Raw genomic sequence first — 57,671 nt, forward strand, 5'->3', positions numbered from 1 at the left:
CCATTCTGCCATCGCGCCGTTGTTTGATTGGAGCGACATATCGGGTTCGAACCGATGACCTATACCTTGGCAAGGTATCGCTCTACCAACTGAGCTAATGTCGCATATCAAACAAAACACTTAGTTAAAACGATAAATCAATTTGTCCCTGAGTGCGGAATGGAATTCTACCGTTTTACGCAAATGTGTCAATGCAGAATTACTATATTTTAGAGCTTTTATAACCGTTTGATGTATAAATCAACGTATTGAACAATTATTGTCTATTAAACCATGACAGCCAACAAAAAAGGCACTTCTACTAAGAAGTGCCTTTGAAATGATGGTTCTTAACTTAGTAAGTTTACGCTTCTGGTAAAGAAAGCGTTGTAAGTCCAAGCATCTTTTGCATGACGCCGACTACTTGACAGCTATAACCGAACTCATTGTCATACCACACGTATAAAATAGCACGCTTGCCATCAGCAATAGTTGCTTGAGAGTCAACAACACCAGCATAGCGAGAACCCACTAAGTCACTTGATACAATTTCAGTAGAATCAGTGTAATCAACTTGGTTTTTCAACTCAGAAGTTAATGCGATATCTTTTAGGTATTCATTTAACTCATCGCGATTAGTTTCGCCGTTTAAGTTAACACTGATAATGGCCATTGAAACATTTGGTGTCGGTACACGGATAGCGTTACCTGTTAACTTACCTTCCATTACAGGTAATGCTTTTGCAACCGCTTTCGCTGCACCTGTTTCAGTAATAACCATGTTTAATGGCGCACTTCGACCACGACGGTCAGCACTATGATAGTTATCAATTAAGTTTTGGTCATTAGTATACGAATGGATTGTTTCAACATGTCCGTTTTCAATGCCATACTTATCATTCACTGCTTTTAATACAGGTGTAATAGCATTGGTTGTACAACTTGCTGCCGAAACAATCATATCCTCAGGAAGAATATCATTTTCATTCACACCGTAAACGACGTTCTTAATTGCCCCCTTAGCAGGAGCGGTTAACAGTACTTTACTTGCACCTTTACTCTTAAGGTGAAGACCAAGACCATCTTCATCTTTCCAAATACCGGTATTATCCACAACAAGCGCATTATTGATGCCGTATTGTGTGTAATCTACTTGATCAGGTGAATTAGCGTAAATGATTTGAATATATGTACCATTAGCAATAATGGCGTTATTTTCTTCGTCTACTTCAACAGAGCCATTGAATGGACCATGAACTGAGTCACGACGTAATAAACTAGCACGCTTTTCTAAATCACCTTTTTTACCGCCACGTAAGACGATTGCACGTAAACAAAGCTTATTACTCTTACCCGTTTTTTCAATCATTAAGCGGGCTAATAGACGGCCGATACGTCCAAAACCGTATAAGACAACATCTTTAGATTCTACATCGTCACCAAAGTTTAAGCCTTGCTCTAACTCTTTAGTCATGTAGGCTTGAATTTGAGAAGCATCAGCATTATCACGCCAGTAATTAATAGCTAACTTGCCAATATCCACTTTACAGTGCTTTACTGATAACTTGCTTAATGCTTCAACGAATGGAAAGCTTTCACGAAGGCGTAATTTTTCGCCAATATGACGACGAACTAGGCGATGCGCTTTAATAATTTCAATTGTAGATGCGTTTAAAAGTGGTTTACCATAAACTAAGACTTCAACGCCTTGATTACGATATAGTTTACCAAGTAAAGGCTGCATAGCCTCTGCCATTTCGAAACGTTCTTGCCAACTTTGTAGGTGTTTATCAGCGCTCATTAAAAAGATCCTTTATCTCACATTTCAGCGTAGGGTGCAGAAAGCATTGAGTAACAAAAAGAAAAGACCAATAGTCATTATTTGATAGGGTTATCCCCGTTTGGTCGGCGACATTGTAATGAAATTTACGCTTTTTCGCCAGTAAGAAATTTTTAGTAAACGTGTAATTTTATTAGAGAAATTCCACTTTTGGAGCCTGTTTTGAGTAAAAGTTTAGTAATAATTACATCATTTTCAATATTTGCTGCTTTATTCGGCTTATTTGGTTGTGATGTTGGCCGAAATAGTGGCAGCATTTGTAAAAATAATCCTGAACTTTGTGCGGATTTACACCGAGATAGTTGGTGTTTAGTAGAAAAAGGCGACTTAATTCGTAGTAGATACCAATTAAAGATAACCACTGAGCCTACTGGAAAACAACTATACGACCAATTAATAAAGCTTGAGTCTTATAGCAAGTGCATAGAATTAGCTGCTGGTGTTATCCATATACAAAACACCGACCGGACTTTAGATAGAGAAAGAGCATATGCTGTTAGCACACAAAATTTAATCCAGTTAAGAGAATATACCAAGGACAACCCAGACAATTACCTTGTGTATTATCGTTGGACAACGTTTAACGATATACCTTCGCGTGATACGTTAATTAAAGCTGAGAAAAATGGTGAAATAACAGAACCATTTATACTTGCTCAGCTTGCGTCACATTATATTAAAACGGATATGAATAGAGCAAAGATGCTTTATTTACACCTATTGTCCCACGTTAAGCCTAAAACAATTGACCCTGATTGGTTACTCGCTCTCGCTACAATTTATCGTTGGGAGCAAAATGTTGATAATGAATATTTATTGACTAAGGCGAATACATTAATGAGTGACAACATTGCCTCACAAGAAAAATTATTAGCGCTTATAGCTAATGACAGTAACCGAGCTCAGCAATTAGATTTAGAAGCGATTGAGCTCGTTAGACTATTAAAAACAGCTCAGTTCGATACAAGTGAAATTAAATCAAAATTTGAATAAACAAAGACCACCTTGTTAGCTACACTGAGTACAATTAATTAACAGTTAACGCTGTATTACACTTTCAAAAAAATCGCCAACAGCAGCTTATTTCTGTAATTTGTAAATTAAATACAGATATTTTGCACTTTATTAGCGTTTTGAGGCTTTTTTACTTGACGAAAATCGTTAATTTGGTAATTTTACTACCATATGATTTACGTAACAGATTTATAATCACTTGAGGGATATGCAATGACTATCCGTGTAGCAATTAACGGCTATGGCCGTATCGGTAGAAATGTTTTACGTGCGCTTTATGAAAGCGAAAAGGATTACCCAATTGAAATCGTAGCTTTAAACGATTTGGGTGATGCTTCAATCAATGCTCACCTTACCAAATATGATTCAGTTCATGGTCGTTTCAACGCTAAAGTTGATCATGATGATGAAGCCATCTACGTTAATGGCGATAAAATCCTGACTTTTCAAGAACGAGACCCTTCTAAATTACCTTGGGCAGAATTAAACGTTGATGTTGTTTATGAATGTACTGGTATTTTCACATCTAAAGAAGCAGTACAACCGCATTTAACAGCTGGCGCTAAGAAAGTTATTATTTCTGCTCCAGGCAAAAATGTTGATGCAACTGTTGTTTACGGCGTGAACAATGAAGTGTTAACCAGTGATATGACTGTTATTTCAAATGCTTCATGTACAACCAACTGTTTAGCTCCTTTTGCGAAACCGTTGAATGACTCTGTTGGTATTGAATCTGGTTTAATGACTACTATTCATGCTTACACCAATGATCAACGCTTATCAGATGTTTACCACACTGATTTACGTCGTGCTCGTGCAGCAGCAATGTCTATGATCCCAACGCAAACTGGGGCAGCTGCTGCTGTAGGTTTAGTGGTTCCTGAGCTTCAAGGTAAGTTTGACGGTTTAGCTGTACGTGTACCGACAGTTAACGTATCTCTTGTTGATCTAACTTTCCAAGCGTCTCGTGACACAACAGTTGAAGAAATTAACCAGATAGTGGCAGATGCAGCAAAAACTTCACCATTGAATGAAGCGCTTGCTATTAATGTTGAACCTTTAGTCTCTATCGATTTCAACCATAATGCATTTTCTTCTAACTTTGACGCGACTCAAACACGTGTTAATGGTCGACTTGTTAAAGTAATGGCTTGGTATGATAACGAATGGGGTTTCAGTAACCGCATGTTAGATAATACTGTTGCATTAATGACAGCTAAATAATTTGTTTTAATTTATAAAAAAGAAACATTAAAAAGCCCTGCACTTGCAGGGCTTTTTGTTATTAGCTATCAATTTTATTAAGCGTTACCCTTCACTTTCATGTTTAAGGTTTTCGCAAAATTAAGCATTCTGTTTAATGGCACTAGTGCATCATCACGTAATGCATCATCAACGAACACTTCGTGTTCAGTTTTATTTGTTGCTGTCAGTGACGCTTCAATAGCTTGTAAACCATTCATTGCCATCCAAGGACAATGAGCACAGCTTTTACATGTAGCGCCATTACCACCAGTTGGTGCTTCAATGAGTGTTTTACCTGGTGCTGCTTGTTGCATTTTATAAAAAATGCCTCTGTCAGTCGCCACAATAAACTCTTGGTTGTCCATGTTTTGTGCAGCTTTAATTAGCTGACTCGTAGAGCCCACAGCATCCGCTAAAGCAACGACATTTGCCGGTGACTCAGGGTGAACCAAAATAGCAGCATCAGGATGCTGTATCTTAAGTTCCTTTAATGCTTTAGATTTGAATTCGTCATGAACAATACAATCGCCCTGCCACATCAACATATCAGCGCCAGTTTCTTTAGCAATGTAACTACCCAAGTGACGGTCAGGTCCCCAAATAATCTTTTTGCCCTCGCTATCCAAATGTTCAACAATCTCTAGCGCGATACTAGAGGTTACTACCCAATCTGCACGGGCTTTTACTGCCGCTGAGGTGTTCGCATATACAACTACGGTATGGTCTGGGTGGGCATCACAAAATGCTGAAAACTTATCGATTGGACAACCAATGTCTAAAGAACAAGTGGCTTCTAACGTAGGCATCAAGACAGTTTTTTCAGGGCTTAAAATTTTAGAGGTTTCACCCATAAACTTTACACCAGCAACAATCAGTTTCTTTGCTGGGTGATCACGGCCAAAGCGTGCCATTTCAAGGGAGTCAGAAACACAACCACCGGTTTCTTCAGCCAGTGCTTGAATTTCAGGATCTGTATAATAGTGTGCAACTAAAACAGCATCTTGGTCGATCAATAGCTGTTTTATTCTTGCTTTAGCTGCAGCTTTTTCAGCATGAGACAATAAAGCAGGTTTCGCAGGAAAAGGATACTCGATAGATTCGATATTCGGTGCCGAGGTGATCATTATGGTTCCGAGAAGTTACAACGTCCGGAGATTATACAAAATCAGTTAACAAAATTAAAGGACGCAATAGCGTCCTTTAATGAGTTAATTAGATTGCCATTATAGAATTAGCGCATTGCGAGTAACATTTCTTGTGGCTGCTCTAAGTACTGCTTCCAAAGATTACAGAAACGAGCAATGGTTCCACCATCGATTACACGATGATCGCCAGACCAACTGACTTGCATAATCTTACGCGCTTCTACCTCGCCATTGGCATTGAAACGAGGGAGTGTTTGTAATTTACCTAGGGCAACAATCGCAACTTCCGGTTTATTGATAATAGGCGTAGCAACCGTCCCACCTAAAGCACCAATATTTGAAATTGATATTGTTCCACCTTTTAAATCAGCAGGACTTACACGGCCACTTCTAGCAGCAGTTGTGAGTCGTGTAATTTCAGCGGCAACTTCTAAAATAGTTTTACTTTGTACATCTTTAACATTCGGTACTAACAAACCCACTTTTGAATCAACAGCCATACCAATGTTATGACTCGTTTTATAGGTTAACTCAGTGCAATCAGGGTTGACTTGACTGTTTAATACTGGAAATTCATTAATGGCTAATGACATTGCTTTCATGAAGAAAGGCATCATTGTCAATTTAACTTCGTCAGTTGAATAACGTTGTTTCATCTCGGCGCGTAATGCAACTAAATCTGTTAAATCAAATTCTTCACAATATGTAAAATGAGGAATCGTAGAAACAGACTCAACCATCATCTTAGCCATAACAGCTTTAACACCTTTAATTGGCTCAACTCTGTCTACATTTGTTGTTTGAATATTAGCTGGTATTGCAGCGCTATTAGAAACGGTAGTCGTTTTAGAGGCTGAGGTTTGGTTTGCTGTGGAGCCATTAGCAAACGCTTCAACATCTTCTTTATACACACGACCATTTTTACCCGTACCTGGCACGTTAGCAATATTGATATCCAAACTTCTAGCTAATCGGCGAACTGCAGGACTTGCTAACGCTTTACCTTGAGCAACTGGTTCACTAGTAACGACTTCGCTAACGGCAGCTGAATGCGTGACTGTTTGAGCCGCTTCAACTTGAGTGCCTGTAGATTCAACCTCGATTGCGAATAACGGCTCATGAACTTTAGCTAATTGGCCTTTTCTGTAATGTAATTTTACAATCTTGCCATTTTTAATCGCTGGTATTTGAACTAAAGCTTTATCTGTCATCACATCAGCAATCGGCTGATCCTCTGTGACAATATCACCTTCAGCGACAAGCCATTCAACAAGTTCACATTCAACAATACCTTCACCGATATCAGGGAGTAAGAACTCTTCAACATCACGTGCGGTAGTTTGACTTATTTGTTCAACATTTCTTGCAACTTCATTGCTGGTTTCTTCATTAGCTTCTGTTGCCGTTTCTTGAGTAGAAGGTGCTCTAGATTCATCAGCAGTGTTAACACCTGTTGCCTCAAGTTCTACTGCATAAAGCGGCGCATGAACTTTTGCAATGTCACCCTTCGCGTAATATAGCTTGGTAATGACGCCCGCATGAGGTGCAGGTATTTGAACTAAAGCTTTGTCTGTCATCACATCAGCAATTGGTTGATCTTCAACAACAACATCACCTTCTTGAACCATCCAATCAACAAGCTCACACTCTACGACGCCTTCACCAATATCAGGCAAAATAAAATCTTTAATCATATCTTGCTCCTAGAAATTGACTGAAGCTTTAATGGCTTCGTAAGTTTTAAGTTCATCTGGCATGTATTCTTTTTCCAGAATCAACGGATATGGTGTATCTAAGCCACATATACGGCTTATAGGTGACTCTAAATGTAAGAAACACTCTTCTTGAATTGTCGCTGCGATTTCACCGGCGAAACCACCCGTTAACGGTGCTTCATGGTTAATGAGCAAACGACCTGTTTTCTTGACAGATGCAGCAACGGTATCAATATCCCAAGGTGACAAGGTTCTTAAATCGACAATTTCACAAGAAATGCCGTCCTTTTCAGCCATTTTTGCCGCTTTTTCAAGAATTTCCATCTGAGCGCCCCAACCAAGTAAGGTAATATCCGTCCCCGTTTTAACGACATCAGCTTTACCAAGCTCAATTACGAAGTCGCCGGCAGGGACTTCACCAACAGATGCACGGTACAATCTTTTTGGTTCAAAGAAAATGACCGGATTGGGATCGCGAATTGAAGCTAATAACAAACCTTTGGCTTGTTCTGGATTCCGTGGAATGACAACTTTTAAACCAGGGGTTTGGGTAAAATACGCTTCTGGTGATTGTGAGTGATAATGACCACCTGCAATACCGCCGCCGTACGGGGTTCTAAAAGTTAACCCACCAACGTTAAACTGGTTACCACTGCGGTATCTGAACTTTGCTGTTTCATTCACTATTTGATCGAATGCAGGAAAAATATAATCAGCAAATTGTATTTCAGCAACGGCCGTCATACCATTTGAAGCCAAGCCATTAGCAAAACCTGCTATGCCTTGTTCAGTTAACGGAGTATTAAAACAACGATCTCTACCAAACTTTTCTTGTAATCCAGATGTTGCACGGAAAACGCCACCAAAATGACCCACATCTTCGCCAAACACAACCATTCGTTCATCAGCAGTCATTGCAATTGCCAATGCATCATTGATGGCGTGTAACATATTCATTTCAGCCACAATTAAATTCTCCCTGCGCTTTTAGGATACGACTTTGGATATTTCTTAATATGTTGTTTGAGCTCTGCAAGCTGCTTTTCTAAAACAGGTGTAGGCTTATCCAGTACGTCTGTAATCAAACCATCTATGTGTGGTAAAGGCACTTTTTCAGCCACTTTAACGGCGCTAAGTACTTCCTCACGATATTTCTCATAACGTGCTGCATCATCAGCTTCATTAAGCCAATCTTTATTGATCATCCAGAGCTTGAAGCGTTTAACTGGGTCATGTTGTTCCCATTTTGCTTCTTCTTCTTTTGAACGATAACCAGAAGGATCATCCGATGATGAATGCGCACCTAAGCGATAAGTCATTGCTTCGATTAATACAGGTGCATTGTGTTCAAGCGCGTGCGCGCGAGCTTGTTGAGTTGCAGCGAGCACAGCTAACATGTCATTACCATCAACACGAATGGTATGCATACCGTAACCGACACCACGACTAGCAATGCCATTACCAGCAAACTGTTCTTCAGTAGGCGTTGAAATGGCATAACCGTTATTACGACAGAAAAATATCGTTGGAGATTTTAACACTGCAGCCATATTCAAACCTGCATGAAAGTCCCCTTCTGATGCTGCGCCTTCACCAAAGTAACAAATGGCTACGTTACGTTTACCTTGTAATTTAAAAGCATGTGCAACGCCAGTTGCCTGCGGAATTTGTGTTGCAAGTGGAGATGAGATCGTTTGGTAATTTAGCTCGTTACTACCGTAATGAATCGGCATTTGACGGCCTTTACCTAAATCTTTTTCATTACTGAACATCTGATTCATAAATTGTTCAGTAGTAAAACCACGGTATCGTAATGAGGCATGTTCGCGATACTGAGCAAGAATTACATCGCCATCATCTAACGCGGCTGTACTACCGATAATTGATGCTTCCTCACCAGTACATGTCATATAAAAACTGATACGACCTTGTCTTTGCGCACTTAGCATACGTTCATCTAATACTCGGGTAAAAACACAAGTATCATGAATTCGCTCAGCGAGTGCTTTATCTATCACTGGCATGACGGCATTTTCGTATGTCGTACCATCAGCTTGAAGAATTTTTAAAATAGGAATGTGCAATGAAGCTTTGTCTAAGAAGCTGACACGATGCACTGTTTCATTATTCAGTGGTGCGTTGCTCATATTGTGCTCTTATTATGTGAGGCCTTATAAAATAAAGCTTAATTTATACTATGCGAACGAACATTACGTTAACGTAAACTAGCGATCAACTAATGTTCATTCCATCTAGTGAATAACTTCTCATTTAATTTGTATATCTAGCTTTACAAATTACTGAATATCTTCGTTAGGAGCTGGTATTAAGCATAATACCGTGCGCTGACCAACAGGTACATTTTCATTTGGAAAAACGATAGCTTCATACGGATATTCAATTAAAATTTCTTTTCCGCCTTCAGTTGCTAATACTTCACCTTGCTTAAAGCCGGTAAAATTAACCGTGGCTTTTGGAAATGCGAATGTAAAATCATCGAAGTGCTTGTTCACTGAACGAGACACTTTATACAAGTTAAGCTGGTCGCTGTTAAATTCAGCAACTGATACTTGCTGCTTGGTTATCAAGTGATTTAGCATTTTGCGCGTATTAGCAAACTTACTCATTTCATTTTGACCAAACGGCATCACCTTTCCAAGCTCAACGGTGAAAGCGTCGGCTTTAAATTGTTCTGACGAATAATAGCTAAATGTCGTTGTCGGTTCGTGATGAAATAAAATGGTGTCCACATCGCAACCAGCAAGAAACATAATTTGTTCAGCACTAAAACTACGGCCTGGTCGATAAGGATATATCGCAAATTTTTCGTGTTTTGAAGGCTTAATTGCTGTGTGCAAGTCATAATGAATACGTTGTGATACGTGATTATCGAGGAAAAAATCGCTTACATAACCCTCCAATGCTTTAGCGCGAACTCTTTCCTTGTTGCAAAGCCCTTCACCTTTTGAATGCGCGCCGCTAAATAACCTGTTCATGTTTTCTTCTACAAAACGGGTTTCAGTTAAAATGGAATCTGGGTTGCCAATTAAAAATAATACTCTGTGTTCTGTCTGTATTTGTTCATTAAGTAACGCTTGGATTAAGTCATTACAAATCTCAATAGGCGCAGTTTCGTTCCCATGAATGGCACACGATAAAACAATATCCTTAGTAGAACCTGTTGCAGGAGTAAAGCTGATGACACCGTTATCATGTATTTTGACTATTGTTTGATTAGATAAGGTGAAACTGTGTGAGGTAATGACTTTATCGATGTTAGCTAAAGTGAACGCTAAAAAATCTTTTTCTTCCATTAATTGTTGAAACACGAAGACTCCTTGAAAAACGGTAAAACGAAATTGGTTTCAATAACAGATGTTGATTCTAACACAACAAGTGGAAGCTGACGTTAAGGGACAATTGACATAGTGTAAAACTTTACTTGCATTCTCATTCAGAACAAATATAATTTTAGCCATCTAGACTTCTTTATGGATGTAAATATGACTTTAGCAACATTTGGTGCAGGCTGTTTTTGGGGTGTTGAATATTTTTTCAAGCAAGTAGATGGTGTTACCAATGCACAATGCGGCTATATGGGCGGAAGAGATCAATTTCAGAGTTATGAAGAAGTCAAAACAGGCACAACAGGTCATGCTGAAGTCGTTCAAGTAGAGTTTGATGAATCAATTGTTTCATACCAAGAGCTTTTGGAAGTGTTCTGGCAAAATCACAACCCAACCACTCTGAATAGACAAGGTGGCGATATTGGTAATCAGTATCGCAGTGCTGTATTTTTTCATAGTAAAATTCAAAAAGACACTGCTGAAAAATCCAAACTTGATCTAGCACGCAGTGGTAAATGGGGAACTAAGCATATTGTAACTGAAATTGTCCCAATTCAGCAGTTCCACCCTGCAGAAGAATATCATCAAAATTACTTAGAGAAGAATGAGTTACCAAGCTGTCATATTAGTTATTAGTTTATGAAATGACTTAAGGCACTTGTATTGGTGCCTTTTTTATACAAAAGCGATTAATACAATCTATATCTTAGACAGTTCTGCACTTTACCCCATCCGTTAAATTCCCTACAATCCATGCAAATTGCTTAAGGCATGAATACGGAGAAATACAAAAATGAGTCAAGCTCGTCATATTAACCTACTTATCTTAGGTTCAGGTCCTGCTGGTTATACTGCTGCAGTTTATGCCGCTCGTGCGAATTTAAAACCAGTCATGATCACTGGTATGCAGCAAGGTGGTCAATTGACCACAACAACAGAAGTTGAAAACTGGCCAGGTGATGCTGAAGGTTTAACCGGTCCTGCTTTAATGGAAAGAATGCAACAGCACGCAGAAAAATTTGAAACTGAAATCATTTTTGATCACATCAATGAAGTCGATTTTAGTGAGCGCCCTTTTAAATTAAAAGGTGACAACGGCGAATTTACTTGTGATGCACTAATTATCGCAACTGGAGCCTCTGCTAAATATTTAGGTTTGCCTTCTGAAGAAGCATTTATGGGGCGAGGTGTATCAGCATGTGCAACTTGTGACGGTTTCTTTTATCGTAACCAGAAAGTAGCCGTTGTTGGCGGCGGTAATACCGCTGTTGAAGAAGCACTTTACTTAAGTAACATCGCATCAGAAGTTCATTTAATTCATCGCCGTGACACTTTCCGCTCAGAAAAGATTCTAATTAATCGACTGATGGACAAAGTGGCAAACGGAAATATTATCCTTCACTTAGATCAAACGCTTGATGAAGTGACTGGTGATAATATGGGCGTTACTGGTTTGAATATGAAGAGCACTAAAGACGGGTCTATTTCGTCTCTAGAAGTTGCAGGTGTATTCATTGCAATTGGTCATAGCCCTAATACTGGTATTTTTAATGATCAACTGAATATGAATCACGGCTACATTACGGTTAATAGTGGTTTACAAGGTAATGCAACACAAACCAGCATTGAAGGTATTTATGCCTGTGGTGATGTTATGGATCAACATTACCGTCAAGCGATTACATCAGCAGGTTCAGGTTGTATGGCAGCTTTGGATGCTGAACGATTCCTTGATGCTCAGTAATCAATAAGCGCGTTATGTATTAAGATAAAGCCAGCGAATGCTGGTTTTTTTATTGTGTCGAATCCATTGAATATAAAACTACATCTACTTCGCCATCAACATCTGGGTGCACAATTGTCTTTTGGTATGTCATACCTAATTTAACCATTATGTTTATTGAAGCGCTATTGTGTTTATCAGCGATAGCGGAAAACTTTTTCACATCTTGTTGATGAGAAACAATGTGTTTAATGACCGCTATGGCACTTTCGGTTGCAACTCCTTTACCCCAAGTTTCTTGTTTAAATCGCCAACCAATTTCGATATTTTTAAACTCAGGCGACTCTGTAAAAAAGCCCATTGGTCTAATCAAAATCCAACCTGCAAATTGTTTATCATTTAAAAATACTTTCCAAAGCCCCCAATCTTTAGCAGGGTTAAGGTAACTGGCTAAGCGTGGAATAAAAACCTCATCAATTTCTTGTTGAGTTGTTTTTTTACCGCCATTGATATATTTCATCACAACAGGGTTTTGATCTAATTCAAATAATAAATCCGCATCATTAAGTGTCATAAGTGAGATAGTAAGGCGTTCTGTAGTAATTACAGTCATCGTGGTATTCCGTTAATAATGATTGTTTAAGGCTAACAATAAGATACCGTAAATTATAGGCATAAAAAAAGGAACCCGAAGGCTCCTTTTTTAAAGCATTTTAACTAATTACTTAGCTAAAGCTTCTTTTGCTTTTTCAACTAAAGTTGTAAATACAACTTTGTCGAATACAGCGATGTCAGCCAAAATCTTACGATCGATTTCGATTGATGCTTTTTTAAGGCCGTTAATGAAACGACTATAAGAAAGACCATTTTGACGAGAAGCCGCATTGATACGTGCAATCCAAAGTTGACGGAATTGACGTTTCTTTTGACGACGGTCACGGTAAGCATATTGACCAGCTTTAGTTACTGCTTGAACAGCAACACGGTAAGTACGTGAGCGAGCTCCGTAATAACCTTTGGCTAATTTAAGTACTTTCTTGTGACGAGCACGAGCGGTTACACCACGCTTAACTCTAGGCATTGTTCATATCTCCTTTAATTAAGCGTATGGTAGTTGACGTGCGATTGCTGGCACATCAGACTTTGCAACTAAACATTTAGCACGTAAGTGACGTTTACGCTTAGTGCTCTTCTTTGTCAAAATATGACGTAAGTGTGCTTGTTTACGCTTGAAACCATTAGCGGTTTTTCTGAAGCGCTTTTGAACACCCTTATCTGTTTTCATTTTAGGCATTGCTAAAACTCCGCATTGGGACATTAATAAAACGTAAGGCGAGCAAAATCCTCAAAAGGACTTTGCTACTTTTTAGTGGGTTGCCCTACTATTTCTTTTTAGGTGCGAGGACCATAACTGCTTGTCGACCTTCCATTTTCGGGAAAGATTCAACAACAGCATATGTTTCCAAATCTGCTTTGATACGGTTCAAAAGATCCATACCTAAGCTTTGGTGTGCCATTTCGCGACCACGGAAACGCAGCGTAATCTTCGCTTTGTCCCCATCTTCAAGAAAACGAATCAGGTTGCGTAGTTTTACCTGATAGTCGTTTTCATCAGTGCCAGGACGGAATTTTATTTCCTTCAGCTGGACCTGTTTCTGCTTCTTTTTTTGTTCCTTTTGGGCTTTAGCCTTATCAAAAAGGAACTTACCGTAGTCCATTATGCGACAGACAGGTGGCTCAGCATTAGGACTGATTTCAACCAGGTCTACACCTGCTTCATCAGCTAATTCCTGTGCCTGTGAAATACTAACGATTCCAACTGCCTCACCATCAATATCCGATAAACGAACTTCTGGTACGCCAGTGATTTCATCGTTAATACGATTAGGGGCTGGCTGTCGCCCTGCTGCTCTCTTGATCTTTATGACCTATTCCTCCAACAATAATAGACTACGGCTAGAAATTTGTTCTTGTATCTTGGCATTGAAATCATTGATTTTCATTTTGCCTAAATCGATACCATCACGTGTTCTGACCGCAACTTCCTTATTTTCCATTTCTTGATCGCCGACGACCAATAAATAAGGTACACGCTTTAACGTATGTTCACGTATTTTAAAGCCTATTTTCTCATTCCTCAAGTCTTTAGATGCACGAATGCCACTTTCTTTGAAAGATTTAACAATTTCGTCAACATAATCAGACTGTTTGTCTGTAATATTCATAACAATTACTTGCACAGGTGCAAGCCATGTTGGGAATTTACCTGCGTATTCTTCAATTAGAATACCTAAGAAACGTTCAAGAGACCCTAAAATCGCTCTATGGATCATAACTGGCGTTTGACGCGTGTTGTCTTCAGCAACATAAGTTGCCCCAAGACGAGATGGTAATGCGTAATCTAATTGCACAGTACCACACTGCCATGCACGGTCTAAACAGTCATGAAGTGTAAATTCGATTTTTGGACCATAGAAGGCACCTTCACCTGGCAAAATCTCGAATTCAATTTCGTTAGCAACAAGTGCTTGCTTTAATGCTTCTTCAGCTCTATCCCACATATCGTCATCACCAATTCGTTTTTCAGGACGAGTTGATAATTTAACGACGATATTGCTAAAGCCGAAACTGCCGTAAGTGTCGTATACCATTTGGATACATTCACTCACTTGTTCTTGAACTTGTGCGTCAGTACAGAATACGTGGGCATCATCTTGGGTGAATCCACGAACACGCATTAGTCCATGCAATGATCCTGATGGCTCATTACGATGACAACAACCAAACTCTGCCATTTTAAGTGGTAAATCACGGTATGATTTAAGACCTTGGTTAAAGATCTGAACATGACCAGGACAATTCATAGGTTTAATTGCATATTCACGGTTTTCACTGTTAGTAGTGAACATCGCATCTGCATACTTATCCCAATGGCCTGAACGTTCCCATAAGTTACGATCCATCATTAATGGACCTTTAACTTCTTGGTAAGTGTATTGACCTAATTTTTGTCGAATGAACTTCTCTAACTCTAGGTACAAACTCCAACCATCGTTATGCCAGAATACCATTCCTGGCGCTTCTTCTTGCATATGGTAAAGATCTAGCTGTTTACCAATTTTACGGTGGTCACGTTTTGCCGCTTCTTCAAGACGGTTTAAATGTACTTTTAATGCTTTTTTATCAGCCCATGCTGTTCCGTATACACGTTGCAGCATCTTATTATCTGAATTACCACGCCAGTATGCACCAGCAACACTCATTAACTTAAAGTGTTGGCAGAATTTCATATTAGGTACGTGTGGGCCACGACACATATCAACATATTCTTCATGGTGATATAAAGCCGGTGTTGCATCTTTACTGATGTTTTCATCTAAGATGGCAATTTTGTACTCTTCACCACGTGATTCGAAAGTATCGCGGGCTTCTTGCCAAGAAACAACGTTCTTAACAACACTATAATTTGTCTTTGCTAACGCAGTCATGCGTTTCTCAAGAGCATCAATATCTTCTTGAGTTAATTTATGGTCTAGATCGATGTCATAGTAAAAACCATTGTCGATAACTGGACCAATAGCCATTTTTGTTTCTGGCCACATTTGCTTAATTGCATGACCAAGTAAATGTGCACAAGAATGGCGAAGGATTTCAACACCCTCTTCATCTTTAGCCGTAATGATTGAAAGCTCTGAATCTGTGGTTATTAAGTCACAAGCATCAACTAACTCGCCGTTTACACGACCAGCAATACATGCTTTAGCTAAACCAGGACCGATGTCTGCTGCGACATCTAACGTTGAAACAGAATCTGCAAACTCGCGTTTGCTGCCATCAGGCAATGTAATAATTGGCATTAAATTTCCTTATCCAGTGGTGACCCACACGTAGGGCCACTTGGTAATAAATAATAAATAAAAGAAATGCCACCGAACTACAGACATTACAGGAGCCTGAGCTGATAGTGGCATGAAGTTGCATTGTATGTGAAAAGCACTTTTGCAAGCAAGTGATGCGCTAGTGTTAATCTACAATATTGACACTTTTTCTGTTATTTAAGGTATTGATTAAAATATTCCTTCTTAAATGGAATTAAATTGACTGAAGCTTTAGTTATTAAAGTCAATTGACATTGACTAGAGTCAACTATAATTACTGACGAAAGAAACGGATTTATCAGATACACACTTATTCAAGTCATCAAGGAGTTTGTATGAATTTAGTGAGTAAAATAATTAGCTGTCCACACTGCGGACATAACCAACATGTGCATATCGACACCAGTTTAGGGGATCAGGAATATTATGATGATTGCCGTATTTGCTGTAATTCAATCCACATGCGACTACAAGTGAATGATTCTAATCGAACAATTCAACTCTTTATAGATTCTGACGATGAACAGCTTTATTAATAATTAAAGCTATTCATCTTAATGTCTCGGGTTCAGCGTTATTTGATTAGATTAGCTAGGTCGATATTCGTTAATGCTTTTTTGGCAAGAATACGCTCAACAGTATCGACTATTACTTGTGTTTGGCTGTCAATTTCGATGTTAATTTTATCACCAATGATACAGTCACTTAAATTAGTCAATTTAAGTGTTTCAGGAATAAGGTGCAGTTTAAAATGATTATTCTTTAATTCTCCAACGGTTAAACTGCAACCATTAACACCCACAAAGCCTTTATAAAAAATATAATCCATCCATTTTTCAGGAACACTTAGGGTGAGATTATAATGTGAGTCTGTTTCACTTACTTCGGTTATGGTTGCCATAGCATGAATATGGCCAGATAAAATGTGACCGCCTATCTCTTTACCGAAGGTTAATGACCGCTCTATATTAACTTTGCTACCTGGCTCAACAAAATTTAGGTTTGTAACCTGTAACGTCTCTTCCATTACATCAAAATAAACTCTATCATTCTCGAGTTTAGTGACAGTTAAACATACGCCATTATTTGCAACACTCGCACCGGTTTCTAAACCTTGTTGCAGCTCTTCTGGAATTTTGACTTCAAACGTTTTTAAACCGCTTTGCTCTTTAATCGAAACCACATCACATGTGGCTTGCACGATACCAGTAAACATATTTTCACTCGTTAGTTAAAAGGTTTTCTAATGAATCACACAGGCTTTCAGGCCAAAAAATTAATACAACTAGCATTGCCAGTATTAATTGCACAAGTTACCCAAACAATGATGGGGTTTATCGATACTGTAATGGCTGGCAGAGTCAGTGCTGTCGATATGGCTGCTGTCGCAATTGGAACCAGTTTATGGTTACCAGCATTACTTTTTGTACAAGGTCTTATTCTCGCATTTACACCTGTATTTGCCCACCACCATGGTGCGAATAACCCGAAAGCAATACAGCCATTAATGTCGCAAGCTTTTTATATTGCCATAATCGGTACTATAGGTGTTTTGCTGTTCCTCTCATTTTCTAAAACCATTTTTACAATGATGGAGCTGGATCCTGAATTAGCAGATTTAAGTGCAGGATACCTACATGGTTTTATGTGGGGTGTACCTGCGTTCATCTTCTATCAAATTTTAAGAGGTTGTTCTGAAGGCATATCCTATACATTACCTACCATGGTGATTGGTTTTGTGGGTTTAGCTGTCAACATACCCGCTAACTATATATTTATATATGGACACTTTGGCGTTCCAGCCATGGGCGGCGCAGGTTGTGGTATTGCAACAGCTTTAGTGTTCTGGGCAATGCTCATTGCTATGATGATTTACATGCAGTTTCATCAAAAGTTTAAACAAATCGCGCCTTTTAGTACATTGAACAAGCCAAACTGGAAAACCATTTGGGAAATGACTAAACATGGTATGCCGATTGCGATGGCATTGTTTTTTGAAGTTAGCTTATTTGCAGTAATTGCCCTTCTGTTAGCCCCTTTAGGCGCAACAGTGGTAGCAGGTCATCAAATTGCACTTAACTTTTCTTCTATCGTATTTATGTTGCCATTATCAATAGGTATTGCCGTTTCAATTCGCGTGGGCTACTACCTTGGTCAAGATAAGCTTGAGATCAGTAACTTGGTAACAAAAATTGGCCTATTTATCGCGTTTTCATTAGCCGTATTCACTGCAGTAATTACCGTCTTGTTCAAAACCCAAATAGCGCTGCTTTATAATAATAATCCTGAGGTTGTCGCTTTAGCAGGTAGTTTAATGTTCTTAGCTGCCTTGTATCAGTTGTCTGACTCTATTCAAGTCGTCGCAGCGGGGGCATTAAGAGGATATAAAGATACTCAGAGTGCGTTCTATATTACCTTGGTTTCCTATTGGGCTATAGGAATGACATTAGGCTATACCTTGGCAAGAACAGATTTGATTGTCCCTGCGATGGGCGCTCATGGTTTCTGGATTGGCTTAATCGCAGGATTAACCAGTGCTGCAATCCTTTTTGCCATAAGACTGCGATACATACAAACTTCAGGAAAATTAAAAGCGGTTATTTCTGATCACAGTTGATAAAGGTTAAGAGTTAAAAACCAATAAATTAATTTTCAGCATATAAGCTACGAATATTTAAGCTTATATGCTGTTATTAAGTTCAATGTGAACAGCGAATCACCACTCGAACACTTTTTTAGTTTTTTTACTTGCATCAGTCTCTGTATACCGTAATATATCGCTCGTTCCAAAGATTACATCAATTTGTTTTCTTGAAACAATACAACTGTAGCTCAGCTGGTTAGAGCACCACCTTGACATGGTGGGGGTCGGTGGTTCGAATCCACTCAGTTGTACCATCTCTTTTGAGATTGATTTAGATTTACAACCGTAGCTCAGTTGGTTAGAGCACTACCTTGACATGGTAGGGGTCGGTGGTTCGAATCCACTCGGTTGTACCAATTTCTATTCTAAACTCTTGTTTTATACCCCCAAGTTAAATCCCATAACATACCTCCTTTGTGCCTTGTTTAAATATTGTTGTGTCGCCATCTTCTAATTTTATCTTCTAAATTCAAATAATTAAAATCAAGTGAATATCTATATTGGCTAGTTTGTTTGATACAAAACCTCTAACTAAAACACTATAAATAAACTTGTGCCCACTTTGTGCCAGGATAATTTTTAACAGCTTTTATTTCTCAACAGAGAAATGACCACCACCGAATCCTGTGCTAAAGAAAAACTAACAAGTTAGTTTTATGATAATTTAAAATAACCACTTAATTCTTCAAGACATACTGAACCGGCATCTTCATATTTATTAATTTTGTTAATCGGTAATTCTACCTTGATTAATTCATTGTTATTGCTAGAGCTTTGTTTGACCACAAAGCCACTTTGACAGCCTTCTTCCCAAACGATTACATATAGTGGATCACCGTGTTTACTGTAATCAATAGCAGCTTTACCAGAAAATAATGCTTTAGCTCCCCTTTTATGACCTAATGCATTTTCAATTGACTGGTGAGAAGCTTTCCTCCATGCGTTTTTAGTATGTATCGCTCTATAGTTAACTTTTCTTTTTATCGACGTATTCATTCAGCATCACTCCTGTTTAAAATATTTTTTAAGTGCTAGCCTTATAAAGTGAAACACTAACTTTATTAGGTATTGATATTACATTAAGAATGTCTATATGAATTTGAAAGGGTCACTTCCATTCGATAGCCGATACGATACCCCAGTTTCCTTTAGGGTTAGGCCTACGCCACTTTGCTGTATTCATTTTTTCTAAGTAAGCTAAGGCTACTTCAAAGGATGAAAATTTTTGTTCATTACCTTTTTCACCAACTGTATAATTACCATTTCTTTTTAAATCTTTTCCAAAAGAAGAGCCGTCACGTGCGATTGGAAACTTCTGTAATCCAGTATTATTAACTAATATGTTAACTTCTGGCTCATCATGCATTGAAATTAATACATTGGACTCTTGGTTAAGATTTTTAATTGTCTTAAAGATCGATTTGGGTTCTTTTGATGATTTAGCTAAATTAACCCAAATAACAGCACCTGATGGATGTGAGTACTCTATTGGATCTTCAAAAGCTTCAATCTCCTCTAATACCCAGGCATAATTCCACTTATCGAGCAATCCATCTGCAATCTGAGCTTCGGATATACCATGCTTATTCGAATTTAATAACAATTCAGTAACACTTAAAGGCCCAATACAGTCTACAACTTTAGCTTGACCTACAACTTGGCCACTTCCTTTTCGTATTAAACCAATAGTTTCTCTTTTTTTCGTGAGTTGACTTCGCATTTCCCATGTTTTTTCCCCATTTAGTATCTGAGAGATATAAGGGTCCGCTATGACAAGCCCGGTATCCAAATTATTCATTCTACTCTTCCTTAATCGATAAATTATTAGACTATTTTCTGTTGCCCATTTTACGATTTATAAATTTAATCATAATAATCAGCTTACTTTCGTACTTTGCAAAAGATGCGCGTATTTCCTTCAACTTCACTCATGCACCCATCTAGGTGCAGGGATTATTGAAAAATATCCTTTAAAAAGATCCTACAAATCAACTTTTCCTTTGCCAGTACACTATGCTCTTTTTCAATTCACACACTTATAAGAGTCTCTTTCAAGCTTTTGAAACAATGAAGTAACCTTAGGTAATTAAGAGCTTAAAACACAAAGCTTTACTATTTAACAAACTAGAATCAATGTTGAAATAAGCTCGTCTTCACAAACTAGTTGTCTAATTCACTCCAAGCAGTCATTAATTGATATGCAATACTGGCGCATATACGTTCAGAATTATCACGACTTACCCCGATCCAATGCTTTTCTATTAATACTAAATAAGCTGCTAACTGATCGACTTTGTATGACTGTGCTAGACGCATCACTTCAATCTCATAACCGACATATTCACTTGCCAACTGTTCATCTTCATCATCTGGGGAGTAAACAAAAATAGGATCCCATTTTTTAAGTAAAACATCATGGACATGTTGTAAAAACACTGGATGTTCTTTTAAAGGTGGGATTGACGAAAACATAGCATCCATGAAACCAATTAAGCCCTTACTAATAACTTGTGTTTCGTTTAATTCATCAACATAGCTAAAGCCACTATTATTAATTAGCTCTGAAGGGCAAACATCCCAGCTATCAACGCAGCAGTAATAGCCCATTATCGGATGCTCAGCTTTTGCGGCATTAAAGTCTACACAAACAACTTTACTACTTAATACCTCAGGGAAAGGAATTGGAGGTAAAGTGTAGTGACCAACTACTACTGGGAAAATAGGCTCCGCATTATATAAAAGGGCACCATTTGGAAGGCTTAGCTCAGGAATACTTTCTAATTGCGAAGGAGGCACTACAGCTAAATCACGATATGTGTTCACTTCATTATCGTTTTTCCACCATGCAACTCTAATATGATCTCTTTCAGTTCCCGTTTTATCTAAAAAGTTAACTCCATTAGGCAAACGTAATTCAGGACCTTTTAGCAAAGTTTCAATCAATGTATATAATTCGTGCTGTTTATCGAATGCAGACAGCCAATATTCATCTTTTAGTGAGTAATCTTTATTAAGATATGGCTTTAACTTGTCGATACTCTCTTGATGCCAGCATGCATGTATAGCTTTAACGTCTCCGAAATTCATAAACAATGGCAAGGCTTTAAACCAATTTATCCAAAATTTATGAGTGTCAGAATCCTCTCCAACCTGCTCTAAAAACAATTGATGCTGCTTTTGATTACTCACATTACTGCGTTCACGACAATAACTGCCATCATCCTTTTGCAAAAACCAACCAATAGCATTGAACTCATGATTACCCAATAAACAATAAGCATACTTACGATTAACTAAATCTTTTACTTGAGCCAGTAATTCAAGATGGTTTACAGATGTATTAGGAGAGTTATCAATCAAGTCGCCAATAAACACTAGTTTACTGTCAGCAAAACTACTATTAGAATTCTCAGCATCAAACCCTTGGTCTTCCAGCAAAGCATTTAGCTTAGTAGTTTGGCCATGCACATCGCCGATAAACAATAAACTGGTTATATTTTCATTATGACAAAATAATAATCCTTGCTCTAGGTCCTCACAACGAGTTTTCAGAATAGGCATCATCGTATTATGCCAATAATCTAGATCAAGAATACCGCCTGACATTCCCCCTCGATTTAAGGCATTAATACGAACCTCATTACCACCAAGATTCTGATCTATTGGCAAATTTGAAACAAAATCATCCACCCAAGCTAAAAGAGTTTTAGAGGTAAAATTGCATTCTTGCTCTGAGAGGGTTTCTCTCAATAAAAACCATAAAGCACTATTACCCCTTAAGCCATACTGTCGTAGATTTGTGAACAGGCTTTCAATATGTTTTGTCTTAATTAATTCCATGGCTTAAATTTCCTAAAAATTAGTTAAATGGAGAGTTTCAATATTATGGGATAGTATTTATTAACTTTATCTTGATAGTTGAGCTTCTAATTCTTGAATACGCTCTATTGCAACATGATGCAAAGACTTAAGCTTACGCCGATGATAATCGTTATGTTCCGTTAGGATGAACATCACAAGCTAACGGTTGTTAATCCTGGCTTGCCAATTAAATATGAGGCTTCATAAATAGAAACATCGTAGCGAAATCAACAGCTACAAATCATCTTAAAAGCGAAATGACATTTACTAGTAATGACAGAGCCATAATATAGATATTACAGATTGCTGTTTAATCATAAGCTTACAAAATGAATAGCGTTTGGCTAAATTAAGGTAGCAATTAAGCTACCTTTAAGTCGTATAAATCGAGATATTTAAACTCTAGAAAAATAAGCTACTCAATTGAGAAAAAAATGACTGTTGGAAAATGGCCGGTTTTAATAATCCAACTTCCCTCAAGAATAGCTTTAGCAGCCTCCGCTGAAGAACTGTATTTTAAGTAGCTATTTTCATTTAGACTTTTATTCACAAACCAATAGCCAAAACCTTGATCAAGCCAGATTTTAACGACGGAATTATCGTCAAAAGTAAGATTTAAACTTCTAGCATGAGGTAAATGATATTTAGGTTCAGTGACAAAAGTGATATTAGCTCCGCTTAACTCTATGCATTCCTCAATATCTATACTTCTGGCCGATTCATTTTGCCAGTTATCTAAAATCGTTTCCGTATTCCCAGCGAATCTGTCTAACTCTCCAGTACGAATTATCGCACTGCTATCAGGATAATGAGCCAATAGAGCTCTTATTACGTTAAGGCAAATACTCATTGGTAATGGCGCGGCTAAATAACGGTCACAGTACTCTATAGATTGGACTTTGTTTGTCTGCATTTTTTCTAGCAACATTGAGGACTCTTTAAACATTTTGGCCCAAAATAGCGAACCAAAACGACTTACTGGACCATTCAACTCACTGGATACCTCAACAGCTCCGACTGATTCATTCGAAGCAAGCATTTCAAGTTCAAAACTAGCTAACTCTTCTCCTAATGAGTCGACACCAGTAATTAAGAATTGTTGGTCTTTGCTAGATCGCCTCCAACCTCTTATTCCTGAGTAGCTATGAATTTCTGCTAATTTTTTGTAATCATACTTTGGAAGTGAAGCTACTTTTTTAATTTGAACTTTGGGATGATGAGCAAACCAAGAAAGCGTTATTCTATGCTCAACAGTTAAATTGCTAATATCAAAAGGCAACACAATAGTGACAACGTTATCTTTAACTAAATCGTATAAAGTATTAATTAATGGCCAAAGGCTTAGGTCATCTAAATCTTCTTTGTATAAATAAAGATAAATGTCAGGGCTATTCTCAAATGAACTTTGGCGCTCCACAGCCGTGTTTATCGATAATAATTCCAGCCTATTTTCTTTTTCAAAATAATGATATTCATCAGGAAGTAATAAACGTTGAAAGAAATCTCCATCGAGAAACTCAACTACGGTATGTCGATTTAACAGTTCTAAAGCATGTTGAGTCGAATAATCAACTAAACAACGATGGCATGCCTTATCACAGGTACAATTTTTAGCTTTGTCCCTAGCAGACTTTAAAAGTTCAACTATAAATTCCGATGCTTTAATTGAAAAGCCTGCACCACCTGCTGCTGAATCATAAAGAACAATAGCTTGGGCCTCTGATTCATGATGCTTTATTGGTTTGATAGTGCAACCAATCTCATTGCTGTTTACTCCTAATTTTTCAGCAAGTTGATTACGAATTAACACAGATAATGAACGGGCAACAGTTCGATTATTTAATGCCTTTCCATCACTGTTAAAGAGTAATAACTCAAAAATATCCGTTCGAGTACTGTGCCCTAACTTAATAGGCCCTTTTATGGAAAAATCTCGCTCATTACCTCCACAAAGGTGTTCGCTTTCACGCTCAATATCTCCTTTGCCACCACGTAAACGGGTATGGTTAGCTAACACGTCATAAGGAGATTTATCTTTATCATCAGGCATAGGTTCCATACGGCCACATTCTAAGCACAAGGCGTAACCAGAATTAGATAAACCTGCACTGTGATAATAAACATGACCATCATGGCTAGCGCGGAATGTGGCACTAGGATTAACGCTGATGTCCTCCCAACGTGCTTGTTCCACAGTAACCCAAGGATCTTGAAAAGGGATATGCACTAATCGTGAAATATCATTATGAGGCTTATTACGTATATCAATTGCGAAGCTACCCGGTTGGATAAATCGATGAAAGCTTTCTGATTTCAAGGACTCATGGCAACACTTACACTCCTGAGGCATGAGTCTCTCTGTTCCACTAGCACCACAATGTTGACATCTCCAAGCCCACATCAAAGATTGAATCTCATTTACTTGATCTGCTGTTGCAGGACTATGCCAGTTTAAAATCACCCCATCAGAACGATAAACACGCCCATCTAGAACCACTTCGCTTCCAGGAGCATAATCTCTGATAGCGACAGACAAATCTCTTGAAGGGTAATCCCTTGCACTATATAAATTATCAATTCGATGCTCTAACTTGTCGTTTTTTGCTGACTTAGCTTCTTTACTCGCTTGAATTTGTCTTCTTCTTCTATAAAGTGATTCGACATTATCATTATTGAGTGAAACAACATCAGTAGGAAAACCATAACCAGGTAAGAACCCCTTTCGTGCTAATTCAGATAACAGGTATTCACCTTCAAGTCGTTGAATCTGAGTTTCAACAGCTGCCTGTGCCGTTGAAATACGATTGCTATCATTCTTAACTGATTCACTTTGCTCTGATAGAAGTTGGTGTTCGCTGCGCCAGTTCAGAGAAATTAAACTCATCTGACTAACAACCTCTTGAATTAATACAGACTTTGGAGATTCTTCTAAATTAGTCCTTTTAAGCAATGAGTCTAATCCAGATTGTATGATGCCTAATGCCTCTGTTGAGCACCAATTCACAAATAATTCAGCTTGCGAAGCACAGTTTTCATGAGCTGGCATAAAAAAATTACCACAGCTTAATCGCAATGAATCTTCACTAGCAGCTTTAGTTCTTAAAAAAACAGATAAAAGCAGAGCGTTAATATGTCGCCTAACAATATAATCACTAGATAATGATACATTTGGTACATGAATAGGCGTATCGAAAGCCCAACGAGTTTGTGCAAAAACGTGTTCACCATGTGGGGTGTTTTTACAAAGAGTTAATGCAATCGATTTTGTTTCCCCACGACGCCCTGCACGTCCTGCACGTTGCAAGTAGTTTGCCGGATTAGGTGGTGCATTATTCATAGCAACAACACTAATACCACCGATATCAACTCCCATTTCCATCGTTGTAGAGCAGCTTAATACGTTAATAAAGCCATTTTTAAACTTCTCCTCGTAGTCACGAAGTAAACTAGCCGGTAGCTGCGCTGAATGTTCTGCTACACGAAAATATGGTGTTCGTTCTACAATGCGATCTGAAATGTCTGACCATGCATTATCTTTGCGTAAACTAATAATTTCGTCTTGTTCCTGCCAGCGCCTGACATCAGACAAAGCAACATCTGTCCCATCTTCAATCTGTCTCCCATATGGATAAGGGAATACTGGAGCCTGAAGTAATCGACACAATTGATCCGCTCGTTCGCCTTTTACATTTAAGTACGGAGACACTTGCTCTAAAGGAGTATCAATAATCTTTTGCGTGTGCGGACATTGCCACTTTTCAGACACCAAACTAAAACTGGTTTTATGCTCCAACTCAAGGCGATATCCATCACCACTAGCAGATAGCACATTTAGCTGAAGCACTTTCCATGCTTCCTGTAAGATAATATTTATCTGGTTTTTATCTTGCTGTTCAGTTAAATCAAGGTTAAATGCCGTAACTAATAACCTAACTAAACGTGGTTGCACAGCACCTTTACGGACTTGTGGCCAACTGTGCACATGCTTTAGATAGCTGTCACTTAACGGAGCAGTAATTAAACCTGCACTAAACTTCGCGCCTATCCATCTTTGCTGTTCATCAGATAAAGAAATCGCTTTTACTGCTCTAACGTGGAAATTTAAACACAAGGTTAAAAAGTCTATCCATGATCGCTTAGCTTTATCTGATTCGCTAAATAATGTGGACCACTCTACTGGCGCAGTAATTCCTTTGTCTTTTAATGCAGGATACTCCATTTTGATTAACCCTAAGGTTTCAAGAGTATTTTGACGTTTAGGGCGACTATTAAACTCTCGTAAAAGTAATAATCGAGCCAACATAATGGGATCTTTTACCATGTTCATTTTGTCATCAAAACGTTGGTAAGAATCTTTAATCCAATATAATAATTCTTTTTCTTTAGCTAATTCATTCTCTATATCTGACCACAGAATAGTGACGTCACCACCACTGCATAACGCTGCGATTTTTTCTTCGATGATTTCAACCATGTCATCATCACCATCATCAATGAACATCGCTAATCGAGATTTATACTTTTTCAGTGCACTTTCATCTTCAATCGAAAGAGAACCACTCTTTAACGTTCTATCAGCAACAAGATGAAACACCGCAGCGCGTAAAAACTGCCTTTCTGCATCTTGTTGAGACTTTGCTGCAAATCTAGCGGTTCCTTGACGGCTATCGGTAAACGTAATCATTCGTCTACCATTCCAAGGGCCTTTTAACTGTTCTTTCTTACCGTCCTGACAAAACTCAAGTAACGTTGGAATTACCGTCGACAACATAAACGGCGCACCATTTCTAAAATGGCGATAAAAGTCAAAATTTTGAATTTTTGTATGCTGGCAACATGGGCAACGTAGCGAAACGCCTCCTGCAGACTTTCCGTAACCCTCAACACGATGAACTTTAAATGCCCCATCAAAATTAACCGTTTTAATAATGCCTTCTTTATTCAACCAATATTCGCCAGTTTCATCATAGGAATGCTCAGATAAGATGCATGTACGCTCATGAACCTCTTGCTCTTCTACATCAGTATCATTGAATGATTCAGAGTCATCGACTTCAATATCTAAAGCAAAATCATCAATACTTGAATCAGGCTTAGTCAATGACAATAAGCTGTTACCTGTTTCTTTTTCGATACTCTCATCAGCCAACAACAAACTGGTTCCACAACCACTACAGCTAGTCATTTCAAACACAGAAGAGCCACAACCACAAAATTCACGTCTAGACATATACACCATGCCAAAACGCCAATCAATGCAATCTAACTCCGTCCCAGTTTTGACTTTACAACTGGAATTTGAACAAGCCCATAGGCCACCAGACACACGATGAAATAGATGTAATCTAAACGGTATAAAAGCCTGACCATCATCTCCAAGTGATGATGCACAGACGTCCAACCATTGTAATGCCTCAATTTCTGACATTGGGTCCATTGTGCCTGACAGAATTTTACAAATCTGCTTTAGTGACAGCTTGTTATCTTTTAAACACAAATGTTGACGAAGCGTTCTAAGTGGTACTAATGACTCTAAAACGTGATAGCGTTCCTTGTCATCTACGATACTTTTGACATGTTGTAAATTCATCGAGCCAGGAGTATCAAAATCAACTAAATCGGTTATTTCGCGGTCACCTTTGACCAGATAAACTTGTGAAACATCTATACCCGCCACATCTGCCAAAAAAGATTTCAGTTCATTATCAGAGTCATTACCACCTATCGTTGCAGAGGTAGCCACAAAACGCACCTGTTCAGGTAAAACACCAAAACCATGCATGACGCGTCGAAGTAATAAAGAAAGTTCAGCAGCTTGTGAACCGATATAGGTATGCGCTTCATCCAGTACAATCCAACGTAATCGACCTTGGGACTTCGCTAAGATAGGTTCATCTTTTTGACGAACAAGCATGTATTCCAACATGGTCGCATTGGTCACTAGTATTTGAGCTGGCTCATCTCGTAAAGCTTTGCGTGATAATTGTTGATTGGGCTGTAATCGCTGTTTTGCTACCGGTACACTTTCTTTCGTTTCACCGTTATACAAACAAAATTTCACATCAGAGCCTAATTCATAGGTCCAAGCAGCTAAGCGATCTTTCTGACTATTGATTAACGCATTTAATGGATATAAGAAGAGTGCTTCAACGCCGCCAGGCTTACATTTCCTCTTGGTGATATCGTTTAAAATCGGGACTAGAAAACACTCTGTTTTCCCCGAACCGGTACCGCTACTCACAATGACTGAACGGGGTTCATCATGTAATAAATGTTGCCAAGCTTCATACTGATGAGCATATGGGAACCAGTTAGCATCAAATAAGTAATCTTCTTTTAATTCTTTAGGCGGGTTAGCCATAGCATGAACAATTTTAGCTTCTAACTGTTCACCTGATAGATCTTGCATTGTTTTGTTGTGAGGCTTCCAACCAAATGTCGCTTCAAAAACAGGATCACCTAAAAATGCACCGTCTTGGCCTGGCGCTTTCGAAAACGATTGCCATAAGAATTCACGTAGCGGTTTAGAACGAAGGCCAAACTGACCTAAAGTTGCACGAGCAGCACGCTTGGTTAATTGCTCAATAATAGATTCAAAATATTCCATGCTGTTTCCTAGGGTTAAATCTCAGTTAAACCAATAATCATTTTTTGAGTTAAAGCAAAGCTTTCATCAAAATACTCGCTATCAAAACCGCGATACTCTCTCATTGCATGCACAACTTCAGGTGTAATAGATAATGCCGCCTGACCACTACTTGCTAATGCCAACAAAACAGGAGCATTCATGACATTATTTTTAAAAGAAAACTGATTAGTTAAGCACACTTGAACAAATTGCGGGTTAACTTTAGAAATAACAGATTCAATAATCTCATTAGCAAAAACTGTTGGCCAAGATGCATCAAGGTTACGCTGAGATAATGAATTTCGGCAATCATAGATATGCTGCATATAAGCTGGTAAAGCTATCGAGGGCTTATCGACTATAAGTCCTATCTTGTATAGCATCATCGTTGAAAATGGTTCAAATCCCGGGAAAAAGGCAACAAGCTCAGTTATTTTTTTCTGTACGCGTGCTTGTGCAACGTCTTCCATTTCATCACCTAAACGACGCAGTAAATCTTGATAAAAAGCGTTGACGACTTTAAGGCTTGTTTCTAACTTAAGTGAGTACCAAAGAATAGGGAACTGAGTATCTAAGCGCCAAACTTGATCAACTTCTTTTTTATTGGCCTTAAGTAATAAAGCCAACATAAATTCTGGCTCGCGAGTCACACCACGCCATAAATCAAAGGTTGTAAATGGCACACTATCTAATTTTAATAATGTTCTCACGTAATCCCATTCTGGACGTGCGTAATCTGTTATTAGCTCTTTGGCAACAAAACTAAAAGCATCAATTCGTTTACCTCGATGACCTATACCAGCTGCGACCTCAAAACCGTTTCGAGCTTGCGGTAACAACTCTAAATCTTTACTCCACATAAGAGGACGAATGCCTAACTTTGGATTACCGCAAAACACCAGCCAAGCTGCCGGCTCAACTTCAGCATCTGGAAATACCCAACGTCTTTCAACATTTTCTTCAAATTCGGTTGCTGGTAATAATTGTAAGGGCATTTGGTCAGGACGATCTAATGGAACGATAAACAAATCAACTGACTCATCTACAATTGTGCCAATAAGTTTAATACGACCAGTATCACGCTCTGGCACTAACGAATTCACATAAGATGATAGATTACAGCTAAATAGTTCCCGGCTATTATTCATAACCTTAACATTTACAACAGCGTCCAAATGGGATGACAAAGCAAATAAGGCATGAATATCAGATCTAAATGTCGATAATGATAAACCACTAGATAACGCCTCTACTGAAGGCAATATCTTAGTAAAATATGCCGTCCGACTGAAATTACCGCGAACATCAGGTGCTTTCAGCAAACACTGCAGCTGTATTTCACCTTCAATTCCATAGCCATATAATTCATAGCCATTCAATCTTTCAAGCAACAAACTACTATTGTTGTCTACTTGCTTTTGCTCACTATCAAGTAAACAAACCCCTTTGCTAGGAAAAGGTAAAGTGAGAGAAATGGCTTTAGGCTGATCCTGCCACCACAATGACAGTGAAACTAAAGCAGGAGGCTGTTCTTGTGCACTGAACAAGTCCACAGTAATCGAACGCAGTTCTTGTTTAACTTGGTAGTGTAACGTTTCACTCTCAGACGAATTTAATGCGACCATAGGTGGCCTAGATGAAGATATGATGATTTGACCACTATTGAACTTATCACCAGAAACAAATTCAAGGCTAAGATCGTTAGGTAAACTGGCAATTCTAAAACGCTTTTTAGCTTTCCCTTCATCAAAATAAGCGACTTCACTTTGCCCAAATGGCAAAGTATCAAAGGGTAACCATTGGTTCTTGCTAACATGGTGCCAGCGAAGTTTTTCCTTTGGTATTAATTGCTGTACACCTTGCAGGGAAACAGCAAGTAAGCTTGGTTTCCCGATATAACATTTAGTCGGTATTGTTTGATAAGGCAGCTCTTCGCCCTGCCACGCATACTCACATTGATTTTTATCTGCGCAGCCTAGTACCACATCGCAATAATTAAATGAATACGTGCCAGAGTGATTCAACTTCAATAACTTACGAGGTAATTCATTGTCAGTGAGACCAAATGAATCTCCATGCTTCATTTCATCATCAGTGGTCTTGTGAGGTAAAGCAATGACAGCCATTGTCGCTTCACAGCTTATGTCTCCAGCCCCTGCCAGTATCCAAACACCTTCGTTCTCGGTAAATACCCAAGGTTCGTCAACACTTAAATGACTCCCTCCAAGTAATGGTGCATACCAAGCACGCTCATTTTCACAACGAAGCATCAATTGGATTTCACAGTCAAACCAATCTTCTGGTAACTCAGTCGTCAACACATCTAATAAATAGCGATCAGGGTTATTCTTCGGACGAAAGGCCTTCGCTAACAGCAAGGGCTTTTTGCCTAAGGCAAACAAGCTAAACCTTGCAGGTAAAGACTGTATTCCAAATGTCTGTTGAATGTATTGAACATTGATCTTAGAGCGCAGAGACACTGATAACTGACAAGACCAACGAGCTTGATCTAAATTGGGTTCATCCATTGAATAAGTGTGTCGATCAAATGTTTTCGCTAATCGTCTGACTAAACGAATACTGCTCGGTAAACGTCTCTGAACTTCAATTGCTTGTCCTAGGGCGCTATTAAGCAAACCTTTCGCGACTTTCATATCAATATTAAGCGGCAGGCTCTCAGGCCAATTAGGTGCTATAGCATCTAGAAAGGATATTGGGTCTTGTTGCTCGTCTAAACTGTATTGATCAGTTAACTGATATATCGCTTCTGCAATTTTACCCACCACAGAGTAAACGGCTTCAGTTCTAAATGAAGCGGCAATGTAATTATCATGAGCCTCAGCAATCAACATTGCATTTGGCTTAGACAAGGTAAATTTGCCAAAGTCCTTAATGACTTGTTCAAAATAATGTGAAAGCTTGCTATTAGGATCAGTAATTAACTTTAGCGGTAAGCCCCCTTCTACAGCTACAGAACCAAGGAACATGCGCCCTTGCCCATTCGTTAATAAAGGGCGACGCCAATAACGGAAACCCGCCGCTATTATTTGGTTGCGCTGATTAGCATTAATCTCTGATTCAACGACATTAAGCGACCTGAAAATGGGTTCCCAGCTCCAATGTCCACCATTGAACTCCTTTCTCCACCACTCTGCCGCATAAAGTACGAATGCACCGCTCCAATCAGAACTCATGCCACTAGGGATATAAGAAGTAATACGCTGAAATTTCAAACTATCTAACAATGAATGAAATAAGTTTTGATATTCAATATCAGACAACTTATAACTATAAAGCGGAGCACCAGAAACACTCGCTAGCTCTCTGGAAGATAAAATATTAGCAATACTGTGCCTGAATGTGTTCATTATTACCCTTGATACCTAAATCAATTTACTGAATGACATAACCCATGGCATATTCTAATAACTTTCAACCATTAATTATGTTTACAAGCTTACAAAAATGAACTTAGTTATGAGTTATTTAGCAACAAAATGCATTTGATTTAAAGATGTTACTTACTGGGGCTTTATTAGCCCGTTCAGGCAACAATAATCGCCCTTGTATAGGGGATATTTGAAATGGCACTAGCCATAAACGTAATCGACTTGCTTCACCATTTTTATCTGTAAATATAAAGGGCAATTCAACCGCTTTTGGAAACTTATCTTGATAGGGGAATATCAAAAACATATCCCCCTCACCGCCTAAATAGTTGTGACCATAGGCAAACATTTGGTAAATATCGGCTTGCGATAAGCCATATTTATCAGTGCCATTAGCCATATTGATATCTAGATTTTTCCATTTTGTATCCATCACACATAGCTGTTTATTACCTTGATGAATTAACAAGTCAGGCTTTAATAAAAACCAGTCATTATTTCCGTGCTTAACAAGCTTGCTTGAACGAGCTTGGGTTTGTAGCTGAAAACCGTCATTGATTAAACCGGGTAATTGCGCGGCTACATACGACTCAAACACTGCTTCCATTGGGAATAATAATGACGTTGCTGAGTTACTGCCTTTCATGGTCAATGGCGAAAAAGCATTTAAAATTAGCTTTGCCCATGCTAATGGCGTCTCATAATGCGCCATACCTCTATCAATGCGTTGTCGCTGAAAATCTTGATAGTGATCTCTGCTTACGGGGATATCAGCAAACGCAAAAGCCAGCTCTTGCTGCAAACGTTGGTTCGCCATACTGCGGCTAAGTTTTTTTACGCAATTGAGTGCACTATGAATAACGCGATTTTCAGGTCTATCTGCTAAAAACTCTTCAAACTCAACATGAAATTTATGTTGGTTTACTAAGTTGTGTTTTAGCTGCTTACCCACTTGCAGCTTACCTTTAAGGTAAAATAAGTTATCTTCTCGCTGGGTATAATCACTTCTTAATCCTCGTTTGATCAAGTGATTAACCGAGGCTAAAAATTGACTAATAAACACTTCAAGTAAAGGCATTTTCTGCTGTTTGATATTGGCAGCTTCAGTTTTAATATGCCGAAAATCCCCCAAGCACGCCAACATTACCAATAATGATTCTCTCGACTCATCATGTGCCAATTTGTTTTGCTGTGGATAAGCCGCTTTAGCAATTTTTGGTAGTATCTCAATTTGGGTGCCATCAGGGGTTAATATCACCCCAGCATAGTTTTGCGTCTGCAGCACCTCAGTGCTGTCAACCATCCTTAATCGAATAAAGCTACTTTCAGATTCACTACACAAACAAAGTTGCTTTAAATACTTAAAGGCAGCCGAAGATATCCAATTTATCCGCTTAGACTCATTTTTATCAGTCTCATCAGCTAAATAACCATACTCAAAAACAGTGATGCTTTTATCCATTTTGATCTGCACTGTTTTCTAACGTATTTTCTAGCATATTGGTCTCATCAGCTATGCCTGTTTTTTTTATAACAGAGTAGATGCCTCGATAAGTCTCAGCCTTATTCCAAATTGAGTCCTCACCTGCAAATGAAACAACTTGGTAAGTTTTAGGCGCAGTATCAAAATTACCGAGCCCATGGCCTGAACCAAAAATATCGTTAAAGCTTTTTTCACTAATTTTAACTAATCTGTCAGTTTTAGACTTTTTATTATCACCGAGCACTAACCGAATGCGATTCCAATCTTCAAAGAAGTATTCTTGCAACAGTGGCAGCACTTTATTTTTAAACACGTTCTTCAGTTCAGTTAATGCGCTTGGGTGGTCACCAGCTTTAATTAATTCCGCCACGGGAATAAAAAACGCATGACCTAGCATATGCTCACGGTCGTAAAGCACCTCAATACGCTGATTCATGGTTTGTAGTAATTCAGCTAAATTAACTTGTACGCCTTCAATATTTAACTCGCCATATTCACTTAGTACATCATAATTGGGCATCATTTCAACAAAATCGAAACGGCGTCGCAATGCGGTATCCATTAACGCGAGTGAACGGTCAGCAGTGTTCATGGTGCCGATAATATGCAGGTTACTAGGGACAGAGAAAGGATCACCAGAGTATGGCAAGGTGACCTCTATGCTTTCAGCTTGACCGAATCGTTTTGATGGCTCGATCAAGGTGATCAATTCACCAAATATTTTTGAGATATTACCACGGTTGATTTCGTCAATAATCAGCACATGATTTTTAACTTCCTCCAGCTCTTGCTTTGACTCGTTAAGTAAAGCAGTAAGCTTTTCTCTTGAGATTACCGAATCTTTTAAATGGTAAAGCGTCATTTGAGACAGAGATGAAGTAAAAAGCTCTTCCACAGGCCTTGATTCATCAAACACCATCAACCAACGTACATCACGCTTTTGATAGTACCAATCGCGTTCATCTGTTAAGAAAGCATAATCCGATGTTATTTCAGCAATAGCCTTGAACTTATAGTTACCATCAGAAACAATCACTAAATCACCAATGGACATTTTATTTACCAAGGTATTAACTGAGGTAACGTTATAATCTTGTGGTTTTAGTTCATATCCTTCATCAATAAACTTTTGTTTAATTTTTGACGAGCTATCACAACCTTTGAAATTAATATCTTCACCGTAGCCCAACAATACGTAGTTATTGTCGATACAGTCATTAAATACCATTTCACCTTCATCGGTTAACGTATTACCTAATGACATCTTCCAAATTTTTCGTTTATCAAGGTTATATCTAGAAAGCGATTCAACTTTAGTGACATGTTTAGCTTTTGCACTAGTAACCGATTTTTTGAAGACTCCAGGTTTAACCTTATAGTTAATCTGGCCATTAATCGTTTCAGCCTTTAAGCCCTCAACAAACTCCTCATAACCGTAACTTTGATGAAAGGTGACAAAGCGAATGCGTTTCTCGTTAACTAAGCGGTCATACTCTGCTTTTAATTCATCACGATTTTGCCATTCAAACTTAGGTTCAGCCGCTTTAACTGCGGCTTCAACAGTGTGGTAGGTTTTACCCGTACCCGGCGGACCGTAAAGGATTTGGTTTAAGCTAGTGGTAGGCATGACATATTCCTTGTCAACGCTATTAGATTGCGCTTGTTCTGGTGTTTGAGCTAAGTAATCATTCGGCCAATATGGTTCCCTATCGATGGCGTATTGCTCTGCAAATGCTTTAATGTCATCTTCAAGGCTAGCCAGTAACGCATAGGTTAAATTATCATCACCCAACTTTAGCTTAGACTTTTGGATGGTGACTATGCTGAATGTGGATTCAGACTTTTCTCTAACCAGTGACTTGCGCCCTATTAGGAATTGATTATCAATATTGACTGGGTATATATCTAAACCAGCATCATTGGCCCATTCAGTTAACTCATACAGCTCTTGTTTTTTGGCGGTCGATAAATTGTTGGCGGCATCCATAGCCATTTTTTCAACTAGCTGATTGATTTCATCGTCTGAGGCGGCTTGATTGGTATTCCAAATATTGCTGGCATACTCAAACAGCGGTGCATCATCAGGCATGTTTGCAATGAGCCTGGTATAGGCTTGGCCCATAGTGGCTTTATTATCTTGCACTGCACGGCGTAATACCGAATCCTTATAGATATTTAACACTTTAGGATTGCTTCTATCTTGATAAATAAAGGCCACTTTCCATTTTAAGGTTAGTGCAATATCCATCGCGTCTATCGCGTCTAAATCGCCCGCTTTGACTGCGGTTATAACGTCAACAATATGCTGTCTCATACTGACAAAAGCCGCTTGGGCATTATCACCGTACTTGGTGTGCCATGTGTAAGTGTTATCATGCTGATAGTTATTGCGATTATTATTGTTGCTGGGGTTACTGCGCTTATAAATACCAAACTTTTCTGACGACCCGCCTTTAATAGAGCCAAGCAATCTCGCTTCTGTTTCTAACCAATAGGTGAAAGTGGTTTTGTCGCCAACAGACACATACTCTTCAAGAGTCATATTTTGAATTCTATCTACTGGCCACTCTGCTAATACTCGATCCCAAAGCTGTTGTTGATTACTCATTAAATCTCACCATAAAAAAGCACGCCAATTGGCGTGCTGAAAAATACAAAATTATGCTTTCGCTGTTTTAGTGGGTCTTTTATTACCGCCAGCAGCTTTTTTTGCTGCTTTAGCAAGTGCTTCAGCCTCTTTCCTTGCGATGGCTATGCGCGCTAGCAGTTTGTCTGCGGGTTCGTCGTTTGGGTCTTGTGGTAATAACTCGCCCTTGAACGCTTTAGCTAATATTGCTTGGGTTAAGTTATCGACCCGTTGTTTGGCTTTTTTTAGGTGTTTTTCTAAGGTATCGGCTAAGGCGAAGTATTGTTCTACTAGACGGACGATTTCGGTTTGTTCTTCTATTAAAGGTAAGCCTATAGACCAATTTTCAACAAATTCTTTTGGAACCCTTCTATGACCGACAGAACCCGACATATTCATTTCACCATCTTTAAGAAATGAAAGAGATTTTACATGGCAAAAAATCAGATAACTTAACATTTTTCCATTGGGTCTTAATACCATAAACTCGGTAGATCCAGTACCAATTCCATTTTTTAGACCTTTAGCAATAACTGACTTTTCGTTTTCGAAGCAAGGTGTAATTTTTGCGAGAAGAACATCATTATTTTTAAAGCAAGTGAAGCCTTTTTTTACTTCTTTCCACTTTCTAACTTCAGAAACTAGCTCTTCCCCCAATAATTTTGGCATCATTGCCATTGGTGAAAACGACACTAAATCCTCATCTAATTGCTTAGGTTTCTTAGGGCCAATATCAATAACGTCACCTAAAGTCACTTCATCCCAATCAGCTATTTCATTGTCGTTGCGCCATTGCTCGGTGAGTTTGCCGGAGACGGCGGCGGCGAGGACGGACTGGCGGAAGCGTTTGATGATGTTAGGCAAGGTGTTTAAGCGTTGCTGTATGGTGTCGACCTGCGCCAGTAAGCTGTCGAGCTTTTCGACAATGCGCTTTTGTTCGGGGAGTGGGGGAATCGGAACCTCAAGTTTTAAAAGTGACTTTTGATAAATAGCTGCAACGTTTGTAGTTGCTGAGGTAATACTACTTAATGCCTGCTTTCCTAATGGGGAATTAAACCAATAAGCAATTGTCTCAGGCAATATTTCAGAAAAACGCATCCTTAATAAATTATTATTAAATAGGATTGGTGAATCGGAGCCTCCATTAAAGACACCACACTTGCCAACTAATTCGGCGCTATTACGGGTGTTAAAAACAAAGTCACCTGCAAATAGTTGCCCTTTTATAAGGTCTTTTTCAATAGCGTCGACATAAACCATTTTCTTAAAATCAAACTTACCTGTATTTGTCAGGTTATTCATTTTAATATAAGGGTATTGGCCTTCTATAAATTGCTCTTTAGACGAGCGGACAAGTCCAGTATTAGCCTCAGAAACTATATAAGAGATCGAACAGATCTCCCAACTAGAAGGTGTTTTTGTTACTTCGCGTTGGGCCATTATCCTTTACCCTCAATCACTTTCTTTTCTAAACCAAACTCTTCCGCCAATAACTGCACTTGTCCTGCGGCTTCATCTATAGCTCCAAGGTCAATCATCAGTTGATTCATTTCACGTAGGGCTTCGGTCAGCTCGGTCATCGCTTCGGTGGCGAGTACTTCGGGTTCAGGCAAATTGGCAGCATCGGTAATGGAGTTATCTTTAAGCCAAGTAATGTCTAAGCTGTCGCCTTTGTCTTTGATGAACTGGCGAGAGAATTTACGCCAGCGGGCACTATCTAATCGCTCAGGGCTGTCTACGCTTTGCTCTGCCAGATTGCTTTCATCAACCTCAGTAGTACACCCTAATATATTGTAAACACCCTCTTTACGTGGGCTTTGTCCGTTAGCGTCATCACCATAAGCAAGTTCAAAGCTGGCAAGATACTTTGCAGTGAACGGGTTACGTTTACCAAAGGTTTGCAGGTTGGTACGTAAATCGTAGACCCAGGTATCGGTAGTACAGTCTTTGTCTTGATTCGGGTTAGCTTGAGTGCCTTTTTGGAAAAACAGCACGTTGGTTTTAACCCCTGCGGCATAAAAGATACCGGTTGGTAAGCGCAAAATGGTGTGTAGGTTACATTTGTCCATTAAATCGCGGCGAATTTCCGTGCCTTTACCGCCTTCAAATAACACGTTATCAGGAATAACCACGGCGGCGCGGCCACCTGGCAGTAATGCCTCAACAATGTGCTGCATAAAACACAGCTGTTTGTTACCCGTTGGGTGAACAAAGGTGCGGGTAATATTGGTACTGGCTGCACTGCCAAAAGGCGGGTTAGTTAAAATCACTTTTGCTTTCGGTAAGGTTTCACCGGCGCTACCTAAGGTGTTACCAAGACGAATGGCGCCATGTTCGCTATCGCCTTCAATGTCGTGCAGTAGGCAGTTCATTAACGCTAAGCGGCGGGTTTCAGGCACTAACTCAAGGCCAACAAAGGCTTTGGTCATTTGAAACTCTTGGTCTGTGTCGTCTAAATCATCGAGGTCATTGGTTTGCGACTTAATGTATTTGTCGGCCTCAATTAAAAAACCTGCAGTACCGGCGGCGGGATCTTGGATCACTTCACGGGCCTGGGGTTTTAACAATTTAACCATAGTGCTAATTAACGGTCTTGGCGTAAAGTACTGGCCTGCACCTGATTTGGTTTCGTTAGCATTTTTTTGCAATAACCCTTCGTACATGTCACCAAAGTCGTCACGGGATTTACCTTTACCGTCGTCAAACCAGTCGAGTTTATCCATATTGTCGACTAACTCGGTTAACTGCGCAGGTTGAGTAATGGTGGTGTTCACATTTTGGAAGATGGCACGCACAATGGCGTGATCGTCTGCGCCTAACTGCACTAGCATGTTACGGTAGAATTGATGTTGCTCTTGGCCGATTTTTGACTTGAGGTTACCCCAGCGAAAGCCTTCAGGCAGCAGCTCTTGTTCTTGCCCGGTTGATTGGCACATTTTTAAAAACAGCAAAGAGGCTAACTCATTGACGTAGTTTTGGTAAGACACGCCGCCATCACGTAGGTTGTCACATAGCTTCCACAGTTTGGCGACCAGATCGTTATTGTTCATTCAGTTAGTACTCTTTTATCTTACGGTTAATGCATCAATAACGGCGAATGTTAGGGCGTCTTATTTGACCTTTTATAGGACTAATAAGATAGCGCTAAGGTCGCGCTAAGGTCGCGCTAAGCTCGCGTTAAACAACGCGTATAAAATCCTGTTAGGAACTTATTCGCCGTCATCAATGCTTAAAAATGTTTACTTGTTTAGTTTTTCACTTATTGGCTATGATAAAACCTTAGGCTTGTTCATCCCAGATATAATCACTGAAGTTAGACAGTATGCTGGGTAATTCATCATTAAAGACGTTCATAAGCTTACGTTTTCCACCTTTACGCTTGTAGTTACCAATTTTAAAGGTGTTGTCGTCAAGTACCACACTGACTTTAATGCTGTCGGCCAGGCGATTAAGCCAATTCAATTGCTCTTCATTCCACGCTTCTTTAGCAATGATTTTAGCCAGAGCATGGTCGACACGTTCATCAAATGGCTGTAGCGCCTGCCCCATTGCTGCGCGGCGAATATGGCCGATTAAGCGAGCAGCAATATCTTGATTGGTCTTTTTAGCCCATGCTTTACGCAGAGTTGACTCGTCAAAGTGTTGGCTGTCAAACCACTCTTGTAACTCTACCAATCCTTTGCGGGTTAAATCGCGCGGTTTAGTGAGTACAGTATGTAAGGCGGCATTGGCGTTAACACTGGTGTCGACAAGTTTATCAAAGGCTTCAAGGAAATCTTCAGGGTTGTCGTAGTCTCCGTAAAGGTGCTCAACCTTTATGACCTCGTCTGCAATATCGGTAAAAATGGGCTCTTTACGCTGCTGGTTAATTAAGTGCTTAAGGCGCTCGATGCGAGGCACTAGATTATCAACTTTATTAAAAATCTCAGCAGTCCACTTTGGGCCTTTGTTTTTAAGGGTTTTACCTAGATTGGCAAAGTCACAACCGATGTTGTCTTGGCAGATTTCATCAAAACGATTAACGGCTTGGTCAATCTCTTTACTGTATTGACGATTAAATATGGCTTGACCAATAACGCGCTGCAACTTGGCAACCAGTAAATCGTGACTGTGCTCGGCAAAACTGCGGCCATCGGCCTCTTTTACGTTATAGGTTTCGCTGTCGGTGATTTCATTTACTAAGGTTTGAAGATCTACCGTGGGCCTCACCACAACTGGTTTCATGCCGTCGACATTTTCAAGGGTGTCGTATAAATCAACCGTATCAAAAATGCGGAACGAGGTTTTACCGACTTGCGGGCATAAACGGGTTGCGCGACCTTTCATTTGTTCGTACAAGATGCGGCTACGCACTTTACGCACAAATACCAGGTTACAAATACTGGGTATATCGACACCCGTACTGAGTAAATCGACCGTAACCACAATATTGGGTAAGCGCTCTTTGTTGTAGCGAGTGATCATGGTTTGAATTTTGTCTGGGTCTTTGTCTGATGTGCCGGTAATTTTGATTATGGCGTCATGTTCAAGTTGCGGATATTTGCTGGCAAATGATAATCGCAGTTGCTCTACCATCATATCGGCATGATCGTTACTGACACAAAATACTAAGGTTTTTTGATTACCGGTGGGGTCTAAATGATTAACTAACTCATCACAGATAGCTTTAGTGAAATTGGGCGCTATAAGGTTACGGTTAAAGTCTGCTACCTCGAAGTTTTGTTCATCTTCTAGCTCATCAAGAACGATTTCACCTTGATAAGTCATACGCTCAACTTGCTCACCTTTAGCAAAGTGCACGCCACTGGCACTTAGCTGGGTGGTGATTTTAATCGGCGGTTCTTGGTCGTTAAGGAAACCATCTATCACGGCTTGGCGATAAGTATATCGGTAAACTGGATCACCGAAAATCTCACGGGTATGCAGCGCTGGGGTTGCAGTTAAGGCTATTTTGATGGCATCAAAGTGGTCAATTACGCGTCTATAAGATGAGATAAAGTCTTGGCCATTACGGAACTGCTCTTCACCTTCGGTTTGCTCAGAGTCCAGTACATAACCTCGATGTGCTTCATCGACAATGATGCAGTCGTAGCGCCCTACTGGGACGGTTTCATCACTTTGCAGTACGCGTTTAACCAATGATTGCACGGTAGCAACATGGATTTTAGTACTGTCTTCAGGGAATTTGTCAGTTAAGCCTTTGACATTGAAGATGCTGTTGAAGGTTTCGTCGTTAATACGCATGTCTTCAAAGGCGCCTATGGCTTGGGTACCTAAGGAGCGGCGATCAACCAAAAACAAGATGCGGTTAAAACGTTGTGATTGAATCAAACGATACATGATGCCAATAGCAGTACGGGTTTTACCGGTACCGGTTGCCATTGCCAGCATCATTTCTTGTTTGCCTGCAATGACACCTTGCTCAACTGCACGAACGGCATCTTCTTGAAAGTAACGTAAACTGAGTGCGGATAAATCAGGGTTTTCGTCAAACCAGCGATTACGAATGTTATCTTCACGCTCCAGTTTAGCCGTTAACTCTCCAGGGCTATGCCACGCTGGTAAGGCTTTAGCTTGATTGGTGCTTAAGCGCACATCACGGTGCCAAATACCGCTTTTGGTTTTAACGGCGGCGCGATATTCACGGCCATTGGCAGAATAACAAAAAGGAATGTTAAAGCGGGTTTTACCGTCAGAATCTAACCAGGATGGTTTGTAAACGGAACCTAATTGCTCTGTCACCATTGAATGCTGTTCTGAGCCTGCGTAATGGCTATTGATTTCGTCATGTAAAAATTGCTGATCAAAGGTATGACTATATCGATAGGCCTCTGATAGTTTGGCCATCACATCGAGGTTTTGTTTTTTGGCTTCTATGACAGCAATCGGCATTAGACCGACAAATAATACATAATCGGCAAAGCCTGGTTTCCCCGTTTCATCTATACCTGTTGGCCATTCGGCAATGGCAATGTTGCGGCCTATTTCAGGACGAGTATTGGCAGCGTACTTTAAGGTTTGGGTATTGGCTTCCCAACCTGCTTCACGCAGTTGTAAGTCAATAAGGTATCGGGTTTCTGGCTCACTTAAGCCCAATGAACGCGATGCGGCTTGCTCAGTAATCTGCTTTTTATAGGCTTTACGTTCTGCTTCAGTCTTTTTGGCTATTTCAGCATCTTTGGCTTTGAGTTGCGCTTCGAGTGCTGCTATACGCGCTTGAGTTTGCTCTACCGTTTCAGTTTGCTTACTTTCTAGAATAGAAATGTAACCTTGTAGATCCACTAATTTTCTTTGTTGGGCTTCTACTTCTGACTTTGACTGCTGTTGGTTTTGCTTTGCTTGTTGTTGCGCCTCTGTAAGGGCGACTTTTAATTCATCAATCTGTGCGGTAGCGTCGTCATTACTTTGCTGACTGGTTGGCAACACAAACAGCGGCGTTTGAAAGTCTTCATCTTTGGTCAATAGACGGTAATACCAAACACTTAAACGAAAGGTTACGCGCAAACACATTTCAGCATCGGTTAAATTGTCATGGTTATCATGTACTGCTTTGTTACCGATGATCCGTAGTTCATGAAATATTTTTATTATTGAATCATCAACCCAGGCAATTTTTGCGAGTTCACGCAGTAAATCATTTTGAGTAACTTGGGGCTCAACACACAGTAATTTAGCTAAATGCTTGGCTGCAGATTCGCCAAACATACGCAGTTTGAATAAGGTGGTATTAGGATCATCTGGAAAATTATTTTCTGCTGCACAGGCTGTACGATACAAGATATCGTTCACGCCTTTTAGAAATTCGAAGTTAGATTTTTTCATAGCGTCCTTTCTTTAATCGTTTCGAGTTAGGATTAGGGTTAGGGTTAGGGTTATTCATCATTCATATAACTCCTATCAAAATACTTCACATAACTTATATATAGTCAGATCGTTTGGGGCTAAAACCAGTAGCACTTTTTAGCGTTAATGACAGCTTATATTGCCATAGTCCGGTTCGGCTGAACATATAATGATACTTACATTTTTTATCGATTAAATATTCAACAACACTTTGTAAGTATGTAAATTTTTCGGGTAATTTATAAAATCCAAAAACATCTAATTTATAATTTTGAACCCAAATATGCTCACCGATATGAGCCACTATGATCATTTGCTCTTTTTCAGCATTTTTTAGTGTGTAACAAATTGATTGTTGATTTGCAGGTAATTGCGCTATCACGTCTGAGGAGGCAAACACCCATAAGTTTTTAACATGGCCACGCTTTAGGTATGCCATCAAGAAGGCATTAGTATCTTTTAAAATATCTTGCTTAAACGGTTCATCTTTGTGTTTAACAAAATCATTAAATATGGCAACCGTTGATAGTTGCACCTTAGTTTGTAACCTAACAAACACACTTTGCCATGTTTGGTTATTTTCAGAACCTTTCAGTGCTTGGTCTTTTAATCTTGTTATATTTTGGCTTCGAACCGTCGCGGGGAAAGCCTCTAACGTCTTACGAGATAGTAGATCTATATCGGTAATAATACGGTACATAGACTCTGTCGATTTGGTTACCAATAAATTATTGAAGTCTTTGATTAAGATTTCAACTGTCAATTGATCAATGCGAGTATTAAACATCTTAAAACACGCTTGCCAAATGTCAGTAAAAGATAAAACATTGCCTAACTGTTGTTTTTTATTGGTGTCTAATACCATTAATGACGCAATTAAGCGTTGCTGATAAAGGGTGACATTATCAACGTTTAACCGCCCTTGTTGCTGATATTCGTTAACTTGTTCATAAGTGGATACTAATTCACTTTCGGACGGAGCCCAATTATTTACAAACAACATTGTTGGTAGCTTAGCGCTTAATGCCTTTAGATGATTATCACTATTAATCGATGTTAAACTTGCCATCTAGTTCAGATTTCCTTTCATTGAAGCTTGGGCTTCTGTAATGGAAGGCGGTGTCATAATAAATCTAAAATCTATTCTTCGATTAACGGGGTCGGACACTGGCGTATTATATTCATGACCAGGAACTGGACGTCCCTCTCCATAACCACTAACACTAATAATTGGTTGGTTATTATTGTTCATCATTTGAGCCAGTACAGGTTGTTTTTTTGCGACTTCCCGATAAGTGAACATAGCGCGATGAGCCGATAACACCCAGTTATCTTGATATTTCCGAGCTAAACGACCACCAATAGGGACATTATCAGTGTGCCCTTCTACAAATATTGAATCAATTTTACCTGCTGTGGCTATTTTGCTTTCATCACCACCTTCAGTTTTATCTTTTAGACAATTAAGGTGTTCTGGAGGGTTGATACCATAACAAGGCAGTATAGTGCCTAGCACTTCAGCTACAGTACCTAATCGTTCAATTTGAATTTCATTCAAGTCAGACGATCCTGTTTCAAACCTAATAGCATTTTCATTGAGTCTTAAGACACCATGTTCAGCATCGATTTCAACGTCAATCTCTCTTTTCTTGAGCTCATCCTGAATATCAACAAGTAACGAAGCGCGCATCTGGTTATTTTCACCAAGCTTATTTAATGCTTCAGTTAGTTTATGCATTTCTTCTTCATGCTCACGAGATGCTTCAATAAAATCAAATACAAAAATAGCCAAGGTAATAATGAAAATGAACATTAACCCAGACATCACATCTGAGATAGCCATCATGTAACTGGTATCTTCTTTATTTTGTTTTAAGCTCACGCTACATTACTCATTTTGCTTGAAACTCGGGCAATATCTTTAACCAAAACATCAACTTCTTTTATCGCTTCAACTAAGTGTGATGACACTTTGCTAGCATCATGATCTAAAGAAGACATATGCTTGTTAGTTAAGTCTGCATAATCGCTTAGACCACGATGTAACTGAGATAGTGAACTATCTAAAGCCGCTTTTATACTCTGACTAACATGACTATGTTCTTTTAGTGCATGTTTTAAATTAACAGATGTTTGCTGTGCTGTTTTATTCGACTCTGACGCATCTTTAGCTGAGCCTTGTATATCTTTAAGCAGTACCATATAGTTTCTAGCCAGTTCGGCTGAGAATGTATTTGCTTCAGCCATATGAGTAACACTTTCATTTAAGCTTTGAGATGTATCTACGAAATTAGATAAACTCGACTTTGTCGACTCATGTAAACGACCAATAACTTGCGCGTTACCTACCAGTTCTTGATTTAACTTACCAAGCTGCGCTGCTACATCAGGAAACTGTTGTAAAATATTAGCTAGATTACTTTCAGCAACAGTCACTTGTGACATCAGGGAGTTTACTTGCTGACCTAAACTGTTAGAAACCTGTGCAACTGTTTCAGGTAATAATTCAGCCATTAAGGCTTGCAGTTGTTGACTAGAATTTTGAACACTTTGCTCACTTGCCAATGTGATTCGCTCAGGAATATTGTCTAGCAATTGTGCTGAATCAGCCATAGTTTTACCATACCATTCAGATGCTTGTTTAATGTTATCAAGTGAGATGCGAGACTGGGCATATAATTGTTCTTCAATCTCAGTAGTGCTATTAGTTATGACTTTAGAGATATCATTACTTGCGATTTCAAAGCTGTTTATGATGCGATTAACACGTTCTTCTTCACGCCCATTGATTGCTGATGTTGTTTCAGTCATAACCTGTGACATATCATTGCAAACAGTCTCAAATATACTGACTATTCTGCTAACTCTTTGTTCTTCCCGCTCACCCATTGCATCTGAACTATCTTTAAGTTTTTCGGTTACGTTGACAATCGATGTTTGCAAAGTCTGGGTCAGTTCTTCTGTTGCTTTAGTTACTTTGACCTGATTATCGGTAAAGCTTGTTAAGTTCTCCCCCATGCTCTTGTTCATTTCAGCTATTAAATCAGCTAATTTTTCAATTTCAGATCCTGCATTATCGAGTAGGGTTTCTCTAAATTCTTCAGATACTCGTCTAATAGTTTCATCAGTAATTCGTTGTTGATCCACTTGGAAATCATTCAACGCTTTTGTTTGCCCTTCAATGGCTTCTAACTGCATTGCAGCTAGCTTGTCTGAATCAATGAATTCAATATGGGTAGCTAAGTAATCGCTGAATTTTTTAACTTCTCTTTCTAATTGAAAGAAACGATTTTTCTCGAAAATATTGAAAGCCATCGAGCAAATAATACCTACAATTGAAGTAGTAAATGCAATACTAGCACCACTTAATAGTGGGTATAGAGATTGTCTTGCGGCTTCACTATCAGCTGAGCTTAGGCCTGATGAAGCGCCTGCAATACCAATCACTAATCCGACAAATGTGAATAGTAAACCAAGCCCTGTTAGCATATTTGGTACAGATGTCATTAGTCGCACATTGATTTGTGACTCTACAACATTCTCCATATTAAACAGTGAGTTTACCTGCATCGTATTTCTTAATGCAGGGGCTTGGTTGGCTTTCAATTCAAAGTTTTCTCCTGGTATTTGCATACTTCTTTTATATGCATTCCAAGGTGCTTTTAAACATTCCGCCGCAGTAATTTGACTGTGCATCTTATCGCGATTTTGATATGCAATAGTTAAAGCGCTATCAGACCAAGTCCTATCGATGATTTCACCGTCTTCATCAAATTCATTAATAGCCTTGCACTGCTGAAGTTCTGAGTTAACATTATTGAGTTGAGTAATTAACTTGCGGGTTGATAACCAAAGTTGCACACCAAATATGAATGCCCCGATTAAAATTATGGCGCAAAACGTTATTGTTAATGGATCTTGTATTATATTGTTCATCTGTAACTTTGGCCTATTTTAAAGTAACTTGTGCTATCTAAATTGTGTTGGTATCTGCGTTGTTTCATTTCATCGACACTAAGTTTCTCATCTTGTGATAATTGAGAAAACCATCCCTTCGGTATGCTATTAATCCTATTAGGATGAATATTTTTATTCGATAAGAATTTGATTAATCTCTTTTGCCAGTAATGTAAGTGATCTGCTGTATCTGTCGGTTGCAGTTTGCTAATAATATCGGCATTTAATCCCGCTGACTCGAAAAGTAATTTTTCAAGTAATGGTGATTTTTCAAAAACGCCTAAATCAAAATTTGTTCCTCTAAAACGTTCAATAAAGATGTAGCGCCCTATTTCAAAAATACAAATTTCACTTGCATCATTCAAAATGGATGATGTCATTACAGTTACTCGCTCTTGGCGTAGATCCATTTTATTGGAAAGTAGCTTTTCAGAACGCTCGGTCAACATAAAACGGACCCGATCAAATGAATCACTATATGATGACCAAAAGGAGGTTCGCTTGTTAAGGTTACTTGCATGAGTTTTTGTCAATGTTGGGTCAGTACTTGTCTCACATAAAGCATTAAATATTTTTTGAACTGACTCAAAGCTTGTGACATGAAATAAGCTTTTTAGCTTTAATTTAGCGGGTTCAGAAAGTTGATACCACAGGGTTTCTTCATTATCTGGAAGACAACGAGTCTGAATCCACATATCGAAGTCAGTGTTCGATTCGATATGGTTCAAATTAAGTAAAAGCTGTTCAAATTGTTCAATAGTTTGCTCAATCTCTAATGACTGCTGACAAGAAAGCCACCAGTTCAAATCACTTGTGTTCGGAGATTGATTCAATATAGCTGCAGCATTTTTACAAATAGCAGTTATGTGTTCGCCTTCAGCTTCTAACTCATACTGTTCAAACCATTTACTAACGCTCAATTTGCTGCTGCGTATCATATGTGCACAAGACAAATAATCTTGTGTCAGTAGGTTCCGCACAATGTCAGTTCTTTGCTGTGTTGAACCTTCATGAGATGCGGTAAATTTCTTTGGAAAAGCGTCAACCAGTGAATCAGCCAGAGAGTGATACCCTCTAGCCAAACTTGCTACAGTCTTAATTAAGACTTTGTTATAACGGAGCTTATCCTTTAATAAACTGCCCCAAACAAGGGTAACAATAGATTTACGTTCTGTGGCACTCAACGCTTGGTAACGTTCCTCTGAACGCAATAGGATTATCCAATCGACTTCAGAAATTGGTTCATTATTTTTCAATCGTTTAGCAATGCTTTTAATGTCTTTATCATCGAGATTAACCGTGCTTTGTTCACCCTCTTTAACACCGCCTAGAGGTGGCTGGCTACTGGATAGGTGCAGTTTAGTCGGAAGTACTGGATCAAGAAACCAAGGTTGACGGCTATTTCTAAAGGTCATTGACGTTACTACCTTTTTTCATCAACTCTGTAATGTCATGACTTTTAAACTCAAAACGGAAAATAACTTTTCGGTTATCATTAGCAGGTAGATTAGGGTTTGCTTCTAAACTTCCTCGTCCGGCAGGCAGCACTTTATTGAGTAAGTCCCCTTTATAAGGAAATATACTGGTTTCAAGCCAATTTGTTACTGCTTCAGCTCGTCGTAAACTGAGAGACATGCCATTATTTTTACCTTCTAATAAATCAGCATGCCCTTCAATAACGAGATAATTTACTTCTTCAGATATATCTGATGTATCTTTATCTATATTATTTCGTTCTTGAAAAATAACGCGACTATAGATTGGTATTAACTTACTGAGAAAGTCTTGTCCTTTTTCATCAATATGAGCACTATTAGCATCAAATTGAAGCCCTTCAACTAATGACAAAGTCCCTTTGGAATCGATTTGAGATTCAATACCAACCTCTTCCAATCCTTTTTGAATTTCTTCGATAATGATGATTCGATTACTTTTAGATTGCTCCTGGAATTCGAACAATTGTGCCAATGTAACAATTAGCAGCAAAGCGAAAACCATCAGTAGACCTGCCATTAAATCACTAATGGATAACCAGGTACCTGTTTCATCAATTTGCTGTTCTTCCTTGTAATGACTGACGTCCATTAGCTTGCCTTCTGTTTCAGGATGGCAAGTTCATCTCTTTCATGTTTAGCTTCTTCAATTACGGTAATCATTACATCTACAGCTCTATCGAGTCTGGTATAAATACGTGATGAAGTCGCATCAAAGTCACCAAAATATTGTTCAACTGATTTATTAGCACGTTTGAAATAATCATCCATTTCAGGTCTCATTTGACTTGATAGTATTTTAAAGTCCTCTGATGCCTTAGCAAATGAAAGGCCTAAATCAGCCATTTGTCGACTTACCAATTGGCTTTGTAGCTGAACAGTGTCAACCCAGCTAGCATTTTCAAGCCCTAAAGCTTTAGCCATAACTTGAACCCTTTCAATTACATCAATCATTTGCTTATGATGGATATTAAGGTCATCAAGCATTTCACTGCGCTTGGTATATTCTTGCTCGAATACCGATTTGAAGTTGCCTACGACTTCATTTAATCCCTCTTTCTGAGCGTTCAAAGAAGATTCGAGTAGTGAATTCTGTTCAGTAAAATACAGTGTCAGATTTTGCTGGTACTGCTCTCTAAATCGTTCTAATTCACTCTGCACTGTCACAGACATATTTAATACTTTGGCATCGATATCACCTAAGCCAGATTCAAGTTCTTGCTTGGCGGTGGACATGAGTGCCGCTGATTCAATTCCAACATCTTTTAATGTTTTAGATTGTTGTTTAAAGATGGCATCTGATTCACAAATCATTTGGCTAAATGCATCTGTTTGCTCTTGAATTGATTTACTACCCAACTCCACGATACCTTGAACTTCATTAGTAATATCTTTAAGAGCTGCGGTACTATTTATGGCAAAATTATTGAGAGACGTATCCATCGATGATGCGAATACATTTAATTTTTCTAGGGTATTTTGTTCAAAATTAGCAACCACTGCAGTCGCTTTAGCCATCTCTTCAACTGTTTGAGTTACACTCTGATTTAATTGATTACTAATATCAGCAAATTTTGCCACTACGGTATTTGTGTTCGCTAGTTCTGTGGTAATGGGCTCAACGATTTCTTCACCCATTTTAACAATTAAGCTTTCAAACTCATCTGTTCTTGCATTAGCTAATTCATCAATCGCATGCACTGTTCTATTTGATGCATTTAATTGTTCAATTGCATTCTGCTTCACATCTAAAGATATCTGATTTAAAGGCTCTGCAACATGTGTTGATAATGCAAGATTTATTACTTGCTCTGAAATCATATTGTCTGCCATCGATGTCACTAAGCTCGTAACTTGACTCATCTGTTGTGCGAATATGTTAATGGTATGCGACTGTTGGCTGATTAATTTAGGGAGCGGCTCAATATGACTAAATATGCTTTCACTAGTTTGATGTAAAGACTCCAAATGTTTGCTTATTGGAGCTGCTACTTGATTAGTAAGAAGCAAGCTTAAGCTATCTTCTTTTATGGCTTTCTCAGTAATATCTGCCAATTTTAGGTTTATCCCTAAGAGTGAGTTCGTCACTTTCGTTGTTTGTTCACTGATAGGATTTGATATTTTCTGATCAATAATGGCTTCAATTTCTGCTAAAGAAACTGACTCGTGGTTACTGGAAGTTAAACTTTCTAACATGCCGCTAAGTGAATATGTGGCCTGATTAATCTGCTTACTTTCTTGACATATATCATTCAAAAGTTCGTTTGGTATTTGGAATGCTTTATCTAAAATGCCTGACATACTTGATGTAATCGATGTTCCAAGCTGGATCTCGTCTAACTTGTTCTCGGTTAATTTATCATTAATCGATTTTTCCATCGAAGCTATCTTGTTACAAATTTTATCAACTGAAATGTTTGATAAACTTTCAAACTCATTTGCCGTAATAGCGTCAGGTTTACCAGCAAGAGTATCTAAAGTCCTCACTAGCTTATCTAGATCAATAACTTGCTCGTCTTTAACTTGTTGCCCAATAACAAGTTGATGCAATAAATCATTACTCGTGACAACGACACTCTCTTTTTGAATATAGTCAGCTAAGCCATCTTTGGCATTCTTAGTCTTCGATACACTCCAAGAAAAAAATAGCATGAATATAAAACTTAACCCCATACCTGCAATGGAGGTGATAAAGGCGGTTCCTAACCCACCAATAAGAGTTGATGCTTGCTCAACTAATGCAGATGAATCAGAACCGAAATCACTTAAACCATTTAATCCGATAGTAATACCGACAAATGTACCCAAGATACCCAATGTAGTTAGGATAGCTGGCACTGATTTAAACGAGGCAATTGAAAAATCTTCAATAACTTGAGTTGGGTGTCTCAACAGTTCTACTCGGCCATCTCGGAAAGAGATATATGAGCGTTTTTTCTTTTGCTTAACTGCACACATATCAAGCGCTAATGCTTTACAACCATCATCTAGAGTGTCTAAAGGAATATTTTCTGCATTTTTAAGCTCAGAGAAATGACTTGTTTTATTCAATATTGAATGTAAATAATCGCGGCGATTACCCCACAATAATGAAAGGCTTATTAAGAATACGATGACTGTTAAACCGATAAATATGATGTTGATAATGAGGTTCATAAATTAATTCTTTTGATTTGTGGCTTGTTGGAACTCTGTTTCAGTTAACATTCTTCGTGCAATTTCGACAGGTAGATGCTCAGCATTCCATTTGCTATCACCATCCGATGAAATGACCATTTCAGTTCCAAAACGAACACTGAATACACTACCATCGGGATAATTATCTAAATCATATTTAAACCAAATAGTATCTGGATAACTTCGATATAACTCAACTTGCCAGGCAGATTTTTGGTTACATAGCTTATCTGCTATTTTACCGCTTATGTGAGGGTTTGAGTCATCTAATGCAATCTTCCATGCTCTATTTATTGAAACTATACGATCTATAATTTCATTGCATTTCAAACTAGTTGACCTGTTAGGCCTTACATCAATCATTTAACTTTAAACCCATTGGAATACTCATTAATTTGATTATTTAGTGAAAAATCAAATTGTATATATTGATAGTTCTACTATGTATTTAGGTATTTTACACTGCAAATATACAGTAAAAAAATTATTGACTGGAAAACATCGAGTAACTTCATGTTTAAATTTAAAAATCAACTTACAAACACCTAAAACCCAACATGCTCACAACTATAAAATTAAAAACACATCACAAAGCCAACTTTCATTGTTATGCAATATGAACCTGACTTTCAGATCTTAAAGCTGTTCCGAAAAATGGTTCTCTTAAAATTAAGGTAGCACATCGCATAGAGTCAAAAACTTGTTATGAGTCTTTAACTCTTCTTAAAAGAAAATTGTTAGTATCGAAGGCTTCTACGTAATCAACAACAATAGTTCCCACTGTAAAAACTGAAGTTACGTTGAAAATGATATCTGATTTGACCACATCGATTAAACTTGTAGCTAAAATGCAAACTGCTGAAGTGTTAGATTGATCTAATGACATAAAACATCCTTGTTTTGATAGGCTTACATTCAAACATAAAGTTTTTTGGAACTCAATTATTTATGGACGGTAAAACCATGCTTAGCTTTGATCATTTAATAAAAAAATAACATGCCTAATTAACTAAGACGACGATTTTAATGTGTTATTTTGTATCAAAATTAGTTAGGTTCTCTTTTTATCCTCAAGCCATCGATAGACAATCTCTCTTGTTTCATTGGTTGGTAAAGCGTTACACACACCCGAAATTTGGTCCAGCTGCAATAATAATGTTTCTTTGTTAATGATTTTAACCCCTACCGTCACCCTTTGCGGGGTCTGCATTGCAAAGGCAAGGTAATTCCCTGAAGCGATTTTTTGATGATAAATCGCTATACAATGCTTTAGCTTGCTACCTTCGTTAAATAACTCATCATAATTACAAATCGGTCTTATTTGCTCGTTACCGGTTATTAATTGTGGATAAGGAATATCTGCGTCATCCGGTCTTAACTGCTGCCTTCTGAGGTCATTACGTCGATCAACCCATCGCTGATGTAATTGTTCTAATTCATCGATAGATTGCAAGATGCCAATTCTTTGTACTGGATCATTTATCCCTAATTGAACTCCCAGCATGAGTGCATCTAATAAGTATGCTACTAATGACACTCTCTTAATATTTTGGTCACTTGCGATTACCTGACCAAACCGAGTTCCCGTTAAAAATGGATATCTATTATCTATGCTTAAGGCATTAAAATTAACCATAGAATAGTGATTGAATACTTGATAACGACAAAAGCGTTTATCTAATTGCTTCTTGACGTGCTGGAGCTCAATATCCCGATCAAACTTAAGAGCCAGTTTATCTATAAATTTTAATGCCCCTTTTGAGCCGTGATAACCTAATCGTTTCAAAATATCACGCTGACCTAATTGAGCGATTATTTTTGCCGTCGCATTATCAACCGAGTAATGTTCGCAAATAAGCACCAGTAACAAGGGTCTTGTCAGTAAAATTTGAGCGGCTGGTTCTACGTTTGCCGCTAGCCATAACATTTGATATTGGTGCTCTGGAAATGGGGCTGATTTGGCTAAAAATTCCTTAGGAATACTTTTATACCACTCAATATTTGAGGTAAATTGGCGAATAAGATTCAACCCTAATCCCAACCCTCCTTCTAAAAGCTCTTTAGGCTGGCCTTCAAAGATCCTATAAGCTTGAAGTCTCTGATTCCAATCATGTAACTCCAGGTCGTACCCAAAGCCAAGACTTCTAGTTGGTATAATTAAATGCTGGCTCATATGATCTCCAAAAACAGGTGGGCGTTCTCCACCGATAAAATACAAAATCAGTAATATTAAGCTGCTTCTAAGCGTGAAATAATGGCATCCATTGGAATCGATTTTTCTCTAATTAATGCAACGACAGCCTCAATATCTTGCTCACGATTAAGAGACATGGCTTGTTCTATGTCTTTTATTAACTCTAGAGCTTTATCATTCGTTAACGTGCGAAGTGAATTAACACGCTTACTCGTAGAAAGCTGCATGATTTTGGCTGGTGCATTTAACTGTTTGTCAGATATTTCAGGTTTAGTTGTAATACCAGGCTTGCTTGGTAATGTGCTTTCTGCACAGGTCGGTTCGGGAGCTTGTAGTACTACTGCTAATGTCTCATCAAGGTTGTTCACCATTACAAGATCATCATTAACTTTATCGTCACTATTTGCGCTAACTATAAGGTCAGAATAAAAAGCCATGCTTGGTAGCATAAAGTTGAGATGCTTAATAATACTCGCCTCTATCTCTTTCATCGCTTTTGGCTTTATATATCCCCTTTGCCTATTTGACTGCAAAGTGTGAGAGATCGTGTGCTTTACGATTTTTATCCTATCTTTTTTAATAAAATCAATATCATTTAGTTCCAAAATTTTAATTTTTTCTTGTTCAGATATCGATGATGTTCGTGTTCTCAATGACTTAATGCAAGTTTGAATGAGTTTTTCAAAACTTGGTTGGAATACGGATTGAATTGAAGGAGTTTGATCCGCTGTGTTGAGTTCACTCTCAGCACCTACAGCTCTCAATTCCTTTTTAACATAACTCATAAAGTTATTGATTGATTTTATATCAGAAGGTGTTGAACCGGTGTACAGCGGCTTAGGTACTCCATCCACTAGGACTTTGAGGTGATTATTCTGGGTTCTTTCATAAGTAAATGGTATGCGGGTACCCAATAAATCATTCAAAAACTTGATCACACTTTTCTGATACTTACTATAACTCGCTTGCTTGCACATATGCTTATCTCCACCTCAAAATAGAATTACATAATATTTTAAATTTCGAGATTTTGAGGATTGTAAGCTTGTAAAATCGAAAGAACAGAATCATTGCTTGTAGACAATAAACTCACTCGTTACGTCCTCTTCATATTTAGGTCAACTTGTGATGAGTAAAGTTAGGTTTAAAAAATCAACAAACCTAGCATTTCTGCTAGGTTTTTTATATTTGGCAAGAGAAGCAAGACGCGAACTCGCAACCCCATCGTTTTTCTCGACCGTTTTAATTGCGCACATTGTTAATTAACATTAGATAAACAATTTAGTGACAACTAGAAGAGCACTTCAGAACACCTAAAATATTTTTAAACTCTTACAAAGCATAATCAAACCACAACGACAGACTGTTTAATTACATTCTCAGTTTTAGAATTCATGTAACCACGTAATATTACATCCTGTATTGCACCACTCATATTCGAGCTAGAGTGATGTCTGATATGCAACTGAGTATCAAAATTGACACCTAGATTGACACTTTGCATCTCATACATAGGAAAGGCAATACTAAAACGGCTGAACAGTAACTCGAAAAGTTTTACTAAATTATTCATATCAAGGTTACTGCCATTAACGGCTTCATTTTTTACATAATCCCACAAAAGAGCAATGTTTTTTTCCTGAATACCGCAAGCCACTAAACCTTTTGGCGTATTATCTTTAAAAATACGCTTCAATGAGGATTTTGTCGTTTCAGCCAAGCCTTGATATGTTTCAGTAATAAGCACATCTTCAGCAAAATTGTCCCTATACCAAGTTAATTTTTGTGAATTATCCTCATTTTGCTTACCCGCTTGAGTTGCCGAGCTCTCTAAAGTATTGATATCATCATTTAGCTTTTGTAATTGCGACTGCTTACTTTTTATTTGCTTTTCTGCATTTTCTATTGCTGTACGTAGTTGCTGTAATTCATTTTGGTTATCAGACAACTGCTGGTCTTTTCCAAAAATTAAGGCTTGAAGCTTTTTAATAAAGTCTTTCATTTCTTCACAGTCCTTTTTCAATGCTTGGTGTTCTAGTTCCAAAGGCGATGGTTCAGATGGTTCAATAGACATAGGAGTTTGAGGCTGCTCAGACTCAAATGAGTCAGCTTCTGCATCCAGCATTAATAGCTCTTTAGGTTGTGCTTCATTAGTTTTCTCAGAAGAATAAGCACTAACAATTTCTACAATCTTTAACTTAATCTCTGGGTGTTCAAGTATTACTAAAAGCTTTTCAATATCCATATTAATTTCCCTTTACCGTTTTTTATGGTCAGCTTGAAAAGCTCTAGTCTGTTTTCTAAAAAATGTCTGCAAGCTATCTTCATGGCTGGTGATATCAACAGGCAAGTCTTCAACATTATTCATTGCTGCTTTAACATTAATTAAATTAGGTTGTTGCAAATCAACTTCTGGATAAAAATTGAGGCTGTAATTGGGTTTGTTAATATCAAAAATAACTTTTTCAAGTTCCTCTTTAGTGGCACTAAAATGGTCAGCTATCAAAATGTCTTCCATAATAAAGAAGTCTTCCGTGTCAGCTAGAACCATGAACGCTAATGATTCACTCTCTTCATACTCCACTTTATCTTTAAATAATCCCCAAAAATCATCAAGAGGAATTAATACCTCCCCTCTAATTCTTATAGGTTCGAGTTCACAATTAACGATGCGACTAACCTGAACAGTGTTGTTTGCTAGAAAAATACAATAGTCATTCATTACAATTAACCTTTGAGTCCCATAACTTTATCTTCAATTTGTTCAATATTAAGCTCAGGTTCTAGCTTTTGATAAGCCTCCACCAATGCATCGCCGTGTTTGTCACTTTCATCAATACTCAGCTCATCACCGATATATAAAGCATAATCAGCAGTGCTTAATGACTTTTCTTTATACGCTTTAATAGTGCCAATAATTTCATCTGAAGCTAACTCTTGCTTAGCAACTTCTGCCATAAATTCAGGTGTCACCACCGTATCTAGCTTTTCATTGATCCCTTTAAGGGTGATTGATGCACCAATGGCAGACCTAGCTAGCAAATCTTTTTCATCAAGGCTGGCTAATTTATCTTTATCTAGCGGCACGTCATTACGTAAATGATTGATGTAGTCATTAATAGAGTCAAAGTCTTCAGGCTTTTTGTCACTTAACATCGCCTTTTCACCTAACTCCTCAAGGTTATCCTCCACTGATAAAATACCTAAAGACACACCAACATTTTTAATGGTTTCGCCTACTTTTGCAGCTAGTTCAACCCCAAATTTTACAATAGAAATCGCAGTGTCTCTTACTGCAGAGCCTATAGATGAAACCGCACTGCTAATTGCACTACAGGCACTACTTAATACACTTCCAACGCTACTCCATAAACCCATTTGATTTCTCCTAGTTATCTTTGATATTTTTTCTAAAGGCGTGATTCAATTTACGGTCAATACGTGTGTGTATATCTGTCTGTAAACTGGTTAAATACTGGGTTAATCTTTC

The 57,671-nt window shown here is 38.5% G+C and carries 41 protein-coding genes, 3 tRNA genes and 2 pseudogenes (1 of these 46 running past the window's edge); 8 read left to right on the plus strand and 38 right to left on the minus strand.

Annotated elements, in window-relative coordinates:
* Nucleotides 1-28: 28 nt before the first annotated feature.
* A tRNA-Gly gene (locus AB4153_RS15530) sits at nt 29-104 on the minus strand.
* 239 nt (nt 105-343) lie between these two features.
* Entirely contained in the window at nt 344-1,780 is a 1,437-nt protein-coding gene (locus tag AB4153_RS15535; protein WP_229368680.1) for a glyceraldehyde-3-phosphate dehydrogenase, read from the minus strand.
* A gap of 201 nt (nt 1,781-1,981) precedes the next feature.
* Here AB4153_RS15535 and AB4153_RS15540 point away from each other — a divergent pair, with 201 nt between their 5' ends.
* A complete protein-coding gene (locus AB4153_RS15540; RefSeq protein WP_248956422.1) occupies nt 1,982-2,812 on the plus strand; it encodes a DUF2989 domain-containing protein in 831 nt (276 codons plus the stop codon).
* Nucleotides 2,813-3,046: 234 nt separating this feature from the next.
* Complete coding sequence (gene gap, locus AB4153_RS15545; protein WP_102527304.1) at nt 3,047-4,057, plus strand: type I glyceraldehyde-3-phosphate dehydrogenase; 1,011 nt, start codon at nt 3,047-3,049, stop codon at nt 4,055-4,057.
* Nucleotides 4,058-4,134: 77 nt separating this feature from the next.
* Here gap and nadA read toward each other — a convergent pair whose 3' ends face one another.
* The 6 genes and pseudogenes from nadA to astE form a co-directional block, all read right to left on the minus strand.
* Nucleotides 4,135-5,202, minus strand: a complete 1,068-nt coding sequence (nadA, locus tag AB4153_RS15550) for a quinolinate synthase NadA (RefSeq protein ID WP_102527303.1) — start codon at nt 5,200-5,202, stop codon at nt 4,135-4,137.
* Between the two features lie 107 nt (nt 5,203-5,309).
* Nucleotides 5,310-6,548: pseudogene (locus tag AB4153_RS15555) on the minus strand (dihydrolipoyllysine-residue acetyltransferase); the annotation flags it as partial.
* 131 nt (nt 6,549-6,679) lie between these two features.
* A pseudogene (locus tag AB4153_RS15560) lies at nt 6,680-6,917 on the minus strand (biotin/lipoyl-containing protein); the annotation flags it as partial.
* 9 nt (nt 6,918-6,926) lie between these two features.
* Entirely contained in the window at nt 6,927-7,904 is a 978-nt protein-coding gene (locus tag AB4153_RS15565; RefSeq protein WP_248956419.1) for a transketolase C-terminal domain-containing protein, read from the minus strand.
* Between the two features lie 2 nt (nt 7,905-7,906).
* Entirely contained in the window at nt 7,907-9,085 is a 1,179-nt protein-coding gene (locus AB4153_RS15570) for a thiamine pyrophosphate-dependent dehydrogenase E1 component subunit alpha (protein ID WP_102527300.1), read from the minus strand.
* A gap of 150 nt (nt 9,086-9,235) precedes the next feature.
* Nucleotides 9,236-10,267, minus strand: coding sequence for a succinylglutamate desuccinylase (gene astE / locus AB4153_RS15575; RefSeq protein ID WP_303517138.1), 1,032 nt, complete (start codon nt 10,265-10,267; stop codon nt 9,236-9,238).
* Between the two features lie 174 nt (nt 10,268-10,441).
* Here astE and msrA point away from each other — a divergent pair, with 174 nt between their 5' ends.
* Together msrA and trxB are read left to right on the plus strand one after the other, a co-directional pair.
* On the plus strand, nt 10,442-10,921 hold the full coding sequence (gene msrA, locus AB4153_RS15580; RefSeq protein ID WP_371998075.1) for a peptide-methionine (S)-S-oxide reductase MsrA: 480 nt from the start codon (nt 10,442-10,444) through the stop codon (nt 10,919-10,921).
* Between the two features lie 157 nt (nt 10,922-11,078).
* On the plus strand, nt 11,079-12,029 hold the full coding sequence (gene trxB, locus AB4153_RS15585; protein WP_229368675.1) for a thioredoxin-disulfide reductase: 951 nt from the start codon (nt 11,079-11,081) through the stop codon (nt 12,027-12,029).
* A gap of 49 nt (nt 12,030-12,078) precedes the next feature.
* Here trxB and AB4153_RS15590 read toward each other — a convergent pair whose 3' ends face one another.
* From AB4153_RS15590 to thrS, 5 genes are all read right to left on the minus strand, one after another.
* Entirely contained in the window at nt 12,079-12,621 is a 543-nt protein-coding gene (locus AB4153_RS15590; protein ID WP_371998076.1) for a GNAT family N-acetyltransferase, read from the minus strand.
* Nucleotides 12,622-12,729: 108 nt separating this feature from the next.
* Nucleotides 12,730-13,089 (minus strand): 50S ribosomal protein L20, encoded by a 360-nt coding sequence (gene rplT, locus AB4153_RS15595; RefSeq protein ID WP_012325107.1) that lies wholly within the window; start codon nt 13,087-13,089, stop codon nt 12,730-12,732.
* Nucleotides 13,090-13,107: 18 nt separating this feature from the next.
* Nucleotides 13,108-13,302, minus strand: a complete 195-nt coding sequence (rpmI, locus tag AB4153_RS15600) for a 50S ribosomal protein L35 (protein ID WP_055023949.1) — start codon at nt 13,300-13,302, stop codon at nt 13,108-13,110.
* 88 nt (nt 13,303-13,390) lie between these two features.
* Entirely contained in the window at nt 13,391-13,933 is a 543-nt protein-coding gene (gene infC / locus AB4153_RS15605; protein ID WP_102527295.1) for a translation initiation factor IF-3, read from the minus strand.
* Between the two features lie 3 nt (nt 13,934-13,936).
* Entirely contained in the window at nt 13,937-15,865 is a 1,929-nt protein-coding gene (thrS, locus tag AB4153_RS15610) for a threonine--tRNA ligase (RefSeq protein WP_102527294.1), read from the minus strand.
* Between the two features lie 356 nt (nt 15,866-16,221).
* On the opposite strand from thrS, the gene AB4153_RS15615 reads away from it, so the two are divergent.
* A complete protein-coding gene (locus tag AB4153_RS15615) occupies nt 16,222-16,422 on the plus strand; it encodes a CPXCG motif-containing cysteine-rich protein (RefSeq protein WP_102527293.1) in 201 nt (66 codons plus the stop codon).
* Nucleotides 16,423-16,460: 38 nt separating this feature from the next.
* Here AB4153_RS15615 and AB4153_RS15620 read toward each other — a convergent pair whose 3' ends face one another.
* Nucleotides 16,461-17,102: a riboflavin synthase subunit alpha gene (locus AB4153_RS15620; protein ID WP_371998077.1), complete on the minus strand. Its 642-nt coding sequence runs from the start codon at nt 17,100-17,102 to the stop codon at nt 16,461-16,463.
* 30 nt (nt 17,103-17,132) lie between these two features.
* On the opposite strand from AB4153_RS15620, the gene AB4153_RS15625 reads away from it, so the two are divergent.
* From AB4153_RS15625 to AB4153_RS15635, 3 genes are all read left to right on the plus strand, one after another.
* Nucleotides 17,133-18,503 (plus strand): MATE family efflux transporter, encoded by a 1,371-nt coding sequence (locus tag AB4153_RS15625; protein WP_303517141.1) that lies wholly within the window; start codon nt 17,133-17,135, stop codon nt 18,501-18,503.
* 204 nt (nt 18,504-18,707) lie between these two features.
* Nucleotides 18,708-18,784 (plus strand) — tRNA-Val (locus AB4153_RS15630).
* 25 nt (nt 18,785-18,809) lie between these two features.
* Nucleotides 18,810-18,886 (plus strand) — tRNA-Val (locus tag AB4153_RS15635).
* Nucleotides 18,887-19,184: 298 nt separating this feature from the next.
* Here AB4153_RS15635 and AB4153_RS15640 read toward each other — a convergent pair.
* From AB4153_RS15640 to AB4153_RS15755, 24 genes are all read right to left on the minus strand, one after another.
* Nucleotides 19,185-19,526 carry a hypothetical protein gene (locus tag AB4153_RS15640; protein ID WP_371998078.1) on the minus strand — a complete coding sequence of 114 codons (342 nt, stop codon included), beginning with the start codon at nt 19,524-19,526 and terminating at the stop codon, nt 19,185-19,187.
* 112 nt (nt 19,527-19,638) lie between these two features.
* Nucleotides 19,639-20,328: an ASCH domain-containing protein gene (locus AB4153_RS15645; protein ID WP_371998079.1), complete on the minus strand. Its 690-nt coding sequence runs from the start codon at nt 20,326-20,328 to the stop codon at nt 19,639-19,641.
* Nucleotides 20,329-20,690: 362 nt separating this feature from the next.
* Entirely contained in the window at nt 20,691-22,370 is a 1,680-nt protein-coding gene (locus AB4153_RS15650) for a metallophosphoesterase (protein WP_371998080.1), read from the minus strand.
* Nucleotides 22,371-22,806: 436 nt separating this feature from the next.
* Entirely contained in the window at nt 22,807-28,998 is a 6,192-nt protein-coding gene (locus tag AB4153_RS15655; RefSeq protein ID WP_371998081.1) for a DEAD/DEAH box helicase, read from the minus strand.
* Nucleotides 28,999-29,012: 14 nt separating this feature from the next.
* Nucleotides 29,013-32,387 carry an STY4851/ECs_5259 family protein gene (locus AB4153_RS15660; protein ID WP_371998082.1) on the minus strand — a complete coding sequence of 1,125 codons (3,375 nt, stop codon included), beginning with the start codon at nt 32,385-32,387 and terminating at the stop codon, nt 29,013-29,015.
* 118 nt (nt 32,388-32,505) lie between these two features.
* On the minus strand, nt 32,506-33,870 hold the full coding sequence (locus AB4153_RS15665; protein ID WP_371998083.1) for an McrC family protein: 1,365 nt from the start codon (nt 33,868-33,870) through the stop codon (nt 32,506-32,508).
* The gene (locus AB4153_RS15670; RefSeq protein ID WP_371998084.1) at nt 33,863-36,499 is read right to left on the minus strand and encodes an AAA family ATPase; all 2,637 of its coding nucleotides are present in this window, start codon (nt 36,497-36,499) and stop codon (nt 33,863-33,865) included. Before AB4153_RS15670 ends, AB4153_RS15665 begins: the two co-directional genes overlap by 8 nt.
* A gap of 51 nt (nt 36,500-36,550) precedes the next feature.
* Nucleotides 36,551-37,957: a restriction endonuclease subunit S gene (locus AB4153_RS15675; RefSeq protein WP_371998085.1), complete on the minus strand. Its 1,407-nt coding sequence runs from the start codon at nt 37,955-37,957 to the stop codon at nt 36,551-36,553.
* Nucleotides 37,957-39,567, minus strand: coding sequence for an N-6 DNA methylase (locus tag AB4153_RS15680; protein WP_371998086.1), 1,611 nt, complete (start codon nt 39,565-39,567; stop codon nt 37,957-37,959). Before AB4153_RS15680 ends, AB4153_RS15675 begins: the two co-directional genes overlap by 1 nt.
* Before the next feature lie 229 nt (nt 39,568-39,796).
* Nucleotides 39,797-43,339, minus strand: coding sequence for a type I restriction-modification system endonuclease (gene hsdR / locus AB4153_RS15685; RefSeq protein ID WP_371998087.1), 3,543 nt, complete (start codon nt 43,337-43,339; stop codon nt 39,797-39,799).
* A 94-nt stretch (nt 43,340-43,433) separates the two neighbouring features.
* Nucleotides 43,434-44,429: a hypothetical protein gene (locus tag AB4153_RS15690; RefSeq protein WP_371998088.1), complete on the minus strand. Its 996-nt coding sequence runs from the start codon at nt 44,427-44,429 to the stop codon at nt 43,434-43,436.
* The gene (locus tag AB4153_RS15695) at nt 44,430-45,242 is read right to left on the minus strand and encodes a flagellar motor protein MotB (protein WP_371998089.1); all 813 of its coding nucleotides are present in this window, start codon (nt 45,240-45,242) and stop codon (nt 44,430-44,432) included. It abuts the gene before it with no gap.
* Entirely contained in the window at nt 45,239-47,296 is a 2,058-nt protein-coding gene (locus AB4153_RS15700; protein WP_371998090.1) for a hypothetical protein, read from the minus strand. The genes AB4153_RS15695 and AB4153_RS15700 overlap by 4 nt, the downstream gene beginning before the upstream one ends.
* Nucleotides 47,293-48,732 carry an EH signature domain-containing protein gene (locus AB4153_RS15705; RefSeq protein ID WP_371998091.1) on the minus strand — a complete coding sequence of 480 codons (1,440 nt, stop codon included), beginning with the start codon at nt 48,730-48,732 and terminating at the stop codon, nt 47,293-47,295. The genes AB4153_RS15700 and AB4153_RS15705 overlap by 4 nt, the downstream gene beginning before the upstream one ends.
* The gene (locus AB4153_RS15710; protein ID WP_371998092.1) at nt 48,722-49,402 is read right to left on the minus strand and encodes a chemotaxis protein MotB; all 681 of its coding nucleotides are present in this window, start codon (nt 49,400-49,402) and stop codon (nt 48,722-48,724) included. Before AB4153_RS15710 ends, AB4153_RS15705 begins: the two co-directional genes overlap by 11 nt.
* The gene (locus AB4153_RS15715; RefSeq protein ID WP_371998093.1) at nt 49,402-51,966 is read right to left on the minus strand and encodes a MotA/TolQ/ExbB proton channel family protein; all 2,565 of its coding nucleotides are present in this window, start codon (nt 51,964-51,966) and stop codon (nt 49,402-49,404) included. Before AB4153_RS15715 ends, AB4153_RS15710 begins: the two co-directional genes overlap by 1 nt.
* 3 nt (nt 51,967-51,969) lie before the next feature.
* Complete coding sequence (locus tag AB4153_RS15720) at nt 51,970-52,317, minus strand: hypothetical protein (protein ID WP_371998094.1); 348 nt, start codon at nt 52,315-52,317, stop codon at nt 51,970-51,972.
* Between the two features lie 373 nt (nt 52,318-52,690).
* A complete protein-coding gene (locus tag AB4153_RS15725) occupies nt 52,691-52,873 on the minus strand; it encodes a hypothetical protein (RefSeq protein ID WP_371998095.1) in 183 nt (60 codons plus the stop codon).
* A gap of 165 nt (nt 52,874-53,038) precedes the next feature.
* On the minus strand, nt 53,039-54,160 hold the full coding sequence (locus AB4153_RS15730) for a PcfJ domain-containing protein (RefSeq protein ID WP_371998096.1): 1,122 nt from the start codon (nt 54,158-54,160) through the stop codon (nt 53,039-53,041).
* A gap of 56 nt (nt 54,161-54,216) precedes the next feature.
* Nucleotides 54,217-55,158: a hypothetical protein gene (locus AB4153_RS15735; protein ID WP_371998097.1), complete on the minus strand. Its 942-nt coding sequence runs from the start codon at nt 55,156-55,158 to the stop codon at nt 54,217-54,219.
* Nucleotides 55,159-55,526: 368 nt separating this feature from the next.
* On the minus strand, nt 55,527-56,426 hold the full coding sequence (locus AB4153_RS15740; protein WP_371998098.1) for a hypothetical protein: 900 nt from the start codon (nt 56,424-56,426) through the stop codon (nt 55,527-55,529).
* 12 nt (nt 56,427-56,438) lie between these two features.
* Complete coding sequence (locus AB4153_RS15745; protein ID WP_371998099.1) at nt 56,439-56,903, minus strand: hypothetical protein; 465 nt, start codon at nt 56,901-56,903, stop codon at nt 56,439-56,441.
* Nucleotides 56,904-56,908: 5 nt separating this feature from the next.
* On the minus strand, nt 56,909-57,559 hold the full coding sequence (locus AB4153_RS15750; RefSeq protein WP_371998100.1) for a hypothetical protein: 651 nt from the start codon (nt 57,557-57,559) through the stop codon (nt 56,909-56,911).
* Between the two features lie 10 nt (nt 57,560-57,569).
* A protein-coding gene (locus tag AB4153_RS15755) for a helicase HerA domain-containing protein (protein ID WP_371998101.1) crosses the window boundary here: on the minus strand, nt 57,570-57,671 show its end. The gene runs 2,874 nt beyond the window's last position; the window shows 102 of its 2,976 coding nt (coding positions 2,875-2,976); its start codon lies off the right edge, out of view; its stop codon occupies nt 57,570-57,572.

It is taken from the genome of Shewanella sp. 10N.286.52.E4 (genome assembly GCF_041468785.1).
Classification (GTDB): Bacteria; Pseudomonadota; Gammaproteobacteria; order Enterobacterales; family Shewanellaceae; genus Shewanella; species Shewanella electrodiphila.

What these genes read in the sequence shown, in the direction of transcription:
- AB4153_RS15535 (WP_229368680.1), bottom strand. Translation starts at nt 1,780, where the DNA reads ATGAGCGCTGATAAACACCTACAAAGTTGGCAAGAACGTTTCGAAATG.
- gap (WP_102527304.1), top strand. Translation starts at nt 3,047, where the DNA reads ATGACTATCCGTGTAGCAATTAACGGCTATGGCCGTATCGGTAGAAAT.
- nadA (WP_102527303.1), bottom strand. Translation starts at nt 5,202, where the DNA reads ATGATCACCTCGGCACCGAATATCGAATCTATCGAGTATCCTTTTCCT.
- AB4153_RS15570 (WP_102527300.1), bottom strand. Translation starts at nt 9,085, where the DNA reads ATGAGCAACGCACCACTGAATAATGAAACAGTGCATCGTGTCAGCTTC.
- msrA (WP_371998075.1), top strand. Translation starts at nt 10,442, where the DNA reads ATGACTTTAGCAACATTTGGTGCAGGCTGTTTTTGGGGTGTTGAATAT.
- trxB (WP_229368675.1), top strand. Translation starts at nt 11,079, where the DNA reads ATGAGTCAAGCTCGTCATATTAACCTACTTATCTTAGGTTCAGGTCCT.
- AB4153_RS15590 (WP_371998076.1), bottom strand. Translation starts at nt 12,621, where the DNA reads ATGACTGTAATTACTACAGAACGCCTTACTATCTCACTTATGACACTT.
- rplT (WP_012325107.1), bottom strand. Translation starts at nt 13,089, where the DNA reads ATGCCTAGAGTTAAGCGTGGTGTAACCGCTCGTGCTCGTCACAAGAAA.
- rpmI (WP_055023949.1), bottom strand. Translation starts at nt 13,302, where the DNA reads ATGCCTAAAATGAAAACAGATAAGGGTGTTCAAAAGCGCTTCAGAAAA.
- thrS (WP_102527294.1), bottom strand. Translation starts at nt 15,865, where the DNA reads ATGCCAATTATTACATTGCCTGATGGCAGCAAACGCGAGTTTGCAGAT.
- AB4153_RS15615 (WP_102527293.1), top strand. Translation starts at nt 16,222, where the DNA reads ATGAATTTAGTGAGTAAAATAATTAGCTGTCCACACTGCGGACATAAC.
- AB4153_RS15620 (WP_371998077.1), bottom strand. Translation starts at nt 17,102, where the DNA reads ATGTTTACTGGTATCGTGCAAGCCACATGTGATGTGGTTTCGATTAAA.
- AB4153_RS15625 (WP_303517141.1), top strand. Translation starts at nt 17,133, where the DNA reads ATGAATCACACAGGCTTTCAGGCCAAAAAATTAATACAACTAGCATTG.
- AB4153_RS15640 (WP_371998078.1), bottom strand. Translation starts at nt 19,526, where the DNA reads ATGAATACGTCGATAAAAAGAAAAGTTAACTATAGAGCGATACATACT.
- AB4153_RS15645 (WP_371998079.1), bottom strand. Translation starts at nt 20,328, where the DNA reads ATGAATAATTTGGATACCGGGCTTGTCATAGCGGACCCTTATATCTCT.
- AB4153_RS15650 (WP_371998080.1), bottom strand. Translation starts at nt 22,370, where the DNA reads ATGGAATTAATTAAGACAAAACATATTGAAAGCCTGTTCACAAATCTA.
- AB4153_RS15655 (WP_371998081.1), bottom strand. Translation starts at nt 28,998, where the DNA reads ATGGAATATTTTGAATCTATTATTGAGCAATTAACCAAGCGTGCTGCT.
- AB4153_RS15660 (WP_371998082.1), bottom strand. Translation starts at nt 32,387, where the DNA reads ATGAACACATTCAGGCACAGTATTGCTAATATTTTATCTTCCAGAGAG.
- AB4153_RS15665 (WP_371998083.1), bottom strand. Translation starts at nt 33,870, where the DNA reads ATGGATAAAAGCATCACTGTTTTTGAGTATGGTTATTTAGCTGATGAG.
- AB4153_RS15670 (WP_371998084.1), bottom strand. Translation starts at nt 36,499, where the DNA reads ATGAGTAATCAACAACAGCTTTGGGATCGAGTATTAGCAGAGTGGCCA.
- AB4153_RS15675 (WP_371998085.1), bottom strand. Translation starts at nt 37,957, where the DNA reads ATGGCCCAACGCGAAGTAACAAAAACACCTTCTAGTTGGGAGATCTGT.
- AB4153_RS15680 (WP_371998086.1), bottom strand. Translation starts at nt 39,567, where the DNA reads ATGAACAATAACGATCTGGTCGCCAAACTGTGGAAGCTATGTGACAAC.
- hsdR (WP_371998087.1), bottom strand. Translation starts at nt 43,339, where the DNA reads ATGAAAAAATCTAACTTCGAATTTCTAAAAGGCGTGAACGATATCTTG.
- AB4153_RS15690 (WP_371998088.1), bottom strand. Translation starts at nt 44,429, where the DNA reads ATGGCAAGTTTAACATCGATTAATAGTGATAATCATCTAAAGGCATTA.
- AB4153_RS15700 (WP_371998090.1), bottom strand. Translation starts at nt 47,296, where the DNA reads ATGAACAATATAATACAAGATCCATTAACAATAACGTTTTGCGCCATA.
- AB4153_RS15705 (WP_371998091.1), bottom strand. Translation starts at nt 48,732, where the DNA reads ATGACCTTTAGAAATAGCCGTCAACCTTGGTTTCTTGATCCAGTACTT.
- AB4153_RS15710 (WP_371998092.1), bottom strand. Translation starts at nt 49,402, where the DNA reads ATGGACGTCAGTCATTACAAGGAAGAACAGCAAATTGATGAAACAGGT.
- AB4153_RS15715 (WP_371998093.1), bottom strand. Translation starts at nt 51,966, where the DNA reads ATGAACCTCATTATCAACATCATATTTATCGGTTTAACAGTCATCGTA.
- AB4153_RS15725 (WP_371998095.1), bottom strand. Translation starts at nt 52,873, where the DNA reads ATGTCATTAGATCAATCTAACACTTCAGCAGTTTGCATTTTAGCTACA.
- AB4153_RS15730 (WP_371998096.1), bottom strand. Translation starts at nt 54,160, where the DNA reads ATGAGCCAGCATTTAATTATACCAACTAGAAGTCTTGGCTTTGGGTAC.
- AB4153_RS15735 (WP_371998097.1), bottom strand. Translation starts at nt 55,158, where the DNA reads ATGTGCAAGCAAGCGAGTTATAGTAAGTATCAGAAAAGTGTGATCAAG.
- AB4153_RS15740 (WP_371998098.1), bottom strand. Translation starts at nt 56,426, where the DNA reads ATGGATATTGAAAAGCTTTTAGTAATACTTGAACACCCAGAGATTAAG.
- AB4153_RS15745 (WP_371998099.1), bottom strand. Translation starts at nt 56,903, where the DNA reads ATGAATGACTATTGTATTTTTCTAGCAAACAACACTGTTCAGGTTAGT.
- AB4153_RS15750 (WP_371998100.1), bottom strand. Translation starts at nt 57,559, where the DNA reads ATGGGTTTATGGAGTAGCGTTGGAAGTGTATTAAGTAGTGCCTGTAGT.